Origin of the sequence: Oxalobacteraceae sp. CFBP 8761, assembly GCA_014841595.1 — a bacterium.
Classification (GTDB): Bacteria; Pseudomonadota; Gammaproteobacteria; order Burkholderiales; family Burkholderiaceae_D; genus Telluria.
The window spans coordinates 575,059-632,729 of record JACYUE010000002.1 but is presented as its reverse complement, the minus strand read 5'-3'; the positions used below and the strand labels follow the sequence as shown (position 1 = coordinate 632,729).

Below are 57,671 nucleotides of genomic sequence, written 5' to 3'. Positions count from 1 at the left end.
TTGATGCCAGCTTCCTCGATCGCCTGGATGGCACCGATGGCCATGTCGTCGTTGTGCGCGTACAGGACGGTGATGTTCTTGCCCTCGGACTTGAGGAACGCTTCCATCACTTCCTTGCCCTTGGTGCGGGTAAAGTCACCCGTCTGCGAACGCAGCATCTTCAGGCGCGGCTCGCCCTTGATCACTTCAGCGAAGCCGGCCTTGCGGTCGATGGCCGGCGCCGAGCCGACGGTCCCCTGCAGCTCGACGATGTTGTAGGCGCGACCCGGGTTCTTCTTCGCGTGCTCGACCAGCCAGCGGGCGGCGCGGCGGCCCTCTTCCACGAAGTCGGAACCGAGTAGCGTGACGTACAGCGACGGGTCGGCAACTTTCACACCTCGGTCGGTGAGGATGACGGGGATCTTGGCCGCTTTGGCTTCCCGCAGCACGGTGTCCCAGCCCGATTCGACGACGGGCGAGAACGCGATGATGTCGACGCGCTGGGCGATGAACGAGCGGATGGCCTTGACCTGGTTTTCCTGACGCTGCTGGGCGTCGGCGAATTTCATGATGACGCCGGCCTTTTTGGCAGCGTCCTTGATCGAGGCGGTGTTGGCGGTGCGCCATTCGCTTTCGGCGCCGACCTGCGAAAAGCCAATGGTGAGGGGCTTGGCGGCGAGTGCCGGGTGGGTTGCTGCAAAAGTGGCGGCCGTGGCTACGCCCAGGAACTTCCTGCGGGTGAATCGCATCACTTGTCTCCGATATTGTTGTTCTGCAATCGTAGGACAAAGTGTGATACTGATCCAATCAATTTTTTGCGCCGAGTGATACTTTTTCTGGTATCCAGCGTGATGCGGCATAGGGCTACCGCATCACGCTGGTCTTACTGGCTATCAGACGTAGGCGGAACTCATGTTGAGCAGTCCGTTCACACCACGCGGGAAGAAGCCGCCCATCGTGACCGATTCCTTGGTCAGATACACGATATTGAGCACGTCGCCCGGCGTGCGGCTGAACGCAATGCCATCCTTGTCGAGCGGCACGATGTTCGACACGGTGCTGTCGGTGGCATTCACGATGCCCTGATCGACATCGGTCGAACCGTCGAGACTGTCGCGCGCATTCGAGATCGCCGTGGCTGCGGTGCGCAGCGTCGGCGCCGTCAAGCCTTTCGTGTACAACACGGTGCGCACGATACCGGCGTGGTACGCCTCGGCCGCCAGGATGCCGGCTGCTGCCTCCAGGAAGGTTTTGTTCGTGATCAGCGGCGATGCGCCTTTGTACGCGGTCACGCCGACGTCCTCGAAGATGAATGCGCCGAGCAGGAAGTTTTCATCGCTGGCATACGGGTCGAAGGCGACGCCCGGGCCCACCAGGCCGGCCGCGCGGGCCGCGTTCGAGAACGCGCCGTTCGGATCGGTGCCGCCGATGTCGATGGCTGGCTGGGCAACCGCCGCCGAACCGAGCGCTGCGCGCAGGAAGCCCACGTGGGCGATTTCATCCTGCGCGATTTCCTTGGCGTATTGCGCGACCAGCGGATCCTTGAATGCGACTGCGCGGCCACCCGTCACGGCGCCCTGCGTGCCCGTGCCACCTGTCAGGCTCGCAGCCAGGCCGGTGCCGAACACCGCGTACGAATAGAACTGCGCTTCGAGGTACTCGAGGTTCAGCGCGAAATTGAGGATGTCGATGTCGGTCGGCTGCGCGGCCTGCGCAATCGCGTCCTTGACCGAGCCGCCGCAGGCGGACAGGAAGGTGCCGCCTACCATACCGACGCTGATCCCTCCCACGTTCTTGAAGAACGAGCGGCGCTTTTCCAGCTTTTCCTTGCGTGATTCGAGCAGTGCCAATGTCACATTCGTGTCTGTCATGGTGTGTCTCCGGTTGATGCGATCAAGTAAATGGGCTGGCGTCTGCTCAGGTATTTCAGTCAGGAAACCTGACTGCCACCGCTGATGCAGCGCGTATAGCTTGTACTGACGCACGATTGAATCGGTTTCAACTATTTCAAAAAAACTATTCAACCAGGGTGTCGGCCATCCGTGCGGGCGCTGGCGGGACGATATGATATTGTCAATATCACCGGATTTTTCACTCACACAACGTCTAAGGATGGCAGTGCCAGATACCCTTCATCCCGATCCCGAACAGCTGGCAACATGGCTGCACGGCACAGCACAAGGTGACGCGGCAGCCTTTCGCGCGTTGTATGACACGATTTCCCCGAAACTGTTTGGCTACGCACTACGTATATTAGGCAAGCGCGAACTGGCTGAAGAAGCACTGCAAGATGGATTCGTGGCAATCTGGAACGGCGCCGCCGGTTACCAGCGCCACCTGGCCGCGCCCATGACCTGGATGACGACGATCGTGCGCAACAAATCGCTCGACCTGCTGCGCCGCTGTGCCCACGATCTCGACATCGACGGCCCTGTCTTCGATGCCGAGATCATGGCGGCCCTGCAGGACCCGCGCGCCACGCCGATCGACGCGCTGCTCATCAGCCATGATGCGAAGGCGCTGGCCTACTGCATGTCGTTGCTCGAAGGCGCGCACCGGCAAGTCGTTGGCCTGGCCTTCTTCCACGACCTGTCGCACAGCGAAGTGGCGCAGCAGATGGCGATACCGATTGGTACCGTCAAGACCTGGATCCGCCGCAGCCTGGAGCGGCTCAAGACGTGCCTGGTTAAAGGCGAACGAGCATGAATATCAGCAACAACCCGCAACTGTGCGACAAGCTGGCGGCCGAATATGTCCTCGGCACGCTCAGGGGCGGCGCGCGCCGGCGCTTTGAACGCTATCTGCGTGACGACGCGGTCCTGCGGCGCCTGACCGCCGAATGGCAGGAGCGCCTGATGCCGATGGCCGAATTCTCGGGTGCGCAGACACCGCGTGCCCAGGTATGGCGCGCGATCGAGCGCCGTCTGGGCCTGGGTCAGGTTCAGAAAAGTGCGCACACGGCCTGGCAGTTCTGGCGCACCGAATCGCTGACGTTCTGGCGCTCGCTCAGCCTGGCGTCGCTGGCGGCGACCTTGCTGATGGTGGGCGTGCTGCGCTCGACGCTGGTCGAGGCGCCGCAAGTGGATCTGGTCGCCACGTTGATCGATGACAAGGCCCGCACGGCGCTGCTGCTGACCGCCGACAGCGAGCGCCGCGTGTTCACGGCGCGCCTGGTCGAGAACGCACCGGTTGCCGCCGACAAGTCGCTGCAGTTGTGGGCCGTTCCCAAGGAGGGCGCACCCCGCTCGCTCGGCGTGATTCCGCCGGAAGGCGCGATCGAGCTGCCGCTGACCGGCAGCGCCATCGGCGACGACATCGCCACGCTGGCCGTCTCGCTCGAACCGCGCGGCGGCTCGCCCGGCGCCGGTGGACCGACCGGACCGATTCTGTACAAGGGCAACTGGGTGCGGATGCTGTAAGGGCGACTCTTAGCGCAGCAGCCGCAATCCATACAGGCCGCCGGCCAGTGAACCGGGCTGCGCGACAAAGCGCACGTTCAGCAGACCTTGCGCGGCATCGCGCAGTGCGGCCGGAATCGGATAGTCGACGGTGTAGAAATCCCCGGCCGTGTCGCCCGTCAACGTCACCTCGACCAGCAACTGCCCATTGACGACGATATCGAAGCGCCGCCCTGCGTCGGCTTTCGCATACGTCAGCCGCAGCACGGCGGCTTCCTGTTTCGGATCCTTCAATTCATAGCTGAACCACTTCGACGCATGGCGCCAGTGGCGCCCGTCATTGACGCCCGCGTCGATCCCCTCGCCCTTGAAGAAATGGTCGGACTCCGGTTGCTGCTCGCCCGGCGCGACCTGGTCGACCGTGCGCGCATCGAGCGCCAGGCGCTCTGCCTCGCCCGCAGCATTGGCCGCCTGCTGCGCCTTCAGCCCGACCGGTGTCGCGTGCTGCCAGTACATCGTATAGCGCGACTCGTGCAGGCGGAAGAACGGCACGAACTCGGTGGCCGGTCCGTCCGCACCATGCACCAGCCCCGGCGCGGTGAACGTCAACGGCTTGCCGGCCACGGGCTTGAACCTGCGGATGAAGTCCACCGAATCGCTGACGAACATCGGCGCGGATTCCATCGGGCAGACCGGGCCGGATGCGATGTGCCCCATGCGCGCGTCGTCGGCCAGATACTGCAGCCGCTCGTCGCCCGGCATCCGTGTCCTGGCCGCCAGCACCACCGGTCCGTGCAGCACCGCGTAATAGTTCGACTTGTCCGGCAGCTGCTCCAGGTGCGTGGTCATCGGCAGGCGCACGTCGATCCGGTCGCCGCTGCGCCAGCTGCGCGTGAGCGCCACGTAGCCGCCCGGCCGCGTGGCGAAACGCACCAACTGGCCATTGACCTGCACCGTCATGCGCCCAGGGGCCACCCATCCCGGATAACGAATCTTGACCGTGAACGTGTTCGAACCGGGTGTCGCGCGGTCGATCGTCAGGCGCGTCGTCTCGACATCCGGGAAGCGGGTCGCCTGCGTCAGCCGGACACCCTGCGCTTTCCAGTCGAGGGTCGAGGCCATGAACAGGTTGACGAACAAGGTGTCCTTCTCGTGCGCGTAGATGAATTCACCGTACTTGGCGTGGCTTTCGATGCCCGAGCCCACGCAGCACCACATGCCCTGGTCGGGCTGCGAATACACGCGGTAGTGATTCGGCCGCAGCGGCGTGAAATACACGAACCCGCCCTGCGGGCGCTGCGACGACAGGATATGGTTGTACAGCGCGCGCTCGTAATAGTCGCCGTACGCGCCCTTCTGCTCGGCCGCGAACAGCATCTGCGTCAGCTTGAGCATATTGTAGGTATTGCAGGTCTCCGGTCCTTCGACGTCATGCACCATTGGCGCGAAGTCGTCCCGGCTGTGGAAATGCTCCTTGACGCTGTTGCCGCCGATCGCCACCGAGCGCTTCTCCACCACCGTCTGCCAGAAGAACATGGCCGCGTCGCCCATGTCCTTGCGCCCGGTCGCATCATGGATGCGCTGAAAGCCAATCACCTTCGGGATCTGCGTATTGGCATGCAGGCCGGTGAGCTGGTCATCCTGCCGGGCCAGCGGCTGCAGGATCGCCTGGTGCGAAAAGCGCAGTGCGAGGTCGAGGTACTTCCGGTCGCCGGTGATCTCGGCGACATCGACGAAGATCTCGTTCATGCCGCCATGCTCGCTGCGCAGCATCGCCTGCATCTGTTCCGGCGACAGGCGCGCGGTCAAGGCCAGCGCCCAGTCGGACAGCGCAACCAGCATGGCATGCGCGTCCCGGTTTCCGCCATAGCGGTAGGCATCGCGCAGGCCTGCGTAGACCTTGTGCAGGTTGTACCACGGCACCCACTTGCCGTTGACCGAGAAGCCATCGGCTTCGAGCTTGCCGGCCGCGACATCGCGCCAGGCCTGGCGGCCACCCGGGATGCCGCCGAGGTAGCCGTCGCCATTGGCGTGCTGCGCCCGTTGCAGTTCGGCGACCATGTAATTCAGGCGGCGCAGCGTTTCCGCGTCGCCGGTCGACGCGTACATCAGCGCCAGCGCCGACAGGTAGTGCCCGCCCATGTGGCCATCCAGGCCCGAGGATTCCCAGTTGCCGTAGCTCGGCTTGCGCGGTGCCAGGCCGGCCTCGCGCAGGAACGGCGCAAGCAGGCGGTCCGGCTCCATCGCCATCAGGTAGTTCAGGTTGGTGGTCTGGGCGTCGAGGAACGGCCCCGCGCCCAGGCGCACGTCCGCCAGCGGGAACGGTGCGGCCGCCTGCGCCAGCGTACCCGACCCCAGCAGCAGCCATGCCAGGAGGCGAAGCTTCATGGCTGCAGCGCGCTCTGGTAGCGATTCAGGTCCTTCTGATCGAGCACCGGCCAGCCATCCCGGTCCCAGCCCATGTCCAGCACCTTGAGCTTCTGCTTGAAGCGGTCGGCGGTCTCATAGGCGTGCAGCACCATGTAGTCCTTGCCGTCGAACGTGTAGGCGCTGTTGTGGCCCAGGCCACGCCAGTCGCTGTCGCCCGCGATCACGAGCGTGCCGCCGCCCCTGGCCATGTCGACGCCGTTGCGGTCGAGGTAGGGCCCGGTGATCGTTTTCGCGCGGCCCACCACCACCTTGTAGGTGCTGTCCTTGCCCTTGCAGCACAGGTCCCACGATGCGAACAGGTAGTACCAGCCGTTCTTCGGAAAGATGAATGGCGCCTCGATCTGCGCCGGCCCGGCTTCGTCGTCCGGCGTGAAGGCCGGCCGTTCGCGGCGCGCGATCGTGTGCCATTCCTGCGGCTCGGCCAGCCTGGTGCGGCTGGCGTCGAGCTTCACCAGTTTCAGGCCGCCCCAGAACGAGCCGAACGACATCCACGGCGTCCCTTTGGCGTCGTCGATCACCTGCGCATCGATGGCGTTCCACAGGTCGCGCCCCGGCACCGACTGCACGACCGGGCCCTGGTCTTCCCACTTGTAGGCGGGCGAGCGCGGGTCGAGCGTCGTGTTGACGGTCACGCCGATGGCCGAGGTGTTCTTGCCGAAGCCCGACACCGAGTAGTACAGGTAGTACTTGCCGTCATGGTGATAGATGTCGGGCGCCCAGATATGGCCATCAAAGGTCGGCGCGGCCCGTGTCGCCCAGGCCGGGCCCTCCTTGAAGACGCGGCCTTCCGGCTTCCACGTCGTCAGGTCGGTCGAGCTGTAGAACGTGATCCCGGGGCCGGTGCTGAACAGGTAGTAGCGCCCGCCCTGCTTCGCCATGACCGGGTCGTGCACGCCGACCTGCGCGGTACTGGCGCCGCCGGCGGCGCTGGCCGCGCCGGCCGCACTGGCGATCACCAGCGCCGCCCACACGAGGTGTGCGGCCCGCATTTACGCCTCGACCGCGAAGACCATCACGGCCTTGGCCGGGACCTTGATCGTCAGCTTGCCATCCTGCGCCCTGGCGCTGAACGGCGCCGGCTTGATCGCCTGAGGCTTTTCGAACGTGTTGTGCGCATCCATGGCGTCGGCCGTCAGCACCTGGCCTGCAACGCCACCGACCGTCAGCCCCGCCACATTGAGCGTGACATCGCTGGCGCGCGTCGGGTGCGTGTTGACCAGCGCGATATACACCTTGCCATCCTTGGCGCGCGCCGCCGTGGCGCTGATGCCCGGCACACCCTTGCCATTGCTCGAATAGGCCACGTCATTGTCGACCGCCACCGGCAGCGACGTCGCATCCTGGAACGGGATGTACATCTTGTACGCGTGGTAGGTTGGCGTCAGCAGCATCTTCTCCTTGTCGGTGATGATCATCGCCTGAAGCACGTTGACCATCTGCGCGATGTTCGTCATGCGCACACGCTCGGCGTGGGCATGGAAGATGTTGAAGTTCAGCGCCGCCACGACCGCGTCGCGCAGGGTGTTACGCTGGAACAGGAAGCCCGGATTGGTGCCCGGTTCGACGTCGTACCAGGTGCCCCATTCGTCGACGTAGAACCCGATTTTCTTCTCGGGGTCGTTCTTGTCGAGGATGGCGACGTTCTGCTTGATGTGCTGGTCCATGCGCAGCGTCTGCTGCATGGTCGAGAACCATTCCGATTCCGGGAAGCCTGTGGCGGCGCCCTTCTTTTCCCATACGCCGGTCGGCAGCGTGTAGTAGTGGAAGCTGATGCCGTCGGTGCCGCGCGCGGCTTCCTTGCTCAGCACCTCGGTCCATCTGGTGTCGTTGTCGTTGCCACCGCTGGCGATCATTTTCGGGCGTGCATCCGGTGGCGTTTTCAGGAACGTCGCGTAGTGGTTGTACAGGTTGGCATAGTATTCCGGCTTCATGTTGCCGCCGCAGCCCCAGGCTTCGTTGCCGATGCCGAAATAAGCCACCTTGTACGGCGCCTTGCGGCCATTCTTGCGGCGCAGTTCGGCCAGGGACGACTTGGTGTCCGACGTCATGTACTCGAGCCACTCGGCCATCTCCTGCGGCGTGCCGGAACCCAGGTTGCCGTTGATGTAGGCTTCCGTGCCCAGGATCTCGACCAGATCGAAGAATTCATGCGTGCCCACCGCATTGTCCTCGGCCACGCCGCCCCAGTGCGTGTTGACCTTGACCGGGCGCTTGTTGCGCGCGCCGATGCCGTCGCGCCAGTGGTATTCGTCGGCGAAGCAGCCGCCCGGCCAGCGCACCAGCGGGACCTTCAATTCCTTCAGGGCGCCGACGACGTCATTGCGCCAGCCGCGGGTATTCGGGATGGAAGAATTCTGGCCGACCCACAGGCCGCCGTAGATGCCGGTACCAAGGTGCTCGGCAAACTGGCCATACACGTTCTTGTTGATGACGGGGCCTGGCTTGCCGGTGTCGACCGACACGCTGACCTGGGCAAAGGCAGGCATGGCGGCCAGACCGCATGCGAGGATGAGGGGTTTGAGTGCTTTCAACATTGTCTCCATTGGTTTTGCCTGCTTTTTTTTTGCAGGCTTGATTTACTTATCACTACCGCGATGTGACGGCCGGCGCATCTCAGGTCCAGCCGGCATCCACGACGAAATCCTGCGCCGTGCACATCTGGCTATCGTCGGCGCCCAGGAACAGCACCATGCGCGCGACATCCTCCGGCATCAGCTTGCCCGGCAGGCACTGCGCTTTCTTGATCTCGGCTTCGGCCGCGTCGTCCACCCACAAGTCGATCTGCCGCTGCGTCATGACCCAGCCGGGCGTGACGGTGTTGACCCGCACGCCGAACGGTCCCAGGTCACGCGCCAGGCTGCGCGTCAGGCCGATCACGGCGGACTTTGTAGTCGCATACACCGGATAGCCGGCGCCCTTGGCATGCCAGGACATCGAACTGAAATTGATGATCGAGCCGCCCCCCTTCTTTTTCATGCCCGGCAAGACCGCCTGGCAGGTAAAGAACATCGGGCGCTGGTTGATGGCGATGCGCTCGTTCCAGTAATCGAGCGAGACGTCCTGGATATCGTGGCGCTGGTCGTTCGCCGCATTGTTGACCAGCACCTCGAAGTCGCCCAGCTGCGCGGCCAGTTCGGCCATCGTGCGCTGCAGCGCAGGGATGTCGGTGATGTCGCAGTGCCGATAATGCGGCGCGCGGTGGCCGGCGCCGGCCAGCTGCGCGCACAGCGCTTCGCTGGCGTCGCGCGCGATGTCCACGAACGCGACGACAGCGCCCTGCGCCACGAACGCTTCCACGATCGCCGCGCCGATGCCGGTGCCGCCGCCCGTCACAAACACCCGCCTGTCCCTCAGGCTCGGGTAGTTCGCCATGTGTTGCATGCTTGTCTCCATCTTGTTGTTGTCTGCCCGCTCACTCTTTGGTGAGCGCGCCATCCCGGCGCCGCCAGGCGCCCAGCGGGTTCCCATCCTGCAGGACCTCCGGCAGCAGTGCGGCCGGCAGGTTCTGGTAGCAGACCGGCCGCAGGAAGCGGCTGATCGCGCCCGTTCCCACCGAGGTGCTGCGGCCGTCGGCCGTCGACGGGAACGGCCCGCCATGCACCATCGCCGTCGACACCTCGACGCCGGTAGGATACCCGTTGGCCAGGATCCGCCCGACCTTGCGCTCCAGCGTCGGCAGCAGCGCTCTGGCGGCGGCGATGTCGCCCGCGTCGAGCTGCAGCGTGGCGGTCAGCTGGCCTTCGATGGCCTCGGCCACGTCGCGCATCTTGCCCGCGTCCTTGCAGACCACCAGCACCGAGGCGGGGCCGAACACTTCGTCGTGCAGCTCGGTGCGCGCCAGGAATTCATCGGCCGTCGTGCGAAACAACGCCGCGCCGCCCTTGCCTTCTTCGTGCGCCACCTGCGCGAGCGTCGTGATCGCGTCGTTGCCGGCCAGCGCCTCGACGCCCTTGCGGTAGCTGTCCGCAATGCCCTGATTCAGCATCACGGCGCTGCTGGATGCTGCCAGGGCGTGGCTCGCGGCGTTGGTAAAGTCATCCAGGCCAGGCCCGTCGACCGCCAGCACCAGCCCGGGATTGGTGCAGAACTGGCCGACGCCCATGGTCAGCGACGCGGCAAAGCCCTTGCCGATCTCCTCGCCCCGGTTGGCCAGCGCCTCGGGCAGCAGGAACACCGGATTGATCGAGCTCATTTCGGCATACACGGGAATCGGCTGTTTGCGCGCGGCCGCCACCGCCATCAGGGCCAGGCCGCCCGAGCGCGAGCCGGTAAAGCCCACGGCCTGGATGGCCGGGTGCGCCACCAGGCGCTGGCCGATGCCGTTGCCGGTTCCACTCAACAGCGCAAACACGCCGGCCGGCAAGCCGCATTGCGCGACGGCCCGGGCGACTGCGCGGCCCACGAGTTCCGACGTGCCCGGGTGGGCCGAGTGGGCCTTGAGCACGACCGGACAACCGGCCGCAAACGCGGACGCCGTATCGCCACCGGCGACCGAGAACGCGAGCGGGAAGTTACTGGCGGCGAACACGGCCACCGGACCGACGCCGATCAGGCGCATGCGCAGGTCGGGCCGGGGCGGGACGCGCTCGGGCAGCGCCGTGTCCAGGCGCGCATCGTTCCATGACCCTTCACGCAGCAGCGTGGCAAACAGGCGCAGCTGGCCCACGGTGCGCATGCGCTCACCTTCCAGGCGCACGCGCGGCAGGCCGGTTTCCAGCATCGCACGCTCGATCAGCGCGTCGCCGATGGCCAGGACCTGCTCGGCCACGGTCTCGAGAAACTGCGCACGGGCCGCGTCGCCCGTCGCGCGAAACGCGTCGAAGGCGTCGCCGGCCAGCGTGCAGGCGCGGTCGATCTGCTCGGGTGTGACCATGTGGAAGGCCGGCTCGATGTGCTCGCGCTGGCCTGGCGCCCAGGCCTGGAACGCGCCCGCGCCGCCGCGCTCCGCGAGGCCGTTGATGATGGCGTCGCCGGTGATGTTCATAAGGCGGTCACTTTCGTGTAAGGGGTGGCTTGCACCGCGAGGCGGTTGCGCAGCGCCGGGCCGAAGGTGGGCGAAGCGACTTCGAAGGTTTCCCCTTCGCTGACCTGGACGCCGTCGGCAAAGCTCAGCGTGGCGGTGCCGAAGAAATGGATGTGGACGTCGCCGGCGCGCTTGAACAAGCCGTACTTGAAGTGGTGGTACTCGAGGTTCTCGAGCGTGTGCGACATGTTCTGTTCACCGCTGACGAAGTGCTTTTCCCAGCGCACCTGGCCATCCGCGCCAATGATGCGCGAGACGCCCGCGACGTGCGCCGGCAGTTCGCCCACCAGCAGCGCCGGCCCCAGACCGCAGTTGCGCAGCTTGGAATGCGCAAGGTACAGGTAGTTCTGGCGCTCGGTCACGTGGTCGGAGAACTCGTTGCCGATGGCATAACCGAGGCGGTACGGGTGCCCGTCATTACCGATCAGGTACAGGCCGGCAATCTCCGGCTCTTCGCCGCCATCGAGCGAGAATGCCGGCATCTCAAGGTCCTGACCGGTGGCGCGCACGATCGAGCCGTCGCCCTTGTAGAACCATTCCGGCTGCACGCCGGCCGTGCCGGTCGCCGGCTTGCCGCCTTCGACGCCCATGCGGAACATCTTCATGCTGTCGCTGAGCGCGGCGATATCGCCGCCGATCTTCTGGTGCATGGCGTCGCGTGCATCGGCGCTGCCCAGGTGGGTCAGGCCGGTGCCGGTCACGTAGCAGTGGGCAGCGTCCGGGTGGTCGAGCGGTGGCAGGATGCGGCCGGCCTGCGCGGTGGCGTCATAGTCGACGTGCTGCGCACCGGCAGCGCCCTCGGCCAGCTGGGCCAGGCTTTGGCCGGCGCGGATTGCAGCGCGTGCGAGCTCCAGGGTGGTGGTGTAGCCATCGATGACGCGGATAGTGGCGCCGGTCAGGATGCCGACCCGGCGCTCCTGCGCGTCGGTCAGAAATTGGATGAGCAACATGCTCTGGTCTCCTCGGTTCTTGGTTCAGTGGGAATGCTTCGGCACCGCCGAGCCACGGCAGCCGACGAGGAAATCGAAATCGCAGCCGTCGTCGGCCTGCATCACGTGATCGAGGTACAGGCGTTGGTAGCCGCTGTGCTGCACGGGCTTGTTCTTTTCGGCGCGCTCGGCCAGCCGGCGCACGATCTCGGCATCCGGCAGTTCGACGTTGAGCAGCCCGTTCTGGCAATCGAGCTGGATCATGTCGCCGTCCTGCACGATGCCCAGCGGCCCGCCGTCCATCGCTTCCGGCGCCACGTGCAGCACCACGGTGCCATATGCGGTGCCGCTCATGCGCGCGTCCGAGATGCGCACCATGTCGGTGATGCCCCTGGCCAGCAGCTTGGGTGGCAAGCCCATATTGCCCACTTCGGCCATGCCCGGATAGCCTTTCGGGCCGCAATTCTTCATCAGGAGCACCGAGTTTTCGTCCACATCCAGGTCCGGGTCGAGGATGCGCTGCTTGTAGTGGTCGAAGTCTTCGAAGACCACGGCGCGTCCCCGATGCTGCATCAGGTGCGGCGAGGCGGCCGACGGTTTGAGCACGGCCCCGCGCGGCGCGAGATTGCCGCGCAGGATGCAGATGCCGCCGTCCGCGATCAGCGGATTGTCCAGCTGGCGCACGACCTCGTCGTTGTAAATCGGCGCGGCCACGCAGTTTTCCCACAGCGTGTTGCCGTTGACGGTCAGCGCATCCTTGTTGGGAATCAGACCGCCCTCGCCCAGGCGGCGAATCACGGCCGGCAAGCCGCCCGCGTAATAGAACTCTTCCATCAGGAAGCGCCCCGATGGCAGCAGGTCGACCACGGTCGGCGTGCCCTTGCCAATGCGGGTCCAGTCCTCCAGTTCGAGCGGTACGCCCACCCGCCCGGCAATGGCCTTCAGGTGGATCACGGCGTTGGTCGAGCCGCCGATGGCCGCATTCACGCGGATGGCGTTCTCGAAGTTTGCGCGGGTGAGGATCTTCGACAGGCGCAGGTCTTCGTGCACCATCTCGACGATGCGCATGCCCGACATGTGCGCCAGTACGTAGCGGCGCGCATCCACGGCGGGAATCGCGGCGTTGTGCGGCAGCGAGGTGCCCAGCGCTTCGGCCATGCAGGCCATCGTCGACGCCGTGCCCATCGTGTTGCAGGTGCCCGCGCTGCGCGAGTGGCCCGCTTCGGCCGACAGGAATTCGTGCATCGTGATCGTGCCGGCCTTGGCCTGCTCGTGCAACTGCCAGACGGCGGTGCCGGAGCCGATGTCCTTGCCGTTCAGTTTACCGTTGAGCATCGGGCCGCCGGTGACGACGATCGTCGGCAGGTCGACGCTGGCCGCGCCCATCAGCAGCGCCGGCGTGGTCTTGTCGCAGCCGACCAGCAGCACGACCGCATCCATCGGATTGCCGCGGATGGATTCTTCGACGTCCATGCTGGCCAGGTTCCGGGTCAGCATCGCCGTCGGGCGCAGATTGGATTCGCCATTCGAAAACACGGGGAATTCAACGGGGAAGCCGCCCGCTTCCAGGATGCCGCGCTTGACGTGCTCGGCCAGTTTGCGGAAGTGCGCATTGCACGGGGTCAGTTCGGACCAGGTGTTGCAGATGCCGATGATCGGCTTGCCCTGGAATTCATGGTCGGGTATGCCCTGGTTCTTCATCCAGCTGCGGTACATGAACCCGTTCTTATCCTGCGTGCCAAACCATGCCGCAGAACGCAGCGGCGTCTTTTTCTTTGCCTCGGACATCGTATCTCCTCGTTATTCTCTGGATGAAGCGTGCATGGTGCCGCTGTCCATATCACTTGATTACCGAGAGGAAGTCTAAAGTCCGGGCAGATAACTTACTAATCAAATTTTAACGAAGATCGATACCGTTTTTCGTATCGCTGTTGAGCCATCAAACGTGCAGGAAACGCGACTCGGGCAGGCCGCGGATCTCCAGCGCCTGCGCAAACAATGCGCCCGACAGCGGCGCGGCCGCACGTTCGGCATTGGTCATGCCCAGGTGGGCGCTGGTGACGAACAGTGTCGTCAGGTCAGGCCCGCCGAAGGCTGGGCAGCTCGGCTGCGGCGCTGCCAGTGGCACCGTCCGTTCGAGCTGGCCGTCGGGCGCAAAGCGCGCCACGATGCCGGCGCCCCAGCGCGTACTCCACAGGAAGCCGGCGGCATCGATCGTCGAACCGTCGGGCTCCCCTGGCACGGCATCGGCCGCGACGAACGTGTGCACGCGCCCTACTTCGGCGCTGCACGGGTTGTAGTCGGCGTACAGGATGGCCTTTTGCGCCGAGTCGGCAAAGTACATGCGGCGCCCGTTCGGACTGAAGCAGATGCTGTTGGCGATGGCGGCGTTGGGCAGCGGCAGGCGTTCGAGCGACAGGTCGAGGTTCAGGCGGTAGAAGCCACCCAGTGCGTGCTTGGGATGTTCGGCCTGGTTGAACATGCCGAACACGAACCGCCCCTGGCGATCGCAGCGGCCATCATTGATGCGCGTGGATGGAATATCCGGTTCGACATCGCAGATGCGCGTGACCTTGCCGCTCGAGAAAGTAAAGAACGCGAGACCGGACGCCAGCCCCAGCAACAGGCGGTCGTCGCTGCCGGTCAGCGCGAAGCAGCACAGGCGCTCAGGCATCGGCCAGCTGGCCGTGCGGCCAGTGGCCGACGTGTAGGCCCACAGGGTGGCGGCGGGAATATCGGTCCACAGCAGGCGGCCGGTGCGCTCGCACCACAGCACGCACTCGCCCAGCTCGTGCCGGGTGTCGGTCAGCACCTCCATCACGCGGCCTCGGTGGTAAAGCGAAAGCGCGACTCGGTGGCATACACCTCGCCCGGGCGCAGGATCACGTTCGGGAACTGCGGCTGGTTCGGCGAATCGGGGAAATGCTGCGGCTCCAGGCACAAGCCGCTGCGGTGTCCGTAGCTGCGGCCCTTGCCGGAAAGCGACCCGTCAAGGAAATTCCCGCTGTAGAACTGCACGCCGGGTTCCTGCGTCCATAGTTCCAGCACGCGGCCCGAGACGGGTTCGCTCACCCGCGCCGCCCGTGTCAACCCCGTGCCTTGCGGCCTGTTCAGGACAAGATTGTGGTCGTAGCCGCTGCCGTGGCGCAGCTGCTTGTCGGGCTGGCCGATCCGCTCGCCGATCTGGCGCGGCAGGCGAAAGTCGAACGGCGTGCCGGTAACGGGCGTGAGTTCGCCGGTGGGAATCGATTCGCTGTCGATGGCCACGAAGCTGTCGGCATCGATGGTCAGGTAGTGCCCCAGGATGTCGCCGTCGCCGGCCAGGTTGAAGTAACTGTGCTGCGTCAGGTTGACCGGCGTGGCCTTGTCGGTCACGGCGTGGAAACGCACCACCAGTTCGTTGGCGTCATTGAGCTGGTAGACGACCGTGACATCGAGGTTGCCGGGATAGCCCATCTCGCCGTCGACGCTGCGGTAGGCCAGGCGCAGGCTGGTGCCATCGACCGTCGCCGTCCACAGGACCCGATCGAAGCCGCCGGCGCCGCCGTGCAAATGGTTGTTGCCGTTGTTGACCGGCAGCTGGACCTGCACGCCATCGAGCGTGAAACGGCCCCTGGCGATGCGGTTGCCGTAGCGGCCGATCAGTGCGCCGAAGTACGGGCTGTCGGTGCAGTATGGCTTGATCGAATTGAAGCCGAGCACCACGTCGGCGAACCTGCCGTCGCGGTCCGGCGCATGCAGTTCGGTGATGACGCCGCCGAAGTCGATGATCTTCGCCACCATGCCACGGGCATTGGTGAGCGTGAACTGGGTGACGGCGGCGCCGCCTGGCAGGTGGCCGAATGGCGCTTGCGTGATACCGGTTTGCACGGTGATGTGATCCTTAATAGACAGAGGGTCGGCCAAACACCGGCATGCCCTGGTCGTCCCAGCGCAGCGGTTTCACGAAGGTGTGGCGGTCCGGATTCCAGAGCGGATCGCCGACGATCTCGGTGTAGGTGCGCGCGTGGTAGACCAGCATCACGGTGTCGTTGTCTTCGGCCAGCGTGAAGCTGTTGTGGCCCGGCCCATAGACGCCGTGATCGTAGCATGTACGCAAAACGGGCTGCGCCGACTTGGTCCACGAGTGCGGATCGAGCAGATCGGCGTCTTCGTCGGCCCACAGCAACCCCATCGCGTAGTTATGATCGGTCGCGCTGGCCGAGTAGCTGATGAAGATCTTGCCGTTGCGGCGCAGGACCGACGGGCCTTCGTTTACCCAGAAGCCGATCGTTTCCCAGTCGTGCTCCGGTTTGCTCAAGAGGATCGGGGCACCCTCGATCTGCCACGGCGTTTTCATCGGGGCGATGTACAGGTTCGAATTGCCCTCGATGGCGGGGTCTTTCTGCGCCCACAGGTAATACAGCGTGCCCTTGTGGGTGAACGTGGTCGCATCGAGGCAGAAGCTGTCGATGCCGGTGTCGACCTGGCCCATGAATTCCCACTCGCCTTCCAGCGGGTTGGCATGGCGGTTGCGGATCGCGTACATGCGATGCTGGAACAACGCGTCCTTGATCGCGCGGCTGGGCGCGGCGGCAAAGTAGACGTACCAGGCGCCGTCATTGAAGTGCAGCTCGGGAGCCCATACCAGCTCGGAATACGGGCCGGTCTCGGGTTTGTGCCAGACGTCGACCGTGGGCGCGGTGGCCAGGCCGGCAATGGTGGTCGCGCGGCGCAGTTCGATGCGGTCGTACAGCGGCACCGAGGCCGTGAAGTAATAGTAGCCGTCGGTGTGCTTGTAGATGTAAGGATCGGCGCGTTGCTCGATCAGCGGCTGGAGGATGGTTTCTTGCATGGTTGTTCTCTGTGTGTGATTGTCAGGTGGTGGCGTAGCCGTGCGCCTGCATGTCCTGCTTGACGGTGGTGTAATAGTCGTCGCTGATCCGGTACTTGAACATCAGCATCCCCATCAAAAAGTGGAAGAAGCCCGGAATCACCGACAGCATCAGCGCGATGCCCTGCAGCGCCAGCGCCGATTGCGACTGGTTCGGCACGTAACGGAAGTAGTCGAGCAGGATGCCGACCATGTAGCCGGCCACGCCCATGCCGATCTTCTGGCATACCGAGATGCCGCCGAACGCGAAGCCCGAGACGCGCTTGCCGGTCTTGACCTGGCCGTAATCGATCGTCTCGGCGATGGCCGACCAGAATACCGGCGCGTGCAGGTCGACCACCAGCGAGAGCAGGAAATACAGGACGAAGGCCAGCACCATGTCGCCGGGCTGCACCAGGAAATACATCATCACGCTGAGCACCGCCACCGCGATCTGCGAATGCCGGAACAGCTTGACCTTGCAATAGAACTTGGTGGTCCAGGTCGAGACCACCATCGCCAGGATCGCCGCCGCCACGCCGGTCGACAGGAACGCCGATACGGCCGCCGTGTCGCCGCCCAGGTAGTACTTGGCATAGTAGATCGCCACCGAGCCGCGGATCACGTAGCCGATGGTGCCGGTCACGCACACGGCGCACAGGATCAGCCACTGGTCGTTCTTGAGCAGCACGCGCACCTGCGCCATCAGCGGCTGCTTCTCGACCTTGTGCACGACCCGCTCGGTGGTGGTGAAAAAGCAGAACACGAACAGCAGCACGCCGATGGCCGCCATCACCGCCATCGCCGCCTGGTAGCCGGCAGCGGGATGCGCGCCGTCCCAGGCGCTGGCCAGGACCGGCACGACGATCGTTACCATGAAGGCCCCCACCTTGGCGAAGAACAGCCGGTAGCCGTTGGCCGACAGGCGCTGCTGGGGATCGGCGGTCAGGCCGCTGATCAGCGAGATGTACGGAATGCCCACGCCGGCGGTCATGATGGTCATCAGGATGTAGGTGGAATAGGCCCAGATCAGCTTCGCGTCGTAGTCCCAGCCTGGTGTGGAAAACACGAGGAACACCGACAGGCCGTACGGCACCGCGAGCAGCAGCAGCCACGGGCGGTAGCGCCCCCAGCGCGTCAATACCGAATCGGTCACCTGCCCCATCGCCAGGTCGGCCACGGCGCCAACGATCTTGACGACGACGAACAGCACCGCCAGGTCGCGCACGTGCAGGCCATAGATGTCGGTGTAGAAGAAGGTGATGATCAGCATCATCGACGAGATCACCACATTGAGCGCCATGTCGCCGGCGCCGAAGCCGACTTTTTCAAGCGTCGAGAGTTTTTGCGTTTGCACGTTTTCCATCCAATCAAAACAACGACGGGGCGCGGCAGGAAATCCCGCGGCGCCCGGTTGGAACAGGTCAGCCGGCCATCAAGGAAGGCCGGCCGGCACCCCTCAATTGCGCCACCTGAGCGCCAGACCCACGACGCGGTCGTAGCGGCGCACGTCGCGCGGCAACTCGGGCACGCTGTGGTAGTCGTGGTACGACTGGTCCAGCAGGTTGCTGCCGTCGAGCGTGACCGTCAGCTTGTCGGTCAGCTTGTACGACACCGAGGCGTCGAGCGTCTTGAGCGGATCCACGACGATGTTGTACGGCAACCCTCGGTAGTTGTACTCGGCAGTGAACTTGTCGCGCCAGCTGTAGGCGATGCGGCCCGACCATTTGCCGTATTCGTACAGCGCGACCAGGTTGGCCGACAGCTTGGACATGCCGGCAAACGTGTTGATGGTGCCGTCGGCTTCGGCCAGGCCGCCATCCATCCAGGTCACGTTGGCCTGCATCCCGAGCCCGCCCAGCCAGCCCGGCAGCTTCGTGTAGAACTGCTGGTACGCCAGTTCGGCGCCCTTGAGCTTGCCCTCGACCGCGTTGTACGGGCGGCTGACGTTGTAGGTCATGCCGTCGTAGGTTTCCGGCCGCGCGCTGCGGCGCAGGTAGTTTTCGTAGTCGTGCTGGAACAGCGTGCCGGTGATCGAGCCGGCCGGTGCGAAGTACCACTCCAGCGCCACGTCGACGTTCCGCGCCTCTTGCGGCTTGAGGTTCGGGTTGCCGGCGCTGCCGGTGGCCAGCGTCGTGGTGGTGGACGGGAACAGCGTCAGGCCCGGATTGAAGTCACCGAACGGCGCCCGTTCGATCGCCTTGCTGGCCGACAGGCGGCCGATCAGGTCTTGCCTGAAGTGGGCGCGCATCGACAGGCTCGGCAGCACGTCGTTGGTGGTGCTCGACACGGTGACGGGCGAGACCACGCCGGCCGTGGACGAGAAGCCGCTGATGCGCTGCTTGGTTTTCACGTAGCGCAGGCCAGCGGTGCCGTCGATCGGCAGCGACCATGCATCGAAGCCGAAGTTGGCCTTGATGTAGGCGGCGCTCGACTGTTCGCGGTCCGAGTAGAACGACAGCGGATTGTCCGGTTGCGGATTCGGATTACCCTTGATGACCTGGCGGATGGCGCCCGTGTTGTCGAGCAGGTAGTCCCGGCACGGCGCATAGAACTGGTTCATCCCGTAGTTGCCGCCCGTTTTGGGGCTGGTGCAGTTCAGGCCCGGGAAGTCGGTGACCTTGATCGCGTTTGGCGTGAACGAATTCGGCGCGGCCGTGTAGCCGTTCAGCTCGTGCACGAACGAGGCGTCGCGCTGGACATGCCGTGCGCCCACGCTGAGTTCCTTGAAGAAGCCGTCGGCCTCCGGCGTCCAGGCCACATCGCCGCGCCAGTCGGTAGCGGCGCCGCGTGAGCGGTTGTGGTTGTCGAACAGCGCGAACATCGTCCAGTTGGCCGGATCGGTCATGTCGGTGCCCGGGTATTCCAGGTAGCCGCCGCCGTCGCGCACTTCGGCATTGATCGACTTCGACATGTTCATGACCGTGTCGAGGATCGGATTCTTCTGGCTGTACTTGCTGACCGTGCGCACCACCTCGCCGCTGACGCGTACGCCGGGGGTGGCCTTCCAGATCGCACCGACGGCGCCCTGGTGGGTTTCCGAATCGTCGCGCCGCGCCTGGGTCGAGCTCAGCGTGAACGTGTTCACGTTGGGATTGCTGATCGAACCGAGATAGTTCGAGCCCGGCATCGGCGTGACGGTGGAGCCGGGATTGTTGATCGGCAGGTCGCCCACGAAGAAGATGCTTTGCGAGTCGTGGTCGATCTTGGTCGAGAAGCTCTCGGCGTACACTTCGAGGTCGCTCGACGGGCGCCACTGGGCCGACAGGTTGCCGGCCAGGCGTTCGCGATCGCCACCGCTCATCACGCGGCCCATCGACGGTGCGCCGATGATGCCACGGTCGATCGTGCGTGGTTCGCCCACGAAGGCGGTTTCGTCATGGTAGCGGCCGCGCTGGTACGACAGGCCGCCGAGCAGGCCGATCTCGCCCATGGCCGTTTTCCAGCGGTTCGACAACAGGCCCGAGACGTTCGGATCGATCTTGTCGGCCTTGTCGCGGTGCTCGCCGCGGACATTGAAGGCGGCCTGTGCGCCCTTGAAATCGAATGGACGGTTGGTGCGCACGTCGATGACGCCCGAGGTACCGCCTTCGACCATGTCGGCGCCCTGCGATTTGTAGACGTCCACGCGCTGCAGCATGGCGACCGGCACATCGGCCAGGAACAGGCTGCGCCCGGCGGCGGTGAACATCTCGCGACCGTTGTACAGCGTGGTGATGCCGCCCAGGCCACGGATGACGACGTTGCCGGCTTCGCCATTCTGGCGGATCACCTGCACGCCCGGCACACGGCCCAGGATCTCGGCCACGTTCTTGTCGGGGAATTTGCCGATATCGTCGGCGACAATCGAATCGAGCACCTGCTCGGCGTTGCGCTTGATGGCCTGCGCGCTCTGGGCGGCCTGGCGGGTTCCGGTGACGGTCACGACGGCCGCATCGCGGTCGGCGCCGGCGCGCGCCGTGTTGTTTTCGGCATTTGACGGCGCGCTGGCGGCCGGGATGTCCGCCGTGGCGGCGCCGACTTCCTGGGCACCGACCGTCGCCGCGCTCATCAGGCCAGCGCCGGCCAGGGCCGCCACCGTGGCACGCAAGGCAAACCTGCGGCGGGCCTGAATGCGGCGGGTTGGGGAAAATGTGGGCGCAATGCTGCCCGGCGAATACCGTGTCATATGTCTCCTTAATCGTTATACGTCGCTGTGCGACTTTATTGTTTCGATGCTGTACGGAATGGTAGAAGATGCACCGAGAACGTTCCAATCAATTTTTCCGCAGTTCCGATACCGATTTAGGTATCGACATTGCAAGTGATCGAGGTTGCTGTCGGCGTGACGGAGACAAAGGTTCCGATGCACTATTGCGGTGCAAAAAAAAACAGCAACATGGCCGGATTCCAGACTGGATGGGTCGCACTGTCATACAGACGCGCCCATGGCTCGATGGGCAGCGGAACGCATGCGTGCACCGTTATTGCGCATTGCAGCAGCTGTCAAGGCCAAAAATGTGGCGTCGCTGCAACGCCTCTGGTTGATTTTCAGCAATATTTTAAGCGCTTCGCAGGCGCGATTCGCGACGTTGGAAAGGCTGCCGGAATCCACGGTTCTCCTATGAGAATCTGGCTCCCGGGGGATTTTTTTGACGCCAATTGCGGTCGCCGTTACGTCAATTCCGCTTGGGCGAACCCGGTGACAGATGTCCGTCGGGCATGTCATGATTACTAGGCTATTTCACAAACAAACACTGGAGATTCATCCATGAAGCACAAAATTCTTGCCATCGCCCTCGTGTCGGCACTGCCACTCGTCGCCCAAGCCCAAACCAGCGTCACCATGTACGGTATGGTCGATGCGTCGATCGGCGTTGAAAACAACGATGCGCCTGGCGAGAGCAGCCGCACCGTTGTGTCGTCGGGTACCCAATCGGCAAGCCGCATCGGCTTCCGCGGTACCGAAGACCTGGGCAATGGTCTGAAGGCACTGTTCAACATCGAAGCCGCTGTTGCCGTCGATACCGGCGCAACCGACTCGAACATGTTCCAGCGCCGCGCTGTCGTGGGCCTGCAAGGCGCCTTCGGTACCGTGACCGTCGGTCGTGAATATGGCCCGATCGCTGCCGTTGCCGGCGCATCGGACACCCTGGGCCAGGGCTTCTACGGTTCGAACCTGGCTGCCTTCGGCACCAACCGCCTGACCCGTCGCCTGTCGAACTCGGTCAACTACCAGAGCAACGCTCTGAGCGGCTTCACCCTGCGCGCAGCCTACGGCGCCGGTGAGCGCAGCATCGATCCATCGGGCGACGTGACCGGCGTCTCGCTGGAATACGCAAACGCTGGCCTGTACCTGGGTGCTGGTTACCAGAACGTCGAGCGCCTGGCGACCGGCGACGACAAAGAGTACAACGCAGGTATCGGCTACAAGTTCGGCGACTTCGAAGTGCGCGCTGGCTACATGGCTGCTGATCCTGAAACCGGCATCCTGCCAAGCGCCAAGTACGAGCAGAAGAACGCCGGCGTGTCGTATGGCTTCGGCGCCAACCGCGTCTTCCTGAACTACCAGCAGCAAGAGCTGGCCACTGGCGCAGAAGGCAAGGCAGTCACCGTTGCCTACACCTACACCCTGTCGAAGCGCACCAACGTGTACGCATCGTACGCAAAACTGCGTAACAACAACAACGGCGTGTTCTCGCTGACCTCGCCAGCTGGCTCGCTGGCCCTGCCAGCAACCGCGTTCGGCGCAGACCCACAGGTCTACAACGTCGGCGTGCGTCACTCGTTCTAAGCGACGCCGTACCGCATCGGGCGCATGTCGCCTGATGCGCGACGGACATAAAAACGGCAGACCTCACGGTCTGCCGTTTTTTTACGTCTGCGGTTTGTCGGCCGGCGCTGTCAACGTTAAATAGGGGATGCGTTGGGTGCACCGGATAGCGTACCGGCTTTAAAGGGAATACGTGGCGTACGGCGTCATGGAATGGCAGGGTTACGGCGGCACGGGGTCATGGAGTCATGGGGTCATGCCAGCGCTCTCATCGATCGCTGACAATGACAGCACCTGCCACGTTCAGACCACGCAACAAAAAAACGGCAAGCCCTGCGGCTTGCCGTTTTTTGCTTGCCCGCCATCCGGGCATGCAGGTCCTGGCCGGCTTAGAACGTTTCCCACTCGTCTGCAGCGACAGGCGTCCTGGCCTGCGTGCGCGTCGGGGCCGGCGCCGGGGCCGGCTTGGCATGGGCAATGGCAACCTTTTTTACTGCCGGTGCCGGCGCCGCTGCCGGCTTGGCGCGCACGACACCCACATCAGCCGGCGCCGCATCGGCCATCTGTCCGGCATCGATCCGGAACACCGCCACGGCGGCAGCCAGCATCGCAGCCTGCTCCTGCATCGACGCCGACGCCGCCGCCGCTTCCTCGACCAGCGCCGCATTCTGCTGCGTGCCCTCGTCCATCTGCGCCACGGCTTGGTTGATCTGCTCGATGCCGGCGGTCTGCTCCACGCTGGCGGCGCTGATCTCGGTCATGATGTCGGTCACGCGCCGGACGCTGTCGACGATTTCCTGCATCGTCGAACCTGCCTGCGCCACCAACTTGCTGCCGTCGGCAACCTTGCTGCTCGAGTCGCCGATCAGCGTCTTGATTTCCTTGGCCGCCGCCGCCGAGCGCTGCGCCAGATTGCGCACTTCGCTGGCCACGACCGCAAAGCCGCGGCCCTGCTCGCCGGCACGCGCGGCTTCCACCGCCGCGTTGAGCGCCAGGATATTGGTCTGGAACGCGATGCTGTCGATCACGCCGATGATGTCGCTGATCTTGTTCGACGATGCGTTGATCTGGTCCATCGTGTCGACGACCTGATGGATTACTTCCCCGCCGCGCGCCGCCACGTTCGACGCGGTCTCGGCCAGCTTGTTGGCCTGGCGCGCATTGTCGGCGTTCTGCTTGACCGTCGATGTCAGTTCTTCCATCGACGATGCCGTTTCTTCCAGCGCGCCGGCCTGCTGCTCGGTGCGGCCCGACAAGTCCTGGCTGCCCGCCGCCACCTGGCTGGCGGCAACCGCGATGGTGTCGGTGCCAATCCGCACGGCGCCCACGGTGCGCGCCAGACTTTCGTTCATGGTCTTGAGCGCTTGCAGCAGCCGGCCGGTTTCATCCTGCGTGATGACGTCGATGCGGCTGGTCAGGTCGCCGGCGGCGACGGTATTGGCCACTTCCAGCGCGCGGCGTACCGGCACGGTGATCGAGCGCGTGATCAAGGTGGCCACCAGGGCCGCGAACGCCAGCGCCAGACCGCCCAGCGCCCAGGTCTGCCACATTGTCCTGTCATAGGTTGCTGCGGCGCTTGCTGCAGCCTTGGCACTCAGGTCCTTCTGCAGCGCCAGTTCGGCGGCAGTGGCATCCTTCAGCCTGGCCAGGCGTGGACGCAGTTCGTTGGTCAGGTAGACCTTGGCCGGCTCTTCTTCGCCTGCATTGATCAGGGCGAGCAGCTCGGTGACGCCGGTCAGGTAGCTGGTGCTCGTGCTCTGCATGGTACGCAGGATGGCCAGTTCATCGGGATGCGCCGTCAGCAGCGGCTCGATCTCGGCCAGCGTTGCGGTGATCGTCACACGGGCCTTGCCGATCGCATCCACCTGCTTCTGGCGATCGGTCGGCTCGGCGTTGAGCATCATGTTGCGCAGCGCGATGGCGATAACGTTGATCTGGCCTTCGAGCCGGTTGCTCATCTCGATTGCCGGGATCCGGTGCTCGACGAGATCCCTGGTGCCATTGTTCACGCGCAGCAGCGACGCATTGCTCATCAAGATCATCGCGATGAGCATGACGCCGACGACGCCAAAGCCAAGCGACAGGCGCGTGGCGATATTCAGATTACCGAGTTTCATGGGGTGGTTCTTTCTGCGGAGCGGCTCAGGCAGCCAGCGCGAGCGACGGCACGAGGCCGAGTTCTTCGGATTGCATCAGGGCGTCGATATCGAGCAGGATCAGCATGCGTTCGCCGACCGTGCCGAGACCACGCAGGTAGCCCGCATCAAGCGAACCCATGGCAGGCGCCGGCCGGATCTGGTCGGCTTCGAGGGTGACGACCTCGGAGACGCTGTCGACCACCATGCCGATCACGTGTTGCGCAATGTTCAGGATGATCACGACCGTCAAGCTGTCATAGGTCGGATTGGCAAAGCCGAACTTGATGCGCATGTCCACCACCGGCACGATCCGGCCACGCAGATTGATGACACCCTTGAGAAATTCGGGCGCATTGGCCAGGCGTGTCGGCGTCTCGTAGCCGCGAATTTCCTGGACTTTGAGGATACTGATGCCATATTCTTCCTTGCCGAGACGGAAAGAGAGCACTTCGCGATCGTTGACTGCGTGTTCCATGGTATTACCTTCCAATGCCGTGAGATTTCGTTATGTTTCTTTTCGGCAAGCAGGGTAAGTTCTAACGCGGACGATAACGATGCATGCACGCTAACGAAACGGCAATGCCAGCGTGATTGCAATGAATACTGGACGATGCGCACGCTTTCTTTGCGCATGTGTTGGTTGTTCATGCAAAAAAAAACGGCAAGCCGCAGCTTGCCGTTTTCAGTGCCGATGCCGTTTGACCGGTGAAATTCAGGCCTGGCGCGATGTCAGAACTCTTCCCAATCCCCGGCCGCCACCGGCGTTGCGCCGGCCGCCACCTCTGGTTTGGGTGGAACCTTGGCTGCTGCGATCGCCTTGCGCGGTGCCGGGGCCGGGGCCCGAGTGGGTATCGCTGTCGTTTTAGCGACCGGTGCAGGCGCCGGGACTGCCTGCGTCGGCGCCACCGCTTGCGGCGCTGCCGCCGACACACCTTGCATCTGCTCCCCGTCGATCTGGAACACCGCCACCGCCTGCGCCAGCCGGGCCGCCTGCTCGCGCATCGAGGTCGCCGCCGCTGCCGCTTCTTCGACCAGCGCCGCGTTCTGCTGCGTGCCCTCATCCATCTGCGTCACGGCCTGATTGATCTGCTCGATGCCGGCAGTCTGCTCCAGGCTCGCCGCGCTGATTTCGGTCATGATGTCGGTCACGCTGCGCACGCTGTCGACGATCTCGCGCATGGTCTGGCCGGCCTGCGCCACCAGCTTGCCGCCCTCGGCGACCTTGCCGCTGGAATCCTGGATCAGGCCCTTGATTTCACGGGCCGCCGCCGCCGAGCGCTGCGCCAGATTGCGCACCTCACCCGCCACCACGGCAAAGCCCCTGCCCTGCTCGCCCGCGCGGGCTGCCTCCACCGCCGCGTTCAGGGCCAGGATATTGGTCTGGAACGCGATGCCGTCAATGACGCCGATGATGTCGTTGATCTTGTTCGACGACGCGTTGATGCCGTCCATCGTGCCGACCACCTGCTCGATCACGTCGCCGCCGCGCGAGGCGACGCTCGAGGCCAGGCCCGCCATCACATTGGCCTGGCGCGCATTGTCCGCATTCTGGCGCACGGTCGCCGTCAGCTCTTCCATCGACGACGCCGCTTCTTCCAGCGCCGCGGCCTGCTGCTCGGTGCGGATCGACAGATCATGGTTGCCCGCTGCCACTTCGGCAGCGGCCAACGCAATCGTGTCGGTCCCCACGCGCACGGTGCCGACGGTGCGCGCCAGGTTTTCGTTCATCGTCTTGAGGGCTTGCAGCAACTGGCCCGTTTCGTCATCCGCGGTTACCTCGATGCGGCTGGTCAGGTCGCCGGCGGCAACCGTATTGGCCACATCCAGCGCGCGCGCCAGGGGCCGCGTGATCGAGCGCGTGATCGCCCACGCCGCCAGCAATGAGAGCAGCAATGCCACGCCGCCCAGGCCCCACATCAGCAGACTGGTATTGCGATAGGTGACGGCGGCGTCGCGCGCGGCCTCGTCCGCGATCGCGACCTGCAGCGCGGTCTGCTCGGACGTCGCCCGCTTCAGACGCATCAGCAGCGGGCCCAGGTCTTCGCCAAGCAGCGCGCGCGCCTCGTCGACTTCCTCGGCCTCGAGGTGCTTGATCATCGCATCCTGCCCGGCCTTGTACAGCGCGGTTTCCTTTTCCATCTGGGCCAGCAGTTCGAGCGCTTTCGGGTTGTGCAGCGACGCCCGCAGCTTGACCAGGATGGCGTCCATCGCGGCGCGCGCGGCCATGATGTCCTTGACCTGGCGCCGGTGGTCGGAACCGCTCTCGCTGAGGATCATGTTGCGCAGCGAGATGGCGATATCGTTGATCCGGTCCTGCATCTGGGTGGTCAATGCGATGCGCGGCATGCGTTCATTGACGATCTCGGCGGTGCCGGCATTGGTGCGGGCCAGCATCGCATTGCTCAGTACGATCATCACGACCAGCATGATGCAGATCAAGCCAAAGCCCAGTGCCAGTCGCTTGCCGATGCGCAGATTTGCCAATGTCATGGCACGGCGTTTCTTGGTTGGTTCTGTCATGGTCATCCTTGTGCAGCGCCAGGCGCCGAAAATAGTTACTCTGCGAGAACATTACAAGCGACCTTTCGTCATGTCGATAGATCCATGTCAATACTAGAAAATAAAACTTGGTTTAGGTCGAAAGTATGGTGCGCCCACAACAGGATGACACAGTGGCCATATGAACCACGACACGTTGGCATGCATCGTGCTTGAGATAAACGGACAATCCATTCACCCTCTGTTCAGGGAATTCCATGATCATCCGCAGACTCGATCCACGCACCATCGCCGAATCCATGCCATCGCTGGGCACGTTGCTGCTCGATGCGGTGGCCGATGGCCATTCACTGGGATTCGTCAATGGTCTTGACCAGGATCAGCTTGACGCCTACTGGCAAGGCATCGCGGATGAAGTCGGGCTGGGGCAGCGCGTACTATTGGCAGCGGAACGTGCCGGCGTGCTGGTCGGCAGTATCCAGCTTGCATTGTGTACGAAGCCAAATGGCCACAACCGCGCCGAAGTGCAACAGTTGCTCGTACACTGCACCGTACGGCGCAGTGGCATCGGGATGGCGCTGATGCAAGCGCTCGAGATCGAGGCACTGGCCCTGCGCCGCGGTTTGTTGTTTTTGGATGCGGCGGTGGGCTCCGGTGCCGAGCGACTGGTGCAACAAAGCGGCTACGAGCGGGTCGGCGAATTGCCTGAGTACGCGTGTACACCCAATGGCCGCTGGCACGCGACGGCAATTTATTACAAGACCCTGTTCACGCGTAACCGGCGCTGACCGACACAGCCCACTGCCAGCCTCACTAAAGGAAAGCATGTACTTTTGGTTTGTGGCGTAGAATTTGCCGGATTAAACGTTCTGGAAAGCAATGTGACTGGCATATCGTCCACCATGCCCCGCAGACCACTGCGGGCTTATTTGCTCTGGCTGGTTCTGGTAACACTGTTGCCGGGCGTGGTCGGCGCATCGCTCCTGTTCGTCCATCAGTACCAGAAAAGCCGCGCCCAGTTCGAGCGCAACACGATGCAGACCGTGCGCGCGCTCGTGCACACGGTCGACAGCAAGCTGCTGCAGGCGCAGGTCATCGCCCAGACCCTGTCGACGCTCGACGCGCTCCAGGACCGCGATTTCCCGCTCGTGCACCGGCAGGCACGCGAGGCGCTGCAACTGGCCGGCGACGGCATGACTGCCGTGCTGCGTGAGCGCAGCGGCCAGCAGATTCTCAATACCGCCGTCGTCTATGGCGAACGCCTTCCGCTCGAACCGTCCGACTCGCTGGAGAAAGTGTTTGCCAGCGGCCGGCCAGGCATCTCGCGCGTTTTCATCGGCAAGGTCGTCGGCGAGCCCACCGTCAGTGTCGACGTGCCGGTAGTGATCGACGGCAGCGTGGCCTACGTGCTGAGCATCGGCGTACGGCCCGGGTATTTCGACGACATGCTCACGCCCAGATCCGTGTCGGATGGCGCGCGGGCGTCGGTGGTCGACGCCGGCGGCACCATCTTCGCGCGCAACCTGAGTCCCGAGCGCTTCGTCGGCAACCGCGTCACCGATCCGCTGTTCCGCGCCATGCAGCACCAGCGCGAAGGCATCGTCCAGTCGGTGTCGCAGGAAGGCGTCGCCCTGCTCACCTTCTACTCGCGCTCCGAAGCGACTGGCTGGCACGTCGCCATCGGCATGCCGCGCTCGAACCTGAACCAGGTGCTGTTCGAACCGCTGGCCGCGCTGCTGACCGGCGTGCTGCTGCTGTTTGCCGTCGGCCTGTGGCTGGCCTGGCAGATTGGCGGACGCCTCGCGCGTTCGGTCCAGGCCCTGACCGCACCGGCGGTGGCGCTGGGCAAAGGCGAAACACCGCCCCGCTTCACGCAAGTGCACGTCAAGGAAGCGGCCGAAGTGGCCGAGGCGATCAGCGCCGCATCGACGCTGCTCGGCGAACGCGCGCAAGCGCTGGCCATCAAGGAAGCCGAACTGCGCGACGCGCACCGCATGGCGCGCTTCGGCACCTGGCACATGCAACTGCCGGGCGGCGACTTGTTCACGTCCGAATCGGTGCCGCACATCTACGGACGCGAGCTGCCGCCATTCGACGAACAGCGCGGGTCGGTGCTGCCCGAAGAATCGTGGCAGCGCGCCAGTGCGCTGATCCGCGAGCTGCAACGCACCGGCGGCAGCGGCAGGCTGCAACTGCAGGTATTGCACGCCGAAGGCCACCGCATCTGGATCGACCTGCATTGCGAGGCAGTGCAGGACGGCGACGCGCGCGTGTCGGCGCTGCGCGGCACGATCCAGGACGTGACCGACCGCGTCAACGCCGAAGAAGCGCTGCGCCAGGCCGACCAGCGCAAGAACGAATTCCTGGCAATGCTCGCGCACGAGCTGCGCAATCCGCTGGCGCCAATCGCCTCCGGCGCGCAGTTGCTGGGCCATGACACGCTCGACCCGGCGCGCACGCGCCAGATCAGCGGCATCATCGCGCGCCAGGCACGGCACATGGCCGGCCTGGTGGACGACCTGCTGGACGTGTCGCGCGTCACGCGCGGCCTGGTGACGCTGTCGAAGGTGCGCCTCGATGTCAACGAGGTGCTGGCCGAAGCGATGGAACAGGTCCAGGAACCGCTGCGCCAGAGAGGCCACACGCTGACATCGTCGCTGCCAGCGACGCCGGCCTGGGTGATGGGCGACCGCAAACGGCTGGTGCAGGTGGTGGGCAATCTGCTGCACAACGCAGTCAAGTTCACGCCCGCCGGCGGCAAGCTGCGCGTGGCGCTCGAACTGGACGCGTCGCGCCTGCGCATCGTGGTGGCAGACAACGGCATCGGTATGCTGCCCGAAGAACTGGATCGTGCATTCGAGATGTTCGTGCAGGGCGAGCGCACGCCGGACCGCACGCAGGGCGGCCTGGGAATCGGGCTCGCGCTCGTGCGCAGCCTGGTGCAGCTGCATGGCGGCAGCGTGCGCGTGGAGAGCCCCGGCCAGGGACTGGGCAGCACCTTCATCGTGACGCTGCCGCGCAGCGAAGCCCGCAGCGCCGGCGGCAGCGCTGCAAACACACCCGAGGCAGGCGCGCTGCAGCAGCTCAAGGTGCTGGTGGTGGACGACAATATCGACGCGGCGCAGGTGCTGGCGATGTACGTCAGCGCAGCGGGACATGAGGTGGCGGTCGAACATGATCCGTTCGACGCCTTGCGTCGCGCCGCGCAGTTCGTGCCCGACGCCTGCCTGCTCGACATCGGCCTGCCCGGGATGGATGGCCATGAACTGGCGCGCCGCCTGCGCGCAGCACCGGCGACCGCGAATGCCTTGCTGGTGGCGGTTACCGGCTATGGCCAGTCGCAGGATCGCGATGCCAGCAGCCAGGCCGGCTTCGACCATCATCTGGTCAAGCCGGTGGACATGACCGACCTGGATCGCATCCTGACGGCGGCGGCCAGTGGCGCCGCCGCCGCCGTGTGACCCGTGTGAGGGCCGGCGCCGAACCTATTTGCGCTTGACGCTGCCGAAGGCTTCGCCCTTCTTCCAGGTCGGCATGCCCGGCGCGTTCGCGACCGCGTAACCCAGGTTGAGCGTGAATTGCGCTTGCTGCACCATGCCGGACAAATCCCACTCGGGCCGGTATGCATCGCTGACCTGGTGGTAGTGGTCCTTGAAGCCCTTGATGTTGGTGCTCGATTCGTTCTGGTGCTGTTCGAACTCGAAGTGGCCATCGCCCGAGAATACGGCCGAACCGACGTTAAATGCCGGCACGCCCGCCTTGGCGAACGCGAAGTGGTCGGCGCGGAAGTAGGCGCCCGACATGTCCGGCGAGCTTGGCGCGATCTTCAGGCCCATCGACTTGGCCACCTGGGTCGAGGTCTCGAACAGGCTGCTGCGCTCCGCGCCGGCGACACCGATATCGCGGGTGCGGCCGACGAAGTTCAGGCTGTCGAGATTGAGGTCGGCCGCCGTTTGCGCCAGCGGCCAGACCGGGTTGGCGACATACGCCACCGCGCCCAGCAAGCCCTGCTCTTCAGCGGCGGGCCACAAAAAGATCTGGGTGCGTTTGGCCGGTTTCTTGACCGCTTCGGCCGCCATCACCAGGAGCGCTGCGGTGCCCGATGCGTTGTCGATCGCGCCATTGTATATGCGGTCGGCCTTCGGATCGTCGCCGGCTTTCAGTTCGGCCATGCCCATGTGATCCCAGTGCGACGAGTAGACGACCGCCTGCTCTTTCAGCTTGGCGTCGGTGCCGGGCACGATGCCGATCACGTTGAACTGCTCGACCGGCCGGATCGCTGAGCGCAACTCGACATGCCCCGCGACCTTCAGGTCGACCGGGCGAAAGTCGCGGCGCTCGGCCTGCGCGCGCAGCTTGTCGAGGTCATGGCCGCCGGCGGCGAACAGCTCGCGCGCGGTGTCTTCGTGCAGCCAGCCTTCCATCGGATTGCCCGGGCCCTTGAGGCCAAAGCGCTCGTTGCCGAAGCCATTGGCCGGCACGCTCCACGGATAGGAGCTCGATGGCGTCGTGTGGATCAACAGCACCCCGGCGGCGCCGCGGCGCGCGGCTTCCTCAAATTTATAGATCCAGCGGCCGTACCAGGTGTAGGCCTTGCCGGCGAAGCGGTTGGGCTCTTCTGCGGTGGGCTGGGGATCGTCGACCATCATGACGAGGATCTTGCCCTTGGCGTCGAGGCCCTTGTAGTCGTCCCACTTTTCTTCGGGTGCGGCGGCGCCATAGCCGACGAAGACGAGGGGCGCATCGAACGACAGGTTCTCGTTGCCGCTCTTGGTGCCCATGACGATGCCCTTGCCCAGCGCCGGCTTGAAGGTCTTGCCGCCGGCGGTGAAGGTGGCGCTGCCACTCAGAAGTTTGCTGCCCTCGATCTCGACCTTCTGGCGATAGCCACCGCCGGGGATAGGCTTGAGGCCAATCAGCGCAGCCTGGGTTTCCAGATAGCGCACGGCCAGGTCGCCGCCGCGCTGGCCGGTGCCGCGGCCTTCGAGCAGATCGTCAGCAAGGAACGATAAGTGAGCGCGCAGAGCGGTCTCGGACACGGCGGCCGGCTGCTGCGCATGCGCAGCCTGGGAGACGGAGAAAATGCAGGCGCTGACGGCCAGGGCAAGAGGATGAAGTCGCATCGAGGCTTTCGTGACAGGATGATGGAAAAGCCATCTTAACCCGACCTGCATCGAATGCGCCAAGACGCCCGTTTGTGCTTGGCGGCACCAGGAGCCACACCTATACTTCTCAAGAAACAATTCCACGCGAGGACAGGCATGACCGTATCCCGCCGCACGATGCTGGGGACGCTGGCAGCCCTGCCGCTGACCCAAGCCTGCGCCACCGCCCCCGGCACCACCACCACGATGAAAGAGACACCCCGCATGTACGGTCTGATCGGAAAAATGCTCGCCACGCCGGGCCAGCGCGACGCCCTCATCGCCATCCTGCTCGAAGGCACCACCGCCATGCCCGGCTGCCTGGCCTACATCATCGCCAAAGACAAACAGGACGCCGACGCCATCTGGATCACCGAAACCTGGGACTCGCAAGACAACCACAAGGCCTCACTGACCCTCCCGTCAGTCCAAGCCGCCATCAAACAAGCCCGCCCCCTGATCGCCGGCTTCGGCGAACGCTTCGAAACCGAACCCATCGGCGGCCAAGGCCTCCCCAAAAAATAGGGTCAGAGTAGATTTATTGGGCAATTACCCAAAGTTGTCAAACAATTCGACTCTGACCCTAATTTATTCTTGCAGTAACTCTTGCAAATTAATTAGGGTCAGAGTCGAATTATTGAGCAATTGATCGCTATTTTTCGATAATTTAATTCCTGGCTTCATTAAATCGAATTAACGTTGCATTTAAATTATGCGTGGATCTTTCTTTTTTCCAAAGAATTCGATAGAGCAAAAAAAAAGCGCATCAAAAGCCAGAATCAATGAGGGTCAGAGTAGATTTATTGGGCAATTACCGAATGTTGTCAAATAATTCGACTCTGACCCTAATTTAGATTTTGGGAAAGCGTTGCAAATTAATTAGGGTCAGAGTCGAATTAACTGGCAACTTCAAAAATTGCTTTTTAATTCTACTCTGACCCTAATTTATTTAACATTGATTCGGGGATTTTTAGCCGAGCCAGAGGCGGTAGCCGACGCCGGTTTCGGTGAGGAGGTGGCGGGGTTGGGCGGGGTCGGGTTCGAGTTTGTGGCGCAGGTGGCCCATGTAGATGCGCAGGTAGTGGCTGCTTTCGGCGTGGCCCGGGCCCCAGACAGCGCGTAGCAGTTGCGGGGCGGTCATCACGCGGCCGGCGTTGCTCACGAGGACGGCGAGCAGGCGGTATTCGGTGGGCGTTAAGTGGACGTGTTCGCCATTTCTCGTCACCACACGGTCTTGCAGGTCCACTGACACGTCGCTGAAGTGTGTTTTGCTGTCGCCGCCGGCGGCGGGTTGGCGCTGGCGGCGCAGCGTGGCGCGCACGCGTGCGAGGAGTTCGCCGGTGCCGAAGGGTTTCGTCAGGTAGTCGTCGGCGCCGGCGTCGAGGGCGCGGATTTTCTCGCTCTCGGCCACGCGCGCCGACAGCACGATGATCGGCACCACCGACCATTTGCGCACGTCGTGGATGAAGTCGATGCCATCGCCATCCGGCAGGCCGAGGTCGAGCACGATCAGGTCGGGGCGGCGCGTGCCGGCGTCGATCAGGCCACGCGCCATGCTCACCGACTCGTGCACCTGCCAGCCTTCCTGTTCGAGGGCGGCGCGCACGAAACGGCGGATTTGCGGCTCGTCCTCGACCAGCAGTGCGCAAGGCACGTCAAGCATCGTTTGTCTCCATCGATAGCAAGTCCAGTTCAGGGGGGCTGCCGGCCGGCAGCGAGAACACGAAGCCGGCGCCGCCTAGGGTTGATGCGCAGGCGCGGATCATGCCGCCATGCGCGCCGATGATCGCGCGGCAGATCGCCAGGCCCAGGCCCACGCCGGGCAGCGCCGATTCGCGCTCCCCGCGCGTGAATTTTTCGAAGATCGCTTCTTCGCTGCCGGCGCGCAGGCCCGGACCGTCATCGCTCACCGTGACGTCGATCCAGGCCCCGCGCGCCAGCGCGGAGATCTCGATGCGCGAGCCGGCTGGCGTGTATTTTGCGGCATTTTCAACGAGGTTGCACAGCACGCGTTCGATCAGCACGGCGTCGAAGCGCACCAGCGGCATGTCGGGCGGCAGACGCACCGTCACCGTGTGCTGGCGCAACGCCGCGCCGCAGGCGCGCAGTGCGCTGCCGACCACTTCTTCGAGCGCCTGCCATTCCAGGTTGAAGCGCACTTCCCCGCTTTCGATGCGCGCCATGTCCAGCAGGTTCGCCACCAGGGTCCCCATGCGCACCGCTTCATCGTGCAGCGCCTGCGCCAGCGCCTGTGATTTATCGGGCAGCACCGGCTCGCCACGCAGCAGCGATTCGGACAAGCCCACCAGCGCCGTGAGCGGCGTGCGCAGATCGTGCGACAGCGCCGCCAGCAGCGAATTGCGCAGGCGCTCCGATTCCATGTTCACCAATGCCGCCTGCGCAACCTCGACGTAATGCACGCGCTCGAGCGCGATCGCGGCCAGCGCCGCCAGGGCGTCGAGCTGGCGCCGCTGCTCGGGAATCAGTACCCAGCGCCCGCCTTCCGGCTCGATCGCCAGCACGCCGCGTGTGCGCATCGGCGCCACCAGCGGCAGATAGAACAATGGGCATGCGGGCAGCGTGTCCGTGCCCAGGCCCGCCGGCTGCGCGTGGTCATATGCCCACTGGGCGATGCCCAGGTCGACGTTGCCGGGCGCCGGTCCAGTTGCGCCGCCATCTTCCGCCGCCGGCATGCCGAGCCGCCCGTCGGCATCGGGCACCAGCAGCGTGGCGCGCGCGCCGAACGCATTCTGGATCACGGCGCGGCTCGACTCGAACACCTGCGACGCCGCCAGCGCACCGGATAACTCGCGCGCGAATTCGTACAGCGCGCGCACGCGCCGCTCGCGCTGCGCCGCCACGCGCGCCTGGAAGCGCAGGCCAGCTGTCAGGTGCCCAGTAATCAGGCCGACGGCCAGCATCACGGCGAACGTGATCAGGTACTGCACGTCGCTCACCGCGAAATCGAAACGCGGCGGCACGAAGAAGAAATCGAAGCTGGCTACGCCGACGCAGGTGGCGGTAACCGATGGCGCGCGCCCGAAACGCATGGCCACGAGCAGCACCACCAGCAGGAACAGCATGACGATATTGGCCAGATCGAGCCACGGCCTCAGTGGCGTAGCCACCAGCGCCGTGAGCAGGCTGGCACCGGCAGCCAACGCGTGCGGCAGCAATGGCTGGCCTGGCTCTGCTGCTGCACCCGTAGCCGCCGTGGCGCCGCTGACCGCAGCAGGCGGCACCGCCGGTTGCCCGATCTCGATCAGGTCCACACCCGGCGCGAGCCGCGCAAGCCGGCGCGCCGTTCGCCGGCGCCAAGGCCAGCGCGAGCCATCCCGGCCCAGCGCGATGCGCGACAGATTATGGTCGCGCGCGTAATCGAGCGTGCTGGCCGCGATGTCCTCGCCCGACAGCACGGCCGTGGTGGCGCCCAGGCTGTGCGCGAGTTTGAGCGTGTCCATGATGCGCACCCGCGCGGTCTCGGGTAGCTTGCCCAAGCGCGCCGTTTCGACATACACCGCATGCCAGGCCGTGCCCAGTTGCGACGCCATGCGCGCACTGCTGCGCACGACGTGCTCGGCGTGGCTTCCCGGCCCGAGACACACCAGCAGGCCGGCGCCGGTCTTCCAGATCGCGTCGATCGATTGCGCTTCACGCCAGGCGCGCACGTCGCCTTCGACGCGGTCGGCCGTGCGGCGCAGCGCCAGTTCGCGCAGCGCGATCAGGTTGCCCTTCCTGAAGAAATTACCGGCCGCGCGCTCGGCCTGCTGCGGCTGATACACCTTGCCCTCTTTCAGCCGCGCCAGCAGCGCGTCGGCCGTCAGGTCGACCATCACGATCTCGTCGGCGCTGTCGAACACGCGATCGGGCACCGTCTCGGCCACGCGTATGCCCGCGATGCCGCCCACCACATCGTTCAGGCTTTCCAGATGCTGCACGTTGACGGTCGTGAGCACGTCGATGCCCGCCGCCAGCAGTTCTTCGACATCCTGCCAGCGCTTGGGATGGCGCGAACCGGGCGCGTTCGAATGCGCCAGTTCATCGACCAGGATGACGCCGGGCGCACGCGCCAGCGCGGCATCGAGATCGAATTCGTCGAGCGTCTTGCCGCGATAGTCGATGCGCCGCCGCGGCAGCAGTTCGAGCCCGTCGAGCAGGCGCGCCGTCTCGGTGCGTCCGTGGGTTTCGATCACGCCTACGAGCGGTGCGGCGCCATCGCGCTGCAGCTTGCGCGCCTCTTGCAGCATGGCGTAGGTCTTGCCCACACCGGCCGAGGCACCAAAGTAGATGCGCAGGCGCCCACGCGCTGCGCGCCGGTCCTGCTCGCGCAGTTGCGCTAGCAGTGCGTCGGGGTCGGGTCGCTGGTCGTCGTGCGGCATCATCTAGCGAGTATGACCGCTTTCGGGGCCGCTGGCCACGCTGGCCACGCCGGCAGCCTGGTCCAGCGCCAGGTTCAGCGCCAGCACGTTGACGCGCGGCGCACCTGGCAGGCCCGGTAAAGGCAGCTCGGTATGCCGTTCGATCAGCGCGCCGACCCGTTCAACCGGCATCGCACGCGCACGCGCTACCCGTGCTGCCTGGTAATGCGCGCCCGCCACACTGATCTCGGGATCGAGACCGCTGGCCGACGCCGTCACCAGGTCGACTGGCACCTGCGCCGTGTTGGACGGGTCGAGTGCGCGCAGCGCAGCCACGCGGCCCTTGACCGCTTCCTGCAGGGCCGGGTTGAGCGGGCCCTGGTTCGAGCCGCCCGAGCCGCCGCCGTTATTGGCCATCGGGCCGGTTGCCGATGGCCGGCCCCAGAAGTAGCCTGGCGCAGTGAATGACTGGCCGATCAGCGCTGAGCCGACCGTCTTGCCATCCCGTTCCACCAGGCTGCCATTGGCCTGGACGGGGAACGCCGCCTGGGCGATCCCGGTCACGGCCAGTGGATAGAGCACGCCGCAGATCAGCGTGAGCACCGCGAACAGCACGAGTGCGGGGCGAAGAATCGATTGCATGAAAACTCCTAGGTCAGATTGAGCGCAGTGAGCGCCATGTCGATCAGCTTGATGCCGGCGAACGGCAGCAGCAGGCCACCAAGGCCGTAGATCAGCATGTTCCGGCGCAGCAGGGCCGCCGCGCCAATGGCGCGATAACGCACGCCGCGCAGCGCCAGCGGGATCAGCACCACGATGATCAGGGCATTGAAGATCACGGCCGACATGATGGCCGACGATGGACTGGTCAGCCCCATCACATCCAGCGCCTTCAGCTCGGGATAGGTGGCGACGAACATGGCCGGCACGATCGCGAAGTACTTGGCGATGTCGTTCGAGATCGAGAACGTCGTCAGCGCGCCGCGCGTCATCAGCATCTGTTTGCCGATTTCGACGATCTCGAGCAGCTTGGTCGGATTCGAATCCAGGTCGACCATATTGCCGGCCTCCTTGGCCGCCTGCGTGCCCGAATTCATGGCCACCGCGACATCGGCCTGGGCCAGCGCCGGTGCGTCGTTGGTGCCGTCGCCCGTCATCGCCACCAGCTTGCCTTCGCTCTGGTACCTGCGGATCAGCGCGAGCTTTTCTTCCGGCGTCGCTTCGGCAATGAAGTCATCGACCCCCGCTTCGGCCGCAATCGCCGCCGCCGTGAGCTTGTTGTCGCCAGTGACCATCACGGTCTTGACGCCCATGCGGCGCAGTTCGGCGAAGCGCTCACGGATGCCGCCCTTGACGACGTCCTTGAGTTCGACCACGCCCATCACGCGGCTGCCATCGGCCACCACGAGCGGCGTGCTGCCACGGCGCGACGCTTCGTCGACGCTGCGTTCCACGTCGCTGGGCCAGACCGCGCCGAGCGACTCCATGTGACGCCGGAGCGCCGAGGCGGCGCCCTTGCGCAACTGCCGCTCACCCAGGTCCACGCCACTCATGCGCGTCTGGGCCGTGAACGGCACGAACACCGCGCCAAGCGACTCCATTGCCCGTTCGCGCAGATTGAAGCGGTTCTTGGCCAGCACCACGATGCTGCGGCCTTCCGGCGTTTCGTCGGCCAGCGACGCCAGTTGCGCCACGTCGGCCAGTTCTTCTTCGGTCACGCCGGGCGCCGGCAGGAAGGCAGCGGCCTGGCGGTTGCCGAACGTGATGGTGCCGGTCTTGTCCATCAGGAGCACGTCGACGTCGCCGGCCGCTTCCACCGCGCGGCCCGACGTGGCAATCACGTTGGCCTGCAACATGCGGCTCATGCCAGCCACGCCGATGGCCGACAGCAGGCCGCCGATCGTCGTCGGGATCAGGCACACCAGCAGCGCCACCAGTGCGGTGAGCGTCACCGGCGAACCACTGCCGGACGCCTGCACGGCAAACAGCGAGAACGGCAGCAGCGTCACGGTCACGACCAGGAACACGATCGTCAGCGCCACGAGCAGGATGGTCAGCGCGATCTCGTTCGGGGTCTTCTTGCGCGACGCGCCTTCGACCATGCCGATCATCCGGTCCAGGAACGTCTCGCCGGGATTGGCGCTCACCTGCACCACCAGCCAGTCCGACAGCACGCGGGTGCCGCCGGTAACCGAGCCGAAGTCGCCGCCCGACTCGCGGATCACGGGCGCCGATTCGCCGGTGATGGCGCTTTCGTCGACCGAGGCCACGCCGTCGACCACTTCACCGTCCACGGGAATCACGTCGCCAGCTTCGACCAAAAAGAACATGCCCTTGCGCAGATCGCCCGACGGGCAGGCCTGCCATGGCTCGCCATGCTTGGGCGCCTCGAGCTTTTTCGCCGTCACTGTCTGGCGCAGATTGCGCAGCGATGCCGCCTGCGCCTTGCTGCGGCCTTCGGCCAGCGCTTCGGCGAAGTTCGCAAACAGCACCGTGAACCACAGCCAGACAGCAGTGGCCAGGATGAAGCCGGCGCTTGTTTCGCCGTGGCCGGCCAGCGCCTGGAACCACAGCAGCGTGGTGATGATGCTGCCGATGTAGACGACGAACATCACTGGGCTGCGCAGCTGCGTGCGCGGATGGAGCTTCTTGAGCGCGTCAAGCACCGCCGGCCAGACCAGCGCCCCATCGAACAGGTTCAGCGACTTGCGCGGCGCCTGCACCGGGGTTGCTTCAGTTGGGTTGGTCACTGATTGATCCATTGTCATTCTCCGAACAATTGCAGGTGTTCGACCACAGGACCGAGCGCCAGCGCCGGGACGTAGTTGAGAACACCGACCAGCACGACGATCGCGGCCAGCATGGCGACGAACATCAGGCCATGGGTGGGCAAGGTGCCGGGTGTGGTGGGCAGGCGCTGGCGGCCGGCCAGGGAGCCGGCAATGGCCAGCACCGGTACGATCACGGCAAAGCGGCCGAACCACATGGCCACGGCCAGCAGCGTGTTGTAGAACGGTGTATTGGCCGACAAGCCTGCAAACGCGCTGCCGTTGTTGTTGGCGGCGGACGTGAGCGCATACAGGATTTCGGAGAAGCCGTGCGCGCCCGGATTGGCCACGCCGGCCGCCCCAAGACCGGTCGTGACGGCCAGCGCGGTGCCCAGCAGGACCAGGCACGGCGTGACCAGGATGACGACGGCGACCATCTTCATCTCGAACGCACCGATCTTCTTGCCCAGGTATTCCGGCGTGCGGCCGATCATCAGGCCGGCGATGAACACCGTCAGGATCGCGAACACCAGCATGCCGTACAGGCCCGAGCCGACACCGCCGAAGATCACTTCACCGAACTGCATCATCACCATCGGCACCATGCCGCCCAGCGGCGTGAACGAATCGTGCATGGCGTTGACGGCGCCGCACGATGCGGCCGTGGTCACGACGGCGAACAGGCTCGATGCGGCGATGCCGAAGCGGGTCTCCTTGCCTTCCATATTGCCGCCCGACTGCAGGCTGCTTGCCACCTGGTCGATGCCCATCGGCGCCAGCAGCGGATTGGCTTGCTGCTCGGCGGAGAACGCCCCGATGGCCGCAATCACGAAGATCAGCGTCATCGTGCCCAACACGGCCCAGCCCTGGCGGGTGTCGCCCACCATGCGGCCGAACGCGAAGCACAGCGCGGCCGGGATCAGGAAGATGGCGATCATCTGCGCAAAGTTCGACAGTGCGGTCGGGTTCTCAAACGGGTGCGCCGAGTTGGCGTTGAAGTAGCCACCGCCATTCGTGCCCAGCATCTTGATGGCTTCCTGCGAAGCGACGGGACCCATTGGAATGACCTGCGTGTCGGCACGTGTCTCGACTGCCGCCTGGCCATCGCTGGCCGGCTGCGTGTACGTGACCGGCTCGATCATCTGCGCTTCGGCGTGCGGCGCCAGGCTCTGCACCACGCCCTGCCCCGCCAGAAACACGGCCAGGATCACGGATAGCGGCAGCAGCACATACAGCGTCGAGCGCGTGACGTCGACCCAGAAATTGCCGATCGCGCCGGCCGAACGGGCAGCAAAGCCGCGGATCAGCGCGAACGCGACGGCGATGCCGGTGGCGGCCGAAAAGAAGTTCTGACCGGCCAGGCCGACCATCTGGGTCAGTATGCTCATCGTCTGCTCGCCGCTGTAGCCTTGCCAGTTGGTGTTGGCGACAAAGCTGACGGCGGTGTTGAAACTCGAATCGGGGCTCACGCCCGCCATGCCTTCCGGGTTGAGCGGGAGCCAGCCTTGCAGGCGCTGCAGGCCATAGACAAAGATCACGCCCACCGCATTGAACGCGATCAGCGCCAGCGCATAGGCTTTCCAGGTCTGGGCGGCGCCGGCAGCGGGACCCGCGGCGCGCAGCAGCACGCGCTCGATGCCGCCGACCCAGCCCAGGCCGGGCACGGCGCCCGGTTGGATGTCGGCGGCGCCGATGCGCGCCAGCAGCGCGCCCAGTGGCCAGGCCAGCGCCAGCAGCACGACCAGAAACAGCGCGAGCAGCGGCAGAAACTGCGTCATCAGTTCAGTGGTGGCCATCACATGTCCTCCGGTTTGAACAGGGCGATCAGGAGATAGACCAGGAGCGCGCAGGCGGCCAGGCCGCCGATCACGTAGGAGAGATTCATTGCTTGCCTCCGAGGAGTCCGCAACCGCTCACCAGCAGGCAAGTCAGGCGGACAAAGACGAGGAGCGCGCCGATATAGATGAGATCCATGGACGTTCGCTTTCAGCGAGGTTGTTATTCTGGTGGTTGGATTCAGAAGGTGCGGCTGAGGCTCAGCTGCAGCGCGTCGCGGCCCGTGAACTTGCCGTTTCTTGGCGAGGCGTACGCGCTCTTGCTGGCGTTGGTACCGACATACGCGACGGCGACCGTGGCCAACGCGAAGCTGCGCGAGGCGCCGATCTTCCAGTCGGTGTAATCGGCTGCCGGGTTGTTGTCCACGCGCTGGCGGCCCGCGTGCAGCTGCACCGTGATGCCATGGCCGGCGTCGAGATTGGCGCCGATGTCGAGATAGCCGCTGCCTTCGCTGTCGACGAAGCCGAACAGGTTCGTGGTGGCGTGCGAATACTTGATGTAGGCAGGGCCGTAACCCAGTTGCGCATACACCTCGGTGGTGTTGGCGTTGACGAAACCGGCGACCTGGCCCAGGCCATTGTCCGGATACAGATAGCGCAGCACGCCGACGTCGTACGTCAGACCCGAGGACAGGCCGACCGCGATCTCGCCGCGCTTGCCCGCGTACAGGTCGATCTCCACGTCGCCGTCGCCCCCGGCGTCCTTCGCGAACTTGACGGTAGAGCCCCAGGCGCCGGCGTACCAGCCAGCGGCGTGGACGTAATCAAGACCGCCCTGCACTGCCGGTTGCAGGCGCGTCTGCGAAATGCCGCGGTAGCGGTAGTCCGATGTGATCGCGGCGTTGAAGGTGACGGGGGATGCGGCTGCGGAAGGTTCGGCCAGCGCGACGGTGTCGGTGACCTGGCCCTGGGCCGCGCCACTGATGGCCAGCATGGCGGCTGCCGCCAGGGCGGAGCGCCGTGCTTGAATCGATGCGTTCATGGTGTCTGCTCGTGGTTGTGTTGGAACCCAGGCGGCGCACGATAGCGCCGCATGGAACACGAGCAGGTTAGCGATTCAGGCGTAAAAACCGGGTATAAAGCTTGGCCCCCGGTGTATACGTGATGTAAACGTCGGCCTTAACGCACCGGCTGCGCGCGCAGCCAGTCCATGTACTTCGCCACGCCGGTGGCCGCGTCGGTGAACGGTTCGTTGTAGCCGGCTGCGCGCAGTGCCGAGATGTCGGCCTGCGTGAAGCTCTGGTACTTGCCCTTCAATTTGTCCGGGAATGGCAGGTATTCGAGCAGCCCCTGGTCGACGATCTCCTGCAGCGTCAAGGCCGGCTTGCCTTCATTGGCCAATGCGTTGGCGGTGGCCACCGCCAGGTCGTTGAACGGCTGCGCGCGGCCGGTGCCCAGGTTGAAGATGCCGCGCTGTTCGGGATGGTCCAGGAAGAACAGGTTGACCTTGACGACATCATCGATGTAGACGAAGTCGCGCATCTGGGCGCCGGCTTCATAGCCGTCGTTGGCGCCGAACAGGCGCACCTTGCCGTCCTTCAGGAACTGGTGGTACTGGTGGAACGGCACCGACGCCATCGTGCCCTTGTGCCCTTCCAGCGGGCCATAGACGTTGAAGTAGCGCAGGCCAACGACCTGGCTGCCCGCATCCTTGCCCTTGGTGGCCCAGTAGCGGCGCAGGTACTGGTCGAACAGGAATTTCGAATAGCCGTACACGTTCAGTGGCCGCTCGAGCGGCCGCTCTTCGCGAAACACGGTGCCGGCGCCATACACGGCGGCTGACGACGCGTAGATGAACGGGATGTCCTGGCGCTGGCAGAATTCGAACAACGCGACCGTGTAGTCGTAGTTATTCTTCATCATGTAGCGGCCATCGGTCTCCATCGTGTTCGAGCACGCGCCCTGGTGCAGCACGGCGGTGAACTTGTTGTCGAATTCACCGGCCTTCAGGCGCACCAGGAAGTCTTCCTTGTCGGCGTAGTCCGCAATCTCGGCGTCGACGATGTTATGAAATTTTTCGGGCCGCGACATATTGTCGACGGCGAACACGCTGAACGGCTGGCGCGCTGACAGTGCATGCACGAGGTTCGCGCCAATAAAACCTGCGGCGCCGGTAACCAGAATCATGATGGGGTCCTCTGTTAAATCGTTTGGCTTGCCCGCATCACGCGGCGGCAAGCATGGATTGCAAGGGCTGCCAGACAGCCTGCGGCAGGATCTGCTTCATGCAGTTCTGGTGGCCCAGCGGGCATTCGCGCTGCTGGCACGGCGAGCATTCGATGTGCAGCCACAGGATCTGCGCCAGCTGCGACAGCGGCGGCGTGTGGCGCGGATCGGTCGGGCCATAGATGGCCACCACGGGCCGCCCCAGCGCCGCGCCGATGTGCATCAGGCCCGAGTCGTTCGTGACCACGGCGGCAGCGCGCGAGATCAGCGCGATGGCTTCGGCCAGCGAAGTCGACCCGGCCAGGTTATGCGCCTGCGGCGCGATCGCCGTGATCTCGTCGCAGACCGCGCGGTCTTTCGGTGAGCCGAGCAGCAGGATCTGTACATCCGGGCGATGCGCCAGGATCGTTTGCGCAAGCTCGGCAAAGTACGCGGACGGCCAGCGCTTGGCGGGGCCGAATTCGGCGCCCGGCGCAAACACGACGTGCGCGCCGCCCGGCAGCTGCAGGCGCGCGAGCGCGGCCTGCGCTTCTGCTGGCGCCACGGTCATCACCGGTTCGGGCAGACGCTCTGGCCGCGCCAGATCGCGCACCGGGGCGTCGGCCAGTGCCTGATAGAACTGAGCCATCGGCCGCGGCGCGGTCTTGTCGTCGTGGTGCATGACATTGACCAGGCCATAGCGCATCTCGCCCTTGTAGCCCACCCGGCGCGGGATGCCGGCCAGCCACGGGATCAGGGCGAACTTGAGCGTGTTGGGCAAGACGTATGAGTCGGCATAGCCGCGCGCCTTGAGCATTTTTGCGAACGCCTTGCGCTCTTTCCACTGCAGCGCGCCATGCTTGAACGGCGACTCGAGCACCGTGTCGACTTCGCGCATCGCGCGCCAGACCGGGGCCACCCAGGTGGGCGCGACGACATCGATCGGCCGGTCGGGATGACGCTCCCGCAGCCGGCGCAGCAAGGGCTGGGCCATGACGGCGTCGCCGATCCAGTTGGGGGAAATCACAAGGGTGCGCTGCATGGTGTTCATCAATCTTGGGCGAAGGGCACAGGCCGCGATTATAGCAATCGTGCGCGATGTGGCGTGCCGCCCGGCCAGATGGACAAATTGACCAATCGTCGTTCGCGGCGCGCTGCCAGGACTATAATTTGCCGATGCACAGGCTTCGCACAACTCGCGCGCTATTTGGCTGGACCGTCCTCGTGGCGTTCCTGTTCGGCCTGTTCACGCCCGTACTGTCGCATGCGATGGCCCTGGCCACCGCCCAGCCGCCCAGCACTTACCTGAGCGAGATTTGCAGCGCCAGCGGCACCCGCCACGTCCTGGTCGTGGACGATGCGGGCCAGACGACGGCGCCACCGGTGCCCGACATGTCGCACTGTGACCTGTGCTGTTCGCACCAGCACGCCGCCATGGCGCCGCCGCCCTACGCCGGCGCACTGCTGGTGGCAAGCCTCGAGCGCGATCCCTACCCGCCCCTGTTCTATCAGGCGCCACGTCCGCAATTCGCCTGGACAGCTGCGCAATCGCGCGGGCCGCCCCCCTCCCTTTCCTGATCCGTCCTCACCCTTGATTCCGGCGCTGCATCTTCATGCAGCACCGGTGGACCATGCGCGGCACGCCATCGCCGTTCGTCGCGCGCACAGGAAATGCAATGACCCCATGTCTTCACACCCGGCCGCGCACGATCGCGCTCGCCCTGGGCTTTACCTTCGTCGTCCCGTGGCAGGTGCACGCCCAGACCATCCCCACCGTCGAGATCACGGCCGACGCACCGCGCGCCGGCAGCCTGCTCAACCTCGACACGCCGCTCGATACCGCCAGCCGCCTTGGCTTGAGCGCACGTGAAACCCCGGCCACGGTCACGGTTGTCGACCGCGCCCTGATCGACGTGCGGGGCGCCCAGGACACGCAGGAAATCCTGCGCGCGATCCCCGGCGTGACCGCCCACAATGCGCCGGGCAATATTGGCGTGAGCTACCGGGGCTTCGGCAGCGGCTCGATCAGCCAGCTGTTCAACGGCATCAACGTCCAGTACACCATCGCCGCGCGCCCCGTCGACAGCTGGATCATCGACCGGGTCGAAGCCATCGGCGGGCCGTCGAGCTTTCTGTATGGCTCGGGCGCCGTCGGCGGCTCGATCAACTACATCACCAAACTGGCCGAGGCGCGCGAGTTTTCAGAAGCCCAGGCACGGCTTGGCGCGCATGGCTTGAAAGAAGCATCGGTCGGCCTGAATCGCCAGCTGAGCGATGGCCAGTATGCGCGCATCGACATCAACCACCGCGACACCGGCAACCCGATCGACGGCGTCGACAGCCGCTCGACCCAGCTCGCGGCGTCCCTGCTGTCACAGTTCGGGCGCGGCGTGACGCACACGCTGGCCTATGAATTCCAGCAGGAAGACGTGGACCGGCCCTACTGGGGCACGCCGCTGGCCAATCCGATCGCGGGCCAGGCGCGCATTCTCGAGGCTACGCGCTTCAAGAACTACAACAGCGCGGACGGCGTGTACGACCAGCGCGTGCACTGGCTGCGCTCGATCGGCAAGTGGCAGGTCAGCGATGCGCTGCAGTTCACGAACACGCTGTATCTGTACGATGCGCTGCGCGACTACCGCAATGTCGAGACCTACCGCTTCAACCCGTCCAACACGGCCGTGGTCCGCTCGGCCGCCCTGCTCCAGCGCCACGACCAGCGCATGGTGGGCGACCGCCTCGACGGCGTCTACAAGAGCCGCATCGGCGCACGCCGCAGCGACTGGGCCTTTGGCCTGGACGTCAGCGTCAACAAGCAGACGCGCTTTCCGAACAGTCTGCCCGCCACGGTCAGCACAGTCGACCCGTACGACTTCGTCACCGAGCGCTTCTTCGCGGTGCCGGGCATGAGCCCGGGCTTCCGCCCCGACCGCGACAACAAGGTCACGACCACGGCCCTGTATATCGAGAACCGCACGGCGCTGGTGCCCACCCTGAACCTGGTGACCGCGCTGCGCCACGAGCACATTGAACTCGACCTGACCAACCGCCGCGAGGTGACCAGCGCCAGCCCGGCCAGCTTCGCGCGCAGCTACACGCCGACGACGGGCCGCCTTGGCCTGGTATGGGACGTCACGCCCGACATGAACCTGTATGTGCAAACTGCGACGGCGGCCGATCCGCCGTCCGGCGTGCTGTCGACCGCCTCGTTCGCGGACGTGCGCAATAACAGCGAGTTGACCACCGGGCGCCAGTATGAGGTGGGCAGCAAGCTGGGATTCTGGGATGGCAAGGGCACGGCGACGCTGGCCGCGTACCACATCACGCGCAAGAACATCGCGACGCAGGACCCGAACAACAGCGCCCTGACCCTGCTCGTGGGCGAGCAGACGTCGCAAGGCGTCGAACTGGCCATCGGCCTGCAGCCGACGCGCCGCCTTGGCCTGCAGGGCAATGTCACGTACGTGGATGCCGAATACCAGAACTACCGCCAGGGCAACGTGTCGCTGGCCGGGAAAACGCCGGTCAACACGCCGGCAACCGTGGCCAACCTGTGGCTGTCGTACGCCATCACGCCAGTGCTGCAGACGAACGTCGGCGTGCGCCGGGTCGGCAAGGTGTATGCGGATGCGGCCAACACGCTGTACTGGCCGGCCTATACGTTCGTCGACCTTGGCCTGGCCTACCAGATTAACCGCGACGTCACGCTGGTCGGGCGCGTGCGCAATCTGACCGACCGGATCTACGCCGCCAACGTGAACAGCACGATGGCGTACCTGGGCGCGGCGCGCACGGCGGACGTGTCGCTGCGCGTGGCGTTCTGACGGGGAGTCGGGCATGAAAGCACAACTCAAACGCTGGCTGTTCCTGACCCACCGCTGGCTGGGCATCGGTGGCTGCGTGCTGTTTGCGATGTGGTTCGCATCGGGCATCGTCATGATGTACGTCGGTTACCCGAAGCTGACCGATGCCGAACGGCTGGCGCATCTGCCGGCGCTGTCGCAGAACGCCCCGCCGCTGGCACCAGACGTGGCACTGGCCAGGGCCGGCGTCACCGGGTCGCTGGACGGGTTACGCCTGGCGGCGTCCAGTGGCGGACGCGCCGTGTACGTGGCGACGCCGATCGCCAGCGGCAAGACCGGCGCCATCGTCATCGACGCCATCAGCGGCGCGCGCGTGGAATCGGTGAACGCGGCCGATGCGCTGGCCAGCGCTGGCGCCTGGGCCGGCCCCGGCGTGAACGTGCTTTACCGGGACGTCATCGACGAAGACGCCTTCACCCATTCGCGCGGGCTCGATGCGCAGCGCCCGCTGCACCGGGTCGAGGTGAATGATGCCGATCGCACGCTGCTGTACGTGTCCGGGAAAACCGGCGAAGTCGTGCGCGACGCAACGCGTAGCGAACAGTTGTGGAATTACGCCGGTGCCTGGATCCACTGGCTGTATCCGTTTCGCGGCAATGTGTTCCAGCCTTACTGGACCAGTATCGTCAATTACCTGGCCATCGCCGGTATCGCGGCCGCGCTGTCGGGCACCGTGGCCGGCATCCTGCGCTGGCGCTTTCGCACGCCGTACCGCAGCGGCGCACGCACGCCGTATCCGGGCGCGATGATGCGCTGGCACCACGTGACGGGCTTGCTGTTTGCGCTGGTGACGATCGCGTGGATCTTCAGCGGCCTGATGTCGATGAACCCGTGGCACATCTTCGATACCGGCGCGCCCAAGCTGCGCATCGAAGCGATGCAGGGCGGGCCCTTGACGCTGACGGGCCGTGACGCCGCGCCGCCGGCGCTGCTGGCCGCCAGCACCGGCGCCGTGCGCGAGTTGCGCTGGGTGCGCGTGCTGGGCCAGAACCGCGTGCTGGCGTACCACGCAGGCGGCGCGCCGCAGGTATTGGACAGCCACACGGCGCGACCGGTGACGCTCGACACGGCGGCGCTGTGGGCTGCAGCCACGCACCTGGTCGATGCACCCGTCGCACGGGTCGAGCAACTGGCTGCGTATGACCTGTATTACTACGCACGCGATGCGCACACGATGATGGGCGGCGCCGACAAGCCGCTACCGGCATTCCGTCTCGTGTTCGACGATCCGCACGCGACCTGGGTGCATCTCGACCCGCATACGGGTGCGGTGCTGGGCCACATCGACAGCGGCAAGCGCACCAGCCGCTGGCTGTTCGCGATGCTGCATTCGTGGGACTGGCTGCCGTTGCTGGAACGGCGGCCGCTGTGGGACATCGTGCTGGTCGTGCTGAGCGTCGGTGGTCTGCTGCTCAGCGTGACGGGTGTGGTGATCGGGTGGCGCCGGCTTGGCAAGAAGCTGCGCCCGGCAGGGGTCAACCCGCCGCGTGCCGCCGTGCCTGCGCCGAGTCCGGCGCCGGTAACCGGTCGACATGGTTGATCTTCACGAGGCGCACGAACGAGAGGATGCGGATGACGAGCCAGCCCGCATCGAACTCCCACCACTTCATCGACAGCTTGGCCGACGCCGGGTTGGCGTGGTGGTTGTTGTGCAGTTCGGCGCCACCGAAGATGATCCCGATCGGGAAGAAGTTACGTGACGCTTCCTTCGTCTCGAAGTTACGGTAGCCCACCACGTGGAAGATCCCGTTGATGAAGCCCGAGGCCCAGAATGGCAGGATCGAAAACTGGAACAGCCAGATCAAGAAGCCGTTGGTCACGCCAAACGCCAGCATTTCCAGCGCCAGGAACAGGAACGCGCCGCGGAAGCGGTGCTTCGTGTACAGGTGCGCGTCCATCCAGTCTTCCTTGATGCCCACGCCGTAGGCCTTGATCAGGTCCGCGTTGCGGGCGGCCTTCCGGTACAGCAGCGTGCCCTTGGTCAGGATGGTCCAGAGGCCGTGGATCTGCGGGCTGTGCGGGTCGTCGACCGTGTCGCACTTGGCGTGGTGCTTGCGGTGCACCGCCACCCAGGCCTTGGCGGTCACGCCGTAGGTCGTCAGCCAGATCCACAGGCGAAACAGCTGGCACAGCATCGGGTGGAACGTGATCGCGCGGTGGCTGCGCGAACGGTGCAGATACAGTTCGCTGGCAAACACGGTCATGATGTACGACCCGGCCATGGTGAGCGCGACGCCCGTTGGGGTGAGCTGGATGAATCCTTCGAACACGTTGTTTCTCCTGTTGTACACGGTCTGTGGACGTAACGACGTCCTGACAATGCGACAAGAGTAACGTGCGACTACCGGTTTCTAACGATTGAGAAGAGCGGTATTTCGGGGCCTGTTTGCATGACAAATGCGAACCCTTCTACCGCGCGTCAGCCGATCATGCCAAGCGCCCTGACCTGCTTCACCCACTGCGGGTATTCGTTCATCAACAGGTCGTACAGCGCGGCGTCGGGATGCTCGTCGGGCGAGGCCACCGAGAAGAAATCCGCGTTATCGACAAGGCGGCCATTGAGCTCGTCGAGTTTTTCGAGGAACGGGAAATCCGAGTCGGCGAAGCTGGCCAGCGCTTTCGCTTTGGACTTGCGCCCTTTGCCGATGCCCATGAACTGCCAGAAGATCGGCTCGCGGCTGGCCCAGCGCAGCTGGCGTTCGGTCAGCGGCTTGTCGGACGTCGAGCCGTCGGTAACGAACATCACGTACACCGGCACCGCGGCCTTGGCGACGGCACGGCGTTCGCCACCACACGCATCCGGGAAGTAGTGGCGGCGCACGGCTTCGATCGCGGCGCCGTAGCGGGTATCACCTTCGAGCGGGTGGCGCGTGATGATGCCCTTGATGTAGTTCGGCCAGTTCGACAGATCCATCGCCTCGCCCTGATGGACGTTGCGGCCAAACAGGAACACGTCGATCTCGCCGTCGTCATCGAAACGGCAGCCCAGCGCCAGAATGCGCTCGGCGAATTTCTGCACCAGACCCTTGCTGTACAAGGCGCTCATCGAACCGGAGATGTCGAGCACCAGGCAGACCTTGGCACGATGCTGCGCGAGGCCCGCTTTTTCGAGCGACACGGCAGCCGACTTGACCAGATTGACCAGCTGCGGTGCGGCCTGGGCCACGCGCTTTTCGAGGTCGACCGATGAAGGCGCCGGGGGCGCCGCCTCCGCCACTGCGCCGCCAAAGTGGCGCACCAGCGCATCCAGGCCGCCGTTGAAGCCCTGCCCCACGGCCATGAAACGCCAGCCGCCATCCTTGCGATACAGCTCGCCCAGCATGACAGCGCGCTCGCCGGCAAAGTCGCTGCCGCTGAACGTGAAACGCGCGAACTCGCCTTGCGGCCCAACGAGACGCAAATAACCGGTCTGCAGTTGCGCCATCGTCGCTGCGCCCTCGGTGCTGGCGACGATGCTGACGCGCTCGACCCAACCAGGTAGCCGCACGAGCTGGAAACTGAAGCCCGCAGCATCCTGGCCGACCGCATCCAGCGCCACGCCGCCGCAGGGGGTCGCAGGCTGGTTGAAGAAGGTCATGTAGCGTTCGTCCGCCAGCTTGCCGGCGGCGTCCAGCGCAAAGCACGCGACATCGAGCACCAGGCCCTGGGCCGACACGCCCGCCTGCAGGACGCCCTCTGGCGCCACCGTGGACAGGGGCAGGCGCTGGCCCCGGGAGAGTGCTTGCATGATCGTGTCCCTGTCAAAAACGGTCGTTCAACTTGTCGTCAAAGCGGATCGGCGATGCGCGTGACCAGCACCGACGCGATACGGCGTTCCAGCACTTCTTCGACTTCCATGCGCAAGCCTTCAATCTCGATGCCGTCGCCCACCAGCGGCAAGGTACCGAAGCGCTCGAGCATCAGGCCGGCGAGCGACGTGTAGTCGTCGGTGTCGCCCACCAGCGCGTCCACCTCGAGCACCTGTTCCAGGTAGTGAAGATCGGCCGTGCCATCCACGCGCCAGCGCCCGCCGCCCAGGTCCTGCACCACGGGCTGCTCGTCTTCGTCCGGGAATTCGCCGGCGATGGCTTCGAGGATGTCAATTGGCGTGACCAGACCCTGCAAGGTACCGTATTCGTCGGCGATGATGACCAGCTGGCCGTGCGAGCGCTTCAGGCGATCCATCACCTTGAGCACGCCGCTGGCATCGGGCAGGATGATCGGCACGCGGATATGGTTCGCATCGATCGCGCCCGACAGCGCCAGGTCGGCGATCAGGTCTTTCGCGCGCGCGACGCCGATCACTTCATCGAGCTCGCCCCGGCAGACCGGGAAGAAGCCGTGCGGCGTGGCCAGGAGCTGGGCGCGGATCGTATCGGCATCGTCTTCGATATTGATCCACGAGATGTCCGAGCGGTTGGTCATGATCGAACGCACCGAGCGCTGTGACAGGCTCAGTACACCGCTGACCATATTGCGCTCTTCGAGCTCGAAGGTCGGCTCGTCGGGCTTTTGCTTCTGCTGCTTGCTCGTCACCGGGGCCGGCTCGTCGCCCGGCTCGATCCCGCGCGTGCTGCCCAACAGGCGCAGCACCGCATCGGCCGTGCGATCGCGCAGCGGGATGTGCGCATCCTGCTTGACGAAGTTGCGGCGCGCCAGCTGATTGAGCAGTTCGATGACGACCGAGAAGCCGATCGCCGCGTACAGGTAACCCTTCGGAATATGGAAGCCCAGGCCTTCGGCGATCAGCGACAGGCCGATCATCAGCAGGAAGCTCAGGCACAGCACGACGACGGTCGGATGCGCGTTGACAAAGCGCGTGAGCGGCTTGGAGGCAAACAGCATGACGCCCATCGAAATGACGACAGCGGCCATCATGACGCCCAGCTCGTCGACCATGCCGACCGCAGTGATCACGGCGTCGAGCGAGAACACGGCGTCGAGCACGATGATCTGCGCGACGACGGCCGCGAAGCTGGCGTAGGCGCGCTTGCCGGTGGCGACATGCAGCTTGCCTTCGACGCGCTCGTGCAGCTCCATCGTGGCCTTGGCCAGCAGGAAGAAGCCGCCCACCAGCAAAATCAGGTCGCGCCCGGAGAACGTCAGCGGGCCGAGGGCAATCAGGGGTGCGGTGAGTTTGACCAGCCAGGCGATGACGGTCAGCAGGCCAAGGCGCATGATCATGGCGAGCGACAGGCCGACAAGGCGGGCTTTGTCACGCTGGTGCGGGGGGAGTTTGTCCGCCAGGATGGCGATGAAGATCAGGTTGTCGATGCCAAGGACAATCTCGAGCACGACAAGGGTGAACAAGCCGACCCAGATATTTGGGTCAAAAAGCCATTCCATTAGGTGTGTTTGGTAGTGATTGGCTCGTCATTGTACGCGATCACGCCGTCAATCAACCATATCCCGGGGGCCGCCGTTGTATTGGCGTCGCCGTTCAAAATGACCGTTCGGCGGCCGGTTTGACCGTCGGTGCTGGCAGCAGTGGCTCGATCAACTGGCGTCTCAAAGTGGGCGCGAGCGGCGTGTCCGTGCCCACTTCGGCCGGCCAGTGGCGCGGCAGGTAGTGGCTGCCGAACAGGCGGTCCAGGAATGGCAACGTGGACGCATAGTTGCGGTTGATGTGCTCGTGCCGGCTGTGGTGCCAGTGATGAAAGGCCGGCGTCGTGACGAGCCATTCAAGCGGGCCGAAGCGCCAGCGCAGGTTGGCGTGGATGAAGAAGCCCCACAACGTGCCCAGCACGATCAATGCGGCGGGCGCGGCGCTACCGGCCACCGTCGGGCTGGCCAGGCCCAGCAGATACAGCGGCACGATGCCGAACAGGCGCGTGATGACCATGTCGACCGGATGGCTGCGGGTATTGGCCAAAAAATGCATGCGTTCAGTGCTGTGGTGCAGCGCATGAAAACGCCACAACCACGGCAGCTCATGGCTGAGCCGGTGGCCCCAATAGAAGCCCGTTTCGGCAATCACAAAGGCAAGCACCATGCGCACCGCGAGGGGCAAGCCGGCGATGGCGGTGGTCAAGGCGTCCGGTACCAACCAGGCGGCCAGCATGGCCAGCAGCGCGATCGGCGCGCTCAGCAGCACGATGGGCACCAGGCTGCTGAGGAAGTAATACGCGAGGTTATGGCGCAACTCGCCGTTCGGGCCGTCGTGGCGCACGCCGAACCAGCGCTCCAGAGGCACGAACAGGGCCGTGAGCAGGATCAGCCAGACGCACAGGCGCAGTACGGTGGCGGCGAATTCGGCGGGGGAAACGTTCATGGCAAATGCAGCGTGCGAAATGAGGATCAACCAACAGCAAGCCGGTAGCGGGAAGTGCCTTTGTGGGCAAGCGCGACGCTACCGGGCCTGCAAAATCACACCCGTGCGTTGCGGCGGCGGCGTGCGTTGAAGGCTAGCAGGCCCAGGCCACCGATCATGAGCATCCACGTTGCCGGCTCCGGCACTTCTGCATTCAACGCAACATTATCTAGCAGCATGAATGGTGGAGCGCCTGGTGCGGTGCCCCGGGCCAGGAACGACAGCATTTCGCTGGCGCTGGTCGCGGTAAAGGCCATCGTGGCCGTTTTCCATCCACTAAATGCATTGTCGGCAATGCTCAAAGGCACGGTGCTGGCGGTGGCACTACCGAAGCCTACTTCCCAGAAGTTGTCGTAGTTGGCGCCATAGAAACCGACCTGCTGCGCCAGCGCGTAATCAAACGTCAGCAAGTAGCTGGTGCCGATCGTCAAGCCACTGATCAGTTGAGACAGCATGCCCGGATGGTATTGCGAATCCGACGCAAAGAAATTGCCGCCGGTTGGCGATGCAGTGTAGCCATTGCCCTTCCCTTCGAGCCACAGCGCTGAGCGCGGGGTGTTCGCGATCGTACTATCCAATACGAAGTTATATCCGCCGCCCTTGCCGCCGTTTTCGCTGCTGGTCCAGCCGGTCAGCGTCGTGCGGTCGGATTCAAGATGCGTACCGTTGACCTTCTTGTTACCCCCTTTGGAGGTCAACTCGAAGTCGCCGTTCTTGACCAGAATCGGGCTGCCGTGGGCGATCCCTGCGCTGAACGTGATGAATGCTGACAGGAACAGCAGGACTGACTTGATGCGCATGGGACGGACTCCGTGGAATATCGACATTGGTGACAGATAGCGGCATTTTCCTGGGATCGACATGGCCCGGACAATGAAACTTTTATGGATGATGATCAATTTTTATTGCCTGTAAATATTCTAGCAGGTTCTCAATATGCAAGATCAATATTTATATTGCAATCTTGTTGCTATTATGCATTTTTGAATGGGTTTTTTCCGAAGCACCTGGCGAACCGCAGTGACAGGACACCCACGCTGGACGAATTGCATAAAACAATGGACGAACAGCATGCAGCGAAAACAACAGACAGGTAGGAAGGCGCCGCCGGATGGCAGGCATGCCCTGCCGGTCTGCTACATGAAGTTGTTCAGCGGTTCGTGAAATCACGCACTGACTTAGTACTCTCTGGCCGCGCATCCTGCAGTTTTGAGGAGACACCCCATGTCAGATAATCTTTCGAACAAAGGCAACCCGGACCGCAACCTGATCAGTCTCACCGAGGCTCATGAGGTCCGTTATTGGACTGAAGCCCTGGGCATCAGCAAGGAAGAGCTGGAGCGTGTGGTTGGCCAGGTGGGCAACAGTGCGGCCAAGGTGCGCGAGCACTTGAAGAAGTAATGCAGCGCTTTTTGGAGCAGGACAACACGCCGGTCTGGTTCATTACCGGCTGTTCGACTGGCCTGGGCCGGGCGTTGGCTGAACTGATCGTTCAGCGCGGTTGGCGCGTGGTCGTCACCGCGCGCGACAAGCACGCCATTGCAGACATCAAACGCAGCGCACCGGACCGCGTACTCGCACTGTCTCTCGATGTCACGCGTCCGGCAGCTGTCGATGCAGCCGTTGCTGCGACGCGCGACCAATTCGGCCGCATCGACGTCCTGGTCAACAACGCGGGGTACGGCTACCAGAGCACCGTCGAAGAAGGTGAAGAAGCGGAAATTCGTGCGCAATTCGACACGAACGTCTTCGGCCTGTTTGCCATGACGCGGGCGGTCCTTCCGCTGATGCGCGAGCAGCGCAAGGGCAACATCCTCAACATCACCTCGGTCGCTGGCCTCATCGGTTATCCGGGGTCCGGCTACTACGCCGCATCCAAGCATGCGGTCGAGGGCTGGTCGGACGCGCTGCGCGCCGAAGTACTTCCGCTGGGAATCGGCGTGACCTGCGTCGAGCCTGGGCCATTTCGCACGGATTGGGCGGGCCGCTCCTTGCGCCAGACAGCAAGTGGAATCGCCGATTACGCTGATACGGCGGGAAAACGCCTGGCCGGGACGAAAGAAACGAGTGGCGCGCAGGCCGGCGACCCGGTCAGGGCCGCGCAGGCCATGGTCACGATTGCGAATGGCGCCGACGCGCCACGGCATCTCGTGCTCGGCGCCTGGGGTTTCACTGCCGTTGTTGAGCGCCTGGAGGAACGCGTTCGCGACATCTCGATGCAACGTGATCTGAGTTTGTCTGCCGACTTTGATGACGAGGCATGACCCTTTTAATTGACGAGCAATTTGTTGATGTCTCGTTCTGGAGAATTTAATGAAACCCTATGTTATTTGCCACATGATGTCATCCATCGACGGGCACGCACTGACCGATGGTTGGGATCGGCCATTCAAGAACGCTGCGGGCGAGCTGTACGAAAAGCTCGCCGCGACGTTTGATTTTGATGGCTGGATTTGTGGCCGCACGACCATGGAAGAAATCGCGCATGGTGAAGGGTATCCGAAAGGGTTGGCAAAGGAGCCGATTCCACGTACGCCCTATTTTGCCAAGCGTGATGCGAAGACCTATGCCATTGCCATCGATGGTCATGGCAAGGTTGCCTGGAAGAGTAATGAAGCACTCGGCTCCCACGTGGTCGCGGTTCTGACGGAGGCCGTGTCGGACGACTATCTGGCCTATCTGCAGTCGATCGAGGTGTCGTATTTTTTCGCGGGCAAAACCGATATCGATCTGGCGCAGGTCGTGCAGACCCTGGCCGATGAGCTGGGCACGAAGCGACTGATCGTCGAAGGCGGGCCGCACGTCAGCGGCTCGTTCGTCAATGCCGGCCTGGTCGATGAAGTCAGCGTGTTGATACTGCCGCTGATCGACGGGCGTGGCCATCATCCTGCGTCGTTTGAAATTGCCGAAGAATCCTGGAAGCAGCCGAGTTACCTGAAACTCGAATCGGCAGAGGTACAGGACGGTGGCGGCGTGTGGCTGCGCTACAAGCGATCATGATGCGTTCGGCGCGCGGTGATCATTGATCAACGCGCGCGAGCGTTGGGTCCACGGTCTGTCTGGATGGATTGAGGGCCTGAGACCATCAGGGCCGGCCAGGGATCATGTGCTTCGCTTGCGAAGTCGCTTGCCCAGAGAGATCCCTGGCTTCTCGACATAGTGGTATGCCATGCCAGACAGGGCCAGAGTGATCAGCGCCAGCACCGCAACAAACATCCAGTATATTGGCACCGACATATCAGCCGCGACATCTTTGCCGACAACAAAATTTATCGCCGTAAATAGCACGATGCCGTGGATTAAATAGATGCCGTAAGCGAGTTCGCCGAGCCTGTGAGATGTCGGCAACGAGAGCAGGCCGAACATATTTGCACCGCCGGCAATCACGCAGAAGGCGGTGATCAGCGCGATACACGGCGCAAGCTGCAGCAGATTGTCGAATTGAAGGGCTGCAGCAAAGCAAAGCAGCACCAATACCGATGCCACCTTTTTTTCACAGAATCGCGTAAATCTTGGATCACGCACCAGATACGCTGCCAGGATGCCACCTACAAATACGGCTGCGAATCGACTATTCAATCCGATCCGCCAGCCGATGATGAGTGCTGCGACCGAAACCAGCAGCAAGAGCCAACCTGGACGTTGCCCTACAGCCAGCGAAATCAATGGCAGGGCCAGATAGAAACACCACTCGTAGCGGAGCGACCACGTCACGCCAGCCATGATGATCCAGGAATCGGTATGGCCGTTGAGTGGCGCTGCGGTAGGAATCGTGAACAACAACCACTTCGCGACGGCGAGGAAAATCGCTTGCAGGCTGTCGACGACGCGCCAGTCTGACAGGTACGTAGCCGGGGTCACGTAGCCGGGGTCAGGTCTGACATTCGGACACAAGCTCTAAAAACGTAGCCGGGGTCAGGTCTGACATTCGGACACAAGCTCTAAAAACGTAGCCGGGGTCAGGTCTGACATTCGGACACATAGCCGGGGTCAGGTCTGACATTCGGACACAAGCTCTGCCTTAAGGGCGAATATGCCGCACTACAGTTCAGGCCGTGTCCGTTTGTCAGACCTGACCCCGGCTTGTGTTGGTAGAGATGGGGGTAGGCAGAATTGAAAAAGCCCCTTCACAGGGGCTTTTCAGTATTTTTGGCGGAGAGAGGGGGATTCGAACCCCCGGTAGGCTATGAACCTACACACGCTTTCCAGGCGTGCGACTTAAACCACTCATCCATCTCTCCTGATGGTCGACGTGTGCGTTCCACGAAG

General features: G+C 64.3%; 45 protein-coding genes and 1 tRNA gene (1 of these 46 running past the window's edge). 12 read left to right on the top strand and 34 right to left on the bottom strand.

What is annotated here, in order from left to right; all coding sequences use genetic code 11:
- Together IFU00_15140 and IFU00_15135 are read right to left on the bottom strand one after the other, a co-directional pair.
- On the bottom strand, positions 1 to 728 hold the 5' portion of the coding sequence (locus IFU00_15140) for an ABC transporter substrate-binding protein (protein ID MBD8543617.1). The gene continues 235 nt to the left of window position 1, outside the view; 728 of the gene's 963 nt are visible here — the first part of the coding sequence; its start codon is at positions 726 to 728; its stop codon lies off the left edge, out of view.
- A 144-nt stretch (positions 729 to 872) separates the two neighbouring features.
- Positions 873 to 1,850 carry a ferritin-like domain-containing protein gene (locus IFU00_15135; GenBank protein ID MBD8543616.1) on the bottom strand — a complete coding sequence of 326 codons (978 nt, stop codon included), beginning with the start codon at positions 1,848 to 1,850 and terminating at the stop codon, positions 873 to 875.
- Positions 1,851 to 2,091: 241 nt separating this feature from the next.
- Between IFU00_15135 and IFU00_15130 the strand changes: the two genes are divergently transcribed.
- Together IFU00_15130 and IFU00_15125 are read left to right on the top strand one after the other, a co-directional pair.
- Positions 2,092 to 2,685: a sigma-70 family RNA polymerase sigma factor gene (locus IFU00_15130; protein ID MBD8543615.1), complete on the top strand. Its 594-nt coding sequence runs from the start codon at positions 2,092 to 2,094 to the stop codon at positions 2,683 to 2,685.
- Positions 2,682 to 3,398, top strand: a complete 717-nt coding sequence (locus IFU00_15125) for an anti-sigma factor (protein MBD8543614.1) — start codon at positions 2,682 to 2,684, stop codon at positions 3,396 to 3,398. Before IFU00_15130 ends, IFU00_15125 begins: the two co-directional genes overlap by 4 nt.
- Before the next feature lie 9 nt (positions 3,399 to 3,407).
- Here IFU00_15125 and IFU00_15120 read toward each other — a convergent pair whose 3' ends face one another.
- The 12 genes from IFU00_15120 to IFU00_15065 all read right to left on the bottom strand — a co-directional run bounded on the left by IFU00_15120 (position 3,408) and on the right by IFU00_15065 (position 20,779).
- Entirely contained in the window at positions 3,408 to 5,765 is a 2,358-nt protein-coding gene (locus IFU00_15120) for a glycoside hydrolase family 127 protein (protein ID MBD8543613.1), read from the bottom strand.
- On the bottom strand, positions 5,762 to 6,796 hold the full coding sequence (locus IFU00_15115) for an arabinan endo-1,5-alpha-L-arabinosidase (protein MBD8543612.1): 1,035 nt from the start codon (positions 6,794 to 6,796) through the stop codon (positions 5,762 to 5,764). Before IFU00_15115 ends, IFU00_15120 begins: the two co-directional genes overlap by 4 nt.
- Positions 6,797 to 8,338 carry an alpha-N-arabinofuranosidase gene (locus tag IFU00_15110; GenBank protein MBD8543611.1) on the bottom strand — a complete coding sequence of 514 codons (1,542 nt, stop codon included), beginning with the start codon at positions 8,336 to 8,338 and terminating at the stop codon, positions 6,797 to 6,799. It lies immediately after the preceding gene.
- 82 nt (positions 8,339 to 8,420) lie between these two features.
- Entirely contained in the window at positions 8,421 to 9,188 is a 768-nt protein-coding gene (locus IFU00_15105) for an SDR family oxidoreductase (protein MBD8543610.1), read from the bottom strand.
- Between the two features lie 31 nt (positions 9,189 to 9,219).
- On the bottom strand, positions 9,220 to 10,791 hold the full coding sequence (locus IFU00_15100) for an aldehyde dehydrogenase (NADP(+)) (GenBank protein MBD8543609.1): 1,572 nt from the start codon (positions 10,789 to 10,791) through the stop codon (positions 9,220 to 9,222).
- Positions 10,788 to 11,780, bottom strand: a complete 993-nt coding sequence (locus IFU00_15095; GenBank protein ID MBD8543608.1) for an FAH family protein — start codon at positions 11,778 to 11,780, stop codon at positions 10,788 to 10,790. Before IFU00_15095 ends, IFU00_15100 begins: the two co-directional genes overlap by 4 nt.
- Before the next feature lie 24 nt (positions 11,781 to 11,804).
- Positions 11,805 to 13,547 carry a dihydroxy-acid dehydratase gene (locus IFU00_15090; GenBank protein MBD8543607.1) on the bottom strand — a complete coding sequence of 581 codons (1,743 nt, stop codon included), beginning with the start codon at positions 13,545 to 13,547 and terminating at the stop codon, positions 11,805 to 11,807.
- 151 nt (positions 13,548 to 13,698) lie between these two features.
- The gene (locus tag IFU00_15085) at positions 13,699 to 14,580 is read right to left on the bottom strand and encodes an SMP-30/gluconolactonase/LRE family protein (protein ID MBD8543606.1); all 882 of its coding nucleotides are present in this window, start codon (positions 14,578 to 14,580) and stop codon (positions 13,699 to 13,701) included.
- A complete protein-coding gene (locus IFU00_15080; protein MBD8543605.1) occupies positions 14,577 to 15,629 on the bottom strand; it encodes a galactose mutarotase in 1,053 nt (350 codons plus the stop codon). Before IFU00_15080 ends, IFU00_15085 begins: the two co-directional genes overlap by 4 nt.
- Before the next feature lie 13 nt (positions 15,630 to 15,642).
- The gene (locus IFU00_15075) at positions 15,643 to 16,593 is read right to left on the bottom strand and encodes a glycoside hydrolase family 43 protein (GenBank protein ID MBD8543604.1); all 951 of its coding nucleotides are present in this window, start codon (positions 16,591 to 16,593) and stop codon (positions 15,643 to 15,645) included.
- Positions 16,594 to 16,615: 22 nt separating this feature from the next.
- A complete protein-coding gene (locus IFU00_15070) occupies positions 16,616 to 17,968 on the bottom strand; it encodes an MFS transporter (protein ID MBD8543603.1) in 1,353 nt (450 codons plus the stop codon).
- 102 nt (positions 17,969 to 18,070) lie between these two features.
- A complete protein-coding gene (locus tag IFU00_15065; GenBank protein MBD8543602.1) occupies positions 18,071 to 20,779 on the bottom strand; it encodes a TonB-dependent receptor in 2,709 nt (902 codons plus the stop codon).
- Positions 20,780 to 21,361: 582 nt separating this feature from the next.
- Here IFU00_15065 and IFU00_15060 point away from each other — a divergent pair.
- Positions 21,362 to 22,384: a porin gene (locus tag IFU00_15060; protein ID MBD8543601.1), complete on the top strand. Its 1,023-nt coding sequence runs from the start codon at positions 21,362 to 21,364 to the stop codon at positions 22,382 to 22,384.
- Between the two features lie 368 nt (positions 22,385 to 22,752).
- On the opposite strand, the gene IFU00_15055 is transcribed toward IFU00_15060, so the two are convergent.
- From IFU00_15055 to IFU00_15045, 3 genes are all read right to left on the bottom strand, one after another.
- Positions 22,753 to 24,480, bottom strand: coding sequence for an MCP four helix bundle domain-containing protein (locus IFU00_15055; protein ID MBD8543600.1), 1,728 nt, complete (start codon positions 24,478 to 24,480; stop codon positions 22,753 to 22,755).
- 25 nt (positions 24,481 to 24,505) lie between these two features.
- Positions 24,506 to 24,976 carry a chemotaxis protein CheW gene (locus IFU00_15050; GenBank protein MBD8543599.1) on the bottom strand — a complete coding sequence of 157 codons (471 nt, stop codon included), beginning with the start codon at positions 24,974 to 24,976 and terminating at the stop codon, positions 24,506 to 24,508.
- Between the two features lie 254 nt (positions 24,977 to 25,230).
- Positions 25,231 to 26,991 (bottom strand): MCP four helix bundle domain-containing protein, encoded by a 1,761-nt coding sequence (locus IFU00_15045; protein ID MBD8543598.1) that lies wholly within the window; start codon positions 26,989 to 26,991, stop codon positions 25,231 to 25,233.
- A 266-nt stretch (positions 26,992 to 27,257) separates the two neighbouring features.
- On the opposite strand from IFU00_15045, the gene IFU00_15040 reads away from it, so the two are divergent.
- Positions 27,258 to 27,788: a GNAT family N-acetyltransferase gene (locus tag IFU00_15040; protein MBD8543597.1), complete on the top strand. Its 531-nt coding sequence runs from the start codon at positions 27,258 to 27,260 to the stop codon at positions 27,786 to 27,788.
- A 114-nt stretch (positions 27,789 to 27,902) separates the two neighbouring features.
- The gene (locus IFU00_15035) at positions 27,903 to 30,461 is read left to right on the top strand and encodes a response regulator (protein MBD8543596.1); all 2,559 of its coding nucleotides are present in this window, start codon (positions 27,903 to 27,905) and stop codon (positions 30,459 to 30,461) included.
- 24 nt (positions 30,462 to 30,485) lie between these two features.
- Here IFU00_15035 and IFU00_15030 read toward each other — a convergent pair whose 3' ends face one another.
- Positions 30,486 to 32,123 carry a M28 family peptidase gene (locus tag IFU00_15030; GenBank protein ID MBD8543595.1) on the bottom strand — a complete coding sequence of 546 codons (1,638 nt, stop codon included), beginning with the start codon at positions 32,121 to 32,123 and terminating at the stop codon, positions 30,486 to 30,488.
- A 138-nt stretch (positions 32,124 to 32,261) separates the two neighbouring features.
- Here IFU00_15030 and IFU00_15025 point away from each other — a divergent pair, with 138 nt between their 5' ends.
- Entirely contained in the window at positions 32,262 to 32,669 is a 408-nt protein-coding gene (locus IFU00_15025; GenBank protein ID MBD8543594.1) for an antibiotic biosynthesis monooxygenase, read from the top strand.
- A 445-nt stretch (positions 32,670 to 33,114) separates the two neighbouring features.
- Here the strand turns inward: IFU00_15025 and kdpE are convergent, their stop codons facing one another.
- The 9 genes from kdpE to waaF form a co-directional block, all read right to left on the bottom strand.
- Positions 33,115 to 33,807, bottom strand: a complete 693-nt coding sequence (gene kdpE, locus IFU00_15020; GenBank protein MBD8543593.1) for a two-component system response regulator KdpE — start codon at positions 33,805 to 33,807, stop codon at positions 33,115 to 33,117.
- The gene (gene kdbD, locus IFU00_15015) at positions 33,800 to 36,526 is read right to left on the bottom strand and encodes a two-component system sensor histidine kinase KdbD (GenBank protein ID MBD8543592.1); all 2,727 of its coding nucleotides are present in this window, start codon (positions 36,524 to 36,526) and stop codon (positions 33,800 to 33,802) included. The genes kdpE and kdbD overlap by 8 nt, the downstream gene beginning before the upstream one ends.
- The gene (gene kdpC, locus IFU00_15010) at positions 36,527 to 37,144 is read right to left on the bottom strand and encodes a potassium-transporting ATPase subunit KdpC (GenBank protein MBD8543591.1); all 618 of its coding nucleotides are present in this window, start codon (positions 37,142 to 37,144) and stop codon (positions 36,527 to 36,529) included. It abuts the gene before it with no gap.
- 8 nt (positions 37,145 to 37,152) lie between these two features.
- Complete coding sequence (gene kdpB, locus IFU00_15005; GenBank protein ID MBD8543590.1) at positions 37,153 to 39,264, bottom strand: potassium-transporting ATPase subunit KdpB; 2,112 nt, start codon at positions 39,262 to 39,264, stop codon at positions 37,153 to 37,155.
- A gap of 2 nt (positions 39,265 to 39,266) precedes the next feature.
- A complete protein-coding gene (gene kdpA / locus IFU00_15000; protein ID MBD8543589.1) occupies positions 39,267 to 41,051 on the bottom strand; it encodes a potassium-transporting ATPase subunit KdpA in 1,785 nt (594 codons plus the stop codon).
- Positions 41,052 to 41,065: 14 nt separating this feature from the next.
- Complete coding sequence (locus IFU00_14995) at positions 41,066 to 41,155, bottom strand: potassium-transporting ATPase subunit F (protein ID MBD8543588.1); 90 nt, start codon at positions 41,153 to 41,155, stop codon at positions 41,066 to 41,068.
- Positions 41,156 to 41,286: 131 nt separating this feature from the next.
- Positions 41,287 to 42,039, bottom strand: coding sequence for a hypothetical protein (locus IFU00_14990; protein MBD8543587.1), 753 nt, complete (start codon positions 42,037 to 42,039; stop codon positions 41,287 to 41,289).
- A 185-nt stretch (positions 42,040 to 42,224) separates the two neighbouring features.
- Complete coding sequence (gene rfaD / locus IFU00_14985) at positions 42,225 to 43,235, bottom strand: ADP-glyceromanno-heptose 6-epimerase (protein MBD8543586.1); 1,011 nt, start codon at positions 43,233 to 43,235, stop codon at positions 42,225 to 42,227.
- Between the two features lie 34 nt (positions 43,236 to 43,269).
- Entirely contained in the window at positions 43,270 to 44,292 is a 1,023-nt protein-coding gene (gene waaF / locus IFU00_14980) for a lipopolysaccharide heptosyltransferase II (GenBank protein MBD8543585.1), read from the bottom strand.
- Positions 44,293 to 44,426: 134 nt separating this feature from the next.
- On the opposite strand from waaF, the gene IFU00_14975 reads away from it, so the two are divergent.
- From IFU00_14975 to IFU00_14965, 3 genes are all read left to right on the top strand, one after another.
- Positions 44,427 to 44,828 (top strand): DUF2946 domain-containing protein, encoded by a 402-nt coding sequence (locus IFU00_14975; protein ID MBD8543584.1) that lies wholly within the window; start codon positions 44,427 to 44,429, stop codon positions 44,826 to 44,828.
- 98 nt (positions 44,829 to 44,926) lie between these two features.
- Positions 44,927 to 47,074, top strand: coding sequence for a TonB-dependent receptor (locus IFU00_14970; GenBank protein ID MBD8543583.1), 2,148 nt, complete (start codon positions 44,927 to 44,929; stop codon positions 47,072 to 47,074).
- A gap of 13 nt (positions 47,075 to 47,087) precedes the next feature.
- The gene (locus IFU00_14965; protein ID MBD8543582.1) at positions 47,088 to 48,653 is read left to right on the top strand and encodes a PepSY domain-containing protein; all 1,566 of its coding nucleotides are present in this window, start codon (positions 47,088 to 47,090) and stop codon (positions 48,651 to 48,653) included.
- Here the strand turns inward: IFU00_14965 and IFU00_14960 are convergent.
- The 5 genes from IFU00_14960 to IFU00_14940 all read right to left on the bottom strand — a co-directional run bounded on the left by IFU00_14960 (position 48,589) and on the right by IFU00_14940 (position 54,301).
- The gene (locus tag IFU00_14960) at positions 48,589 to 49,383 is read right to left on the bottom strand and encodes a fatty acid desaturase (protein ID MBD8543581.1); all 795 of its coding nucleotides are present in this window, start codon (positions 49,381 to 49,383) and stop codon (positions 48,589 to 48,591) included. The two genes, IFU00_14965 and IFU00_14960, sit on opposite strands and share 65 nt — an antisense overlap.
- Before the next feature lie 149 nt (positions 49,384 to 49,532).
- On the bottom strand, positions 49,533 to 50,840 hold the full coding sequence (locus IFU00_14955; protein MBD8543580.1) for a VWA domain-containing protein: 1,308 nt from the start codon (positions 50,838 to 50,840) through the stop codon (positions 49,533 to 49,535).
- 38 nt (positions 50,841 to 50,878) lie between these two features.
- Positions 50,879 to 52,438 carry a TerC family protein gene (locus IFU00_14950; protein ID MBD8543579.1) on the bottom strand — a complete coding sequence of 520 codons (1,560 nt, stop codon included), beginning with the start codon at positions 52,436 to 52,438 and terminating at the stop codon, positions 50,879 to 50,881.
- Positions 52,439 to 52,532: 94 nt separating this feature from the next.
- Positions 52,533 to 53,363 (bottom strand): sterol desaturase family protein, encoded by an 831-nt coding sequence (locus IFU00_14945; protein ID MBD8543578.1) that lies wholly within the window; start codon positions 53,361 to 53,363, stop codon positions 52,533 to 52,535.
- Positions 53,364 to 53,458: 95 nt separating this feature from the next.
- Positions 53,459 to 54,301, bottom strand: coding sequence for a PEPxxWA-CTERM sorting domain-containing protein (locus IFU00_14940; protein MBD8543577.1), 843 nt, complete (start codon positions 54,299 to 54,301; stop codon positions 53,459 to 53,461).
- 325 nt (positions 54,302 to 54,626) lie between these two features.
- Here IFU00_14940 and IFU00_14935 point away from each other — a divergent pair, with 325 nt between their 5' ends.
- The 3 genes from IFU00_14935 to IFU00_14925 are packed head-to-tail and all read left to right on the top strand — an operon-like array spanning position 54,627 to position 56,402.
- A complete protein-coding gene (locus IFU00_14935; GenBank protein MBD8543576.1) occupies positions 54,627 to 54,803 on the top strand; it encodes a DUF3606 domain-containing protein in 177 nt (58 codons plus the stop codon).
- Positions 54,803 to 55,666, top strand: a complete 864-nt coding sequence (locus IFU00_14930; GenBank protein ID MBD8543575.1) for an SDR family NAD(P)-dependent oxidoreductase — start codon at positions 54,803 to 54,805, stop codon at positions 55,664 to 55,666. Before IFU00_14935 ends, IFU00_14930 begins: the two co-directional genes overlap by 1 nt.
- 49 nt (positions 55,667 to 55,715) lie before the next feature.
- Complete coding sequence (locus IFU00_14925) at positions 55,716 to 56,402, top strand: dihydrofolate reductase family protein (GenBank protein ID MBD8543574.1); 687 nt, start codon at positions 55,716 to 55,718, stop codon at positions 56,400 to 56,402.
- Between the two features lie 102 nt (positions 56,403 to 56,504).
- Here IFU00_14925 and IFU00_14920 read toward each other — a convergent pair whose 3' ends face one another.
- Together IFU00_14920 and IFU00_14915 are read right to left on the bottom strand one after the other, a co-directional pair.
- A complete protein-coding gene (locus IFU00_14920) occupies positions 56,505 to 57,263 on the bottom strand; it encodes an acyltransferase (protein MBD8543573.1) in 759 nt (252 codons plus the stop codon).
- Positions 57,264 to 57,552: 289 nt separating this feature from the next.
- A tRNA-Ser gene (locus IFU00_14915) sits at positions 57,553 to 57,643 on the bottom strand.
- Between the last annotated feature and the right edge of the window lie 28 nt (positions 57,644 to 57,671).

Coding starts and splice junctions, on each gene's coding strand:
- IFU00_15045 (MBD8543598.1), bottom strand. CDS start 26,991: ATGACATTGGCAAATCTGCGCATCGGCAAGCGACTGGCACTGGGCTTT.
- IFU00_15115 (MBD8543612.1), bottom strand. CDS start 6,796: ATGCGGGCCGCACACCTCGTGTGGGCGGCGCTGGTGATCGCCAGTGCG.
- IFU00_14965 (MBD8543582.1), top strand. CDS start 47,088: ATGAAAGCACAACTCAAACGCTGGCTGTTCCTGACCCACCGCTGGCTG.
- IFU00_14955 (MBD8543580.1), bottom strand. CDS start 50,840: ATGCAAGCACTCTCCCGGGGCCAGCGCCTGCCCCTGTCCACGGTGGCG.
- IFU00_15135 (MBD8543616.1), bottom strand. CDS start 1,850: ATGACAGACACGAATGTGACATTGGCACTGCTCGAATCACGCAAGGAA.
- IFU00_15035 (MBD8543596.1), top strand. CDS start 27,903: ATGCCCCGCAGACCACTGCGGGCTTATTTGCTCTGGCTGGTTCTGGTA.
- kdpC (MBD8543591.1), bottom strand. CDS start 37,144: ATGCAATCGATTCTTCGCCCCGCACTCGTGCTGTTCGCGGTGCTCACG.
- IFU00_15025 (MBD8543594.1), top strand. CDS start 32,262: ATGACCGTATCCCGCCGCACGATGCTGGGGACGCTGGCAGCCCTGCCG.
- IFU00_15030 (MBD8543595.1), bottom strand. CDS start 32,123: ATGCGACTTCATCCTCTTGCCCTGGCCGTCAGCGCCTGCATTTTCTCC.
- IFU00_14995 (MBD8543588.1), bottom strand. CDS start 41,155: ATGAATCTCTCCTACGTGATCGGCGGCCTGGCCGCCTGCGCGCTCCTG.
- IFU00_15050 (MBD8543599.1), bottom strand. CDS start 24,976: ATGGAACACGCAGTCAACGATCGCGAAGTGCTCTCTTTCCGTCTCGGC.
- IFU00_14930 (MBD8543575.1), top strand. CDS start 54,803: ATGCAGCGCTTTTTGGAGCAGGACAACACGCCGGTCTGGTTCATTACC.
- IFU00_15055 (MBD8543600.1), bottom strand. CDS start 24,480: ATGAAACTCGGTAATCTGAATATCGCCACGCGCCTGTCGCTTGGCTTT.
- IFU00_14970 (MBD8543583.1), top strand. CDS start 44,927: ATGACCCCATGTCTTCACACCCGGCCGCGCACGATCGCGCTCGCCCTG.
- IFU00_14935 (MBD8543576.1), top strand. CDS start 54,627: ATGTCAGATAATCTTTCGAACAAAGGCAACCCGGACCGCAACCTGATC.
- IFU00_15125 (MBD8543614.1), top strand. CDS start 2,682: ATGAATATCAGCAACAACCCGCAACTGTGCGACAAGCTGGCGGCCGAA.
- IFU00_14950 (MBD8543579.1), bottom strand. CDS start 52,438: ATGGAATGGCTTTTTGACCCAAATATCTGGGTCGGCTTGTTCACCCTT.
- IFU00_15130 (MBD8543615.1), top strand. CDS start 2,092: ATGGCAGTGCCAGATACCCTTCATCCCGATCCCGAACAGCTGGCAACA.
- IFU00_15060 (MBD8543601.1), top strand. CDS start 21,362: ATGAAGCACAAAATTCTTGCCATCGCCCTCGTGTCGGCACTGCCACTC.
- IFU00_15040 (MBD8543597.1), top strand. CDS start 27,258: ATGATCATCCGCAGACTCGATCCACGCACCATCGCCGAATCCATGCCA.
- IFU00_14945 (MBD8543578.1), bottom strand. CDS start 53,363: ATGAACGTTTCCCCCGCCGAATTCGCCGCCACCGTACTGCGCCTGTGC.
- IFU00_15120 (MBD8543613.1), bottom strand. CDS start 5,765: ATGAAGCTTCGCCTCCTGGCATGGCTGCTGCTGGGGTCGGGTACGCTG.
- IFU00_15065 (MBD8543602.1), bottom strand. CDS start 20,779: ATGACACGGTATTCGCCGGGCAGCATTGCGCCCACATTTTCCCCAACC.
- IFU00_15075 (MBD8543604.1), bottom strand. CDS start 16,593: ATGCAAGAAACCATCCTCCAGCCGCTGATCGAGCAACGCGCCGATCCT.
- kdpB (MBD8543590.1), bottom strand. CDS start 39,264: ATGGATCAATCAGTGACCAACCCAACTGAAGCAACCCCGGTGCAGGCG.
- IFU00_14990 (MBD8543587.1), bottom strand. CDS start 42,039: ATGCTGGCCATCAGTGGCGCGGCCCAGGGCCAGGTCACCGACACCGTC.
- kdbD (MBD8543592.1), bottom strand. CDS start 36,526: ATGATGCCGCACGACGACCAGCGACCCGACCCCGACGCACTGCTAGCG.
- IFU00_15090 (MBD8543607.1), bottom strand. CDS start 13,547: ATGTCCGAGGCAAAGAAAAAGACGCCGCTGCGTTCTGCGGCATGGTTT.
- IFU00_14925 (MBD8543574.1), top strand. CDS start 55,716: ATGAAACCCTATGTTATTTGCCACATGATGTCATCCATCGACGGGCAC.
- IFU00_14975 (MBD8543584.1), top strand. CDS start 44,427: ATGCACAGGCTTCGCACAACTCGCGCGCTATTTGGCTGGACCGTCCTC.
- IFU00_15095 (MBD8543608.1), bottom strand. CDS start 11,780: ATGTTGCTCATCCAATTTCTGACCGACGCGCAGGAGCGCCGGGTCGGC.
- waaF (MBD8543585.1), bottom strand. CDS start 44,292: ATGCAGCGCACCCTTGTGATTTCCCCCAACTGGATCGGCGACGCCGTC.
- IFU00_15100 (MBD8543609.1), bottom strand. CDS start 10,791: ATGAACATCACCGGCGACGCCATCATCAACGGCCTCGCGGAGCGCGGC.
- IFU00_15105 (MBD8543610.1), bottom strand. CDS start 9,188: ATGCAACACATGGCGAACTACCCGAGCCTGAGGGACAGGCGGGTGTTT.
- kdpE (MBD8543593.1), bottom strand. CDS start 33,807: ATGCTTGACGTGCCTTGCGCACTGCTGGTCGAGGACGAGCCGCAAATC.